This is a genomic window from Gordonia sp. DT30 (genome assembly GCF_049844915.1).
Taxonomy (GTDB): Bacteria; Actinomycetota; Actinomycetes; order Mycobacteriales; family Mycobacteriaceae; genus Gordonia.
In genome coordinates this window covers 57,672-115,006 of record NZ_JBNCLY010000007.1, presented here as the reverse complement: position 1 = coordinate 115,006, position 57,335 = coordinate 57,672, and the positions used below count along the sequence as shown (strand labels likewise).

Genomic DNA, 57,335 nt, shown 5'->3' with positions numbered 1-57,335 from the left:
TCGGCCATCGCCCGCACCGTCGGCGATTCAAGCGCGAGTTGATCGGTGTCGGCCAACTCGGCCGGTGGTGTGACAGTGAATCCGTGATCGGCGAGGTATCGCGCCTGAAAGCTGAGCACCGACAACTCGGCGGCCCGGTCGTCGGATATGCCCTCACTCGTCACTGAACTCGACCAGTTCGGCGATTTCCTCGGCAGTGAGTTTCGGGAGCGCGGCGACCATTACCGCGTGCGCTATGTCGCCCCACAGGTCGGAGCGTCCGAGCGCGTCCACGATCGCGGACCACGCTGCGCGCGCGATCTCGTCCTGTTTCGCGGCCGGAACCTTGTCCGACCAGCGAAACGTCGGTGTCGCTTCGAGGAGTATGGATCTCGCGGTGTTGGCGTAGTCGGTCACGCCGCGCCGCCGACCGGCTGGATCACTGCCTCGATGTCGGCGACCCGGATTCGAATCATGCGCGGCCCCAGTCGTTGGGCACGGATCGCGCCGGATGCGATCCAGGTGCGAATGGTGTTGCGGTGTACGCCGAGCATCTCGGCGGCCTCGTTCACGGTCACCATCTTGGTGTTGGTGTTCTTGGGGTTCGGCATGGCCGGTACCTCCTGTGTCAGTGGGTTTCGCTTGCTGACACAAGCTAGAACACGCCGACGCCGTTGCGCACTCGCAGAACCGACGAAAACCGTTGTGGCACAGAAAAACGCGACGCTGTGACCTCGTGTTTACCCGCTCACCGGGTAGGCTATGCGACTTGTTGAGGGCACCGCGGATCTCACATAGTGGGATCTTCGGCCAGCTTGGACAGCCGTCGAGCGATCTCCGCATCACGACCGGCGGCCACGTGCTGATACCTCATCGCCATCTCGGGAGTGGTATGTCCAAGCCTCCCCATGAGCTCCTTTGTGGTTGCGCCGGACTGGGCGGCGAGCACAGCGCCGACGTGCCGGAGATCGTGAATGCGGAACGTCGGTTTGCCCACCGATCGAACCGCAGCCTTGAACGGCTTCGTGACCGTCCCGGCGGCCAGCCTCGTCCCGTTGCGGCTACGGAATACGAAGGACTCACCGCCGCGCCCGGTATGGCGCCTCATGTGGTCGGTGAGGCGCCGCGCGACATGCGGCGGCACGTGCACGTCACGGATGCCGGCCTCGGTTTTCGGCTTGCCGACGTGCAGCTTTCCATCGACCAGAGTGGCGGCCCGCCGGATACGCAACACCATGCCGTCCTCGGTGACCTGAACATCCTTGCGGCGCAGTTCGATTACCTCACCGAACCGGAGCCCGCACCAGGCCGACACGACGACGAATAGGCCGTAGGTTTCGGGCAGCATCGCGGCGACCCGGTCAAGCTCGGCGACCGTCAGCAGTTCGAGATCCCGGCGGCGCGGCGACCTCCCGGCGCCCCTGATCTGGCACGGATTCGCAGTGATCAGTCCGTCAGTGACCGCAGTGCCGAAGATGGTGCGTGCGAGCGCGTACGCCTGCGCCGAGGACGTCGGTGTGTTATCGGTGCCGAGTGCGGCCCACCACGTGCGAATCACGGCCGGTGTGATGTCGGCGAGCACTTCGTCACCGAGGTGCGGAAGGATGCGCGAATCGAGTAGGCGCCGGTACAAGGCGCGTGTCTTCGGGGCCACCCCGCGCTCGTCGATCCACTTCTCGGCGAACTCCCGAAGCGTGATCGCGCGGGCGGCCTTCTGCTCGGTCCGCAGCGCCGGGGGAGTCCACTCGCCGTGCTCGATGAGTCGGCGTTCGAGAGACAGCCAGCCCTCGGCGTCGAGCTTGGCGGTGAACGTGTGCGGCGCTGTGTGTCGACGCGCATCCTGCCCGACATACGATGCCTGATACCGGCCGGATCGTTCTTGGCGAATCTTCCCGAAGGATCGGCGAGTGGACTTCTTTGCCCTGGACATTGCACCCCTGCTGCACCCTAAGCGCTGTTTGGCGCTGGTAATTGCCGTGATTGATTGTGACGTGTACATTATCCCTCACCTGCGCAGACCATGTCTATTGCCGCAGGTGGACAACTATAAATCGCCCGATACGGTCACCCGGTTCGAGTCCTGGTGGGGGAGCAACGAGAAAGACCAGCTCAGAGCCGGTTTTGCTCACGCGCCGCAACCCTCGTGTCGACTAAGTGTCGATATCGCGCACCATCGAACTTCCTCGTTCTGTGGCCGCTTTGCATCTCAGCGAGCGCGGAGGTGGGTTACGGGGACGAATTGCTTCCCGACACTCGATACGAGCTAACTCACGTCGGCCGATCCTGGGGGATCATGTGCTAATGGCATTCATCGGCGGAGCCGATCTCACCGCCTTGATCGACGATCAAAGTGCGGACGTCCTTTCATATAGCCGTGGGTACATCGAGGTCACGGATAGCGGAGGGCGTGTCCTGGCTCGCGGAGTCTGCGCCGGACTGAGCCTCACAACGCAACTCGTACTCCCGGAATATGGACCCGCAATAGCGCCCAACGTCCCGGCGAGTGAGGGTGCCATTTGGGATTTTTTAGATCGGATGCCTCTCCGGTACGCGCCCGGACAGGGAGTCCGAGTGTTGAGTAACGAAGACCCGAGTGGCTGGCGGACGACCCGGAGTTTGATCTGATCGAGGTGAGCGCGGAGACCGAGGCGTTGGTGGAGCGGGTTTGGCCGAACGTGAGCGCGGCATGGCAGGTGAGCGCGGAGCTGATCGTCGAGGCGCGGGTGTCAGAAGGTTTGCCGGTTCCGTCGGGTCCTGATGATCCGCTGGCGGTGATGGTGGCCGCCCTCGTCGATCAGGACATGGCGCATGACGCCGATGTGCGCGCGCAAGCAAAGCGCATGAGAGGTTAGCCAACGGCCACGGCCGGAACGGAATTCGCGCAATCTGCGAGCGAGCCCGCGGCAAGGTCTCCTCGTCGATGCTATGCTCGTCGACGAGCAAGGTATGGATTCTCCGAACTCTCCCCCCGAGTTCCGACGATCCGTCTGGCCCCAGGTTTGGCTACGGCACCCTGGGGTTGCTCTCTTTCTGGGGCTCCGCTCTTTCTGGGGCTGGGACTACGTATTCTTTCGGGGACCATCACCCTGGTGAGGCCCGGTCGCTCCGACCTCGCGAGACCTGCGACGGCGACTACTACCTATACCTACTCTTGCCTCCCCGACGGCTTACCCGTCGAGGCGAACGCCCGACATGGCCGAACGGAGGACTGAGGTCATGACTGCTTTGTGTGCCGGCCGAATGATGGTTGCGTAGGCGGCTCCCAGGCAGTCCACGCTGTGGGTCTGAGTTTCCAGAACTCCGTAGGAAACTCCCGACCGCAGCTCGACGCGGAACGTTGATTCGAACACTATCCGCCTGTCGGCATTTCCTCCTCGCACGATCGAAGAGTTGACCTCGGAGAACACGAATGGTCCTGCAGTCCCACCGGGGATGACTTCGACGTTTCGCGATCGGGAAGGTTGAGTGGCAAAGCCCAATCGACCCATGAACCTGTCGCGCAGGTCCAACACGCGGGTGAGCCACCGCGGCGCATGACTCAACACCTGCACCGTGAAGTCGGTTGCGGTCCAACCCGACGGGACCGGCACGCGATGTGTGTCGGAATATGCGACCACGCCTGCACTCCTTTCAGTGACCTATCCGTCGACCACAGATGACCGTGATCGATGGCAACACATTCTTGGGGTGAATATTGCACTGGGTTCGGTGTCGTTCAGTCTGGCGATGGGTACCTACTCTTGACCCCCACACCCTGGGTACCGTGGACGGTTCCGTCCTTGAGTACGACGACAGAGCAGCCGAAGGCGCTGTCACGCTGGAGACTGACCGAGTCAACAATGTCGGGAATCGTCAAGTCGCCGCTGACTTCCCACGTCACGCGGACGTCGTCTTTTGTCTTGTTCAGGTCGGAGAGTATCTGGGCTGCATCTTCGTCGACGACGGACTTGACGGTGGCGATGTGAGAGGGCTCGGTGGTTGCCGCGATACGCGCGATGTGGGCGGCGGTGAGGCCGTCGTCTCCGGGGACCAGGCGAGAGATGATCGAGTGCCGTGTGGAGGCGATGCAGTTGTCGATGGCGTCTTGGCGGTGGAAGTAGGCGTTCTGGTAGGCGAGCCGGTAGGTGAGGACTCCTCCGCCGATGAGGACGATGGGGATGAGCAGGAATGCGACGGCGCGCCAGTTGATGGTGGTGGGCAGGCGGACCGGTGCGCGTGTGACCGGGGTGTGGGAGGCATCGACTAGGAGGTTGCGATTGTCGCCCTGGTGTGGGTGGTCAGGCCGCGTCGTGGGCACTGTTCGGCTCCCGCTGGTAGATCGTCGGCGGCGTCGGGCGACATGCCGACATCGCGTCGCGCAACGCGGGAGGTCGGACCATGGTGGAGAAGTCTAATTGGTCGAAATAGCTCGCGGGCAATGACTCCCGACGATGTCCAGATTGGGCGGTGACCGGGGCGGTGTCGCTGCCGACTCGGGTGGTACGCACCGAACGGAGTTGCCGCTGCGGCGGAATGTTTCCGGCGAGATGCCCTTGGGTGACGCTGGACACGTTCGCGTGCAGATCGGCGTGTCGGCCGCGTCTACACCTCCTGACTGCCGATGGGACGCACAAGGGAGGTGGGCGGCATGAGACTGGCCGATAGGGGTGAGGACGCATCCGCACCTGCGATGCGCAACGCCGGAGCGTGGGCAGGCGTCGTCCGCGCGGTGCTGTTTGTCATCGGTTGTGGACTGCTGGCGGAAGCGTTGCTGCACATCGGGGATCTCGGGCCGTGGACGCAGCGATGGGGCATCGTGCCGGTGGGTGCGGCATTTGTCGTGGTCCTCGCGCTCGGTGTCTCTTCGTCTGCATTGGTGCCGCCGCCATCGTGGGTTGGCTGATCGGTTGAGGTGTGGCGGGGAATGCCAAGGGCGACAATGGCGTTGCATTCCCGTTGCTGATCGGAGTGGTTGGGCTCGCTCGGTCGCGGTTACGGAGACTTTTGGTCGATACCTGCGATTTGGGGGCCGTGGACGGTTCCGTCATCGAGTACGACGATCGAGCAACCGAAGGTGCTGTAGTGTTGAAGGACGGTCGAGTCGCCAACGTCGGGAATTGTTAATTCACCCAGTACTTCCCAGGTAACGCGGACGTCGTCCTTTGTCTTTTTCAAGTCGAAGAGGATTCTCGCTGCATCTTCGTCGACCACCGATTTGACGGTTCTCGCATGGGAAGGCTCGGCGGTTGCCGCGATATGTGCGATGTCGGTGGCAGTGAGGCCGCTCTGCCCTGGAACCATGAAGAAGCTGATGGAGCGCCGTGCGGCGGCGATACAGTTGTCGATGGCGTCTTGGCGGTGGAGGTAGGCGTTCTGGTAGGCCAGCCGGTAGGTGAGGAATCCTCCGCCGATGAGGACGATGGGGATGAGCAGAAATGCGACGGCGCGCCACCTGATGGGGGCGCGAAGTCGAGAGAATGGGCTCATGCGCCAGGTAGCGGCGGTTTGGTCAGCCCATTGAGGGCGGACAGTTCTCGATTGAAGCCGGTAGTGTTGCCTTCGTCGGCGGCTGCAATTGTTTGAGCGGCGTCGATAATGGACCGGGCGTTCGCGGCCAGATCCCGAATGAACTTATTGATTTCGTCGTGAAGTTGGCTGGAATATGCGGTGAGTGCGGGGCCTGCGGCGAATCCCGGGTTGGCGGCCGCCGCTGGCTCCTGGGAGGTGAAGAAGGTGTTTGTCTTGATGGTGGCCTCTGAACTCAGCGAATCGAGTTGATGGCCAGTGGATTTGACTGCTTCGGGACGGATACTGAGGTTGTCATCGCTCATAGTAGGCTCCTGCTTTGTGTCTCATTTTGTGGTCACCATGTGCGCTTGGGAGTGACGATCGTGATGTGTTGCTGGCCTTCAGATTGCGACACTTCAGGAAGTCGCCCTTGTAATGCGAGATCGGTGTCGTTGGAGGTGTGTTGGGTATAGACCACCTGGCCATCGGGTAGGACTCCGGTCACGATAGCGGCATGGTGGGCCTGACCTGGGGTCATCGGGTCACCATCCTCGGTCACCCCGTGCTGTGTGTACTCCCAATAGGGGAGGTCACCGGGACGTGCTTGGTTCGGCGAAATACTGGCGCCGCCGTGGTGGAGGAAGAAGTCTCTCTGCGCATTGGCTAGCGACCAGCTCTTGGTGTGGGTAAGCCCGGGGAAATTATCACTGATGCCGAGCGGGTCGAGATATGGGTCATCATCAACACCCCAGCCATCGTGGTCGAAGCGTGCAAAAGAGTGATCGCTCTTATAGGGAAGCGAGCCCCCTTCACTTAGAGCGTATGACACGAAGTTCGCGCAGTTGTTCGGGTAGTCGTCAATCGAATCGTCGTTCCTGTGTGCGAGTGCCCATCGAACGGCGCCGACGGAGCTGAAGCCATTTTCGGGTCGGTCGATGGCCGCCTTGACGGTGTCGGGTATGCCGTTCAAGTCGAAAATCTCTACCGGGCAGGCTCGTTCGAAGTCGTTCTGCTGTTGTGGTGTGAGGCTTAACCACCAGCGGAAGGCTTCCTCCCGAGTCGCACCGGACGGTATCAGGTCGCGCATCTCTTGGAGTGCCTTGGCGATTCCGATCTTCTGTTGTGCCTCTTGGGCAGCCTTTAGTGTCGTCGAGTCGTTGTCATCCGCTTTGAGTATCTGTAGCGCCGTCGTGCAGTCCCCATCGGCTCGTGTAGCAGCGGCAAGAGCGGCCTGGATCATCTCGGTGGCTTCGTCTTGCACGAAGCACAGCATAATGTCGCCCGCTTGCTCGTCGGGGATTGTCACAACACCGGTGGTGTTGTCGACATCAAGGCCTCGGGACCGTGCGTAGTCGACCGCGGCATGTAGTTCGCGCTGGGCAACACCGACCGCATGCCCCAGCGTGTCGAGCGGATCGACGACTCCCCGCGCGAGGATCGATGCGACTTGGGATCGGTTTGCGATCCGAACGAGGGAGTCATGCGCCGCGCCGAACGCCTGCCCCGACCAGTTGTCGGTGAGTGGGCGTGTGCCGTTGTAGTGGATGTCGTCTTCGATCCGTTCGCACTGCTTGGCGGCCGCTAGCAGATCGTCGGCTGCGCTGATCCACATGTCGGGTTTCGCGTTGAGCAATTCGGGAAAGGTGACCACGGTTTGGGAAGTCTAGTCCGTCGAAGGCGTTGGCAGGCAACAGGTCCCGACTGTCCAAGTTGGCCGTTTCGGGCAGTTTGCCGGTGTTCTCGGATAGCTGCCGTCTTCTAGCCCGGCTGTCCGGACCGAGCGGGAGTGGTTCGTCGGAAGTAGATGGCGAGGACGACACGAACGACAACTGCGTAGGCAAAGGACAGCGGTCCGATGATGATGCCGGCGCCGAACCACGCCAGGCCGGAGACCGTCACGGTGAAGGCTGTGGCTACCAGCGTGACCCACGCGTTTTCGGCCGCCATCCATGGGGTGAGCCATGGCACGACGACTGCGGCAATCAAGAGCGCGGGAAAAGGTACGAGCAGGAGTGGATAGCCCAGGCCGTCCGGCGCGCAGACTGCCGTCACGACGAGGGCTACCACCAGCAGCACCACCCATGCGACCCAAAAGGTCAGCGCGACATGGCTGTTCGGCTGCGGCCAAGAAATGCCTCGCCGATTGACCGGCGATCGGCGCGGTGTATCTGCGGGCTCGGTGGTGCTCACCGAACAGGACACTACCGCCCCGGGTTCGGTGAGCTTCACCATCGCGAGTCGTGCATCAGGCGGCGATGGGGCCGTCATGTTTGGGAATGGTGGGCAGCAGGACGAGTGCGACGAGCAGTGCGGCGAGGGCGAACCCGGCGCCGGCGGCAAACCCGTCGTGGAAGACCGTCGTCCGCGCCGCCGCTATGAGCGCTGGGTGGCCGCCGGCGGCCGCGGTGAGCTCGTCGACACGGCGGAATGCGTAGGTGGCCGCAACCGCGACGCCCAGGGCGCCGCCGACCTCTTGGCTGGTGTTGATCAGACCGGCGGCGAGCCCGGCCCGCTCCTCGGGGACGCCGACCTGGGCGGCGATCTGGAGCGGGACGAAGGAGAGTCCCATGCCGATACCGGTGAGCAGGAACACCGGGAGCACACCGGTGAGATAGGAGGCCGAGCTCGGCATCCGTGCCAGCAGCACCAGCGCGGTGACCACCAGGACGAGTCCGACGACGAGGACGATCTTCCCCGGAACCTTGGCCACCAGACCCGAGGCGAGGCCGGCGCCGACGGCGACCACGAGTGCGAGCGGGACGTAGGCCAATCCGGTCTGCAGCGGCGAGTAACCCAGAACCTGCTGCAGGAACATGCTGGCGAAGAAGAAGACGGTCACCACCGTCCCGAGCAGGAACAGGGTGGCCAGGTTGGCGTACCGCAGGGTCCGGATGGCGAACACGGCGAAGGGCACCAACGGCGCGGCAGCACGGCGCTCCACCACCACGAACCCGGCCAGAAGCGCAGCAGCCACCCCGAGGCAGACCAGAACGACCACATCGGTCCACCCGTGACTGATGGCTTCCTCCAACGCGTAGAGCAGGGTAAGCAGTCCACCGGTGAGCAGCACCGCGCCGAAGGTGTCGAAGCGTTGCCGTGGCCCCCGGCTCTCCGGCAGCACGCGGGGTGCGAGAAGCACCGCGGCCAGCGCGATCGGGACGTTGATGAAGAAGATCCATCGCCACCCGGGACCGTCGGACAGGACCCCACCCAGAGTCACGCCGGCCACCGACGCGATGCCGGTCAACGCGCCCCACACGCCCAACGCCTTCGCGCGTTCCTTGCCGCCGACGAAAGTCGTGGTCAGGGTCGAGAGCGCGGCCGGTGCGATCATCGCCGAGCCCAGGCCCTGTAGGCCACGCGCGACGAACAGCAGGCTCTGGTCCTGCGCGATCCCGGCAGCCAGCGACGCGGCCCCGAAGACTGCGAGGCCGACCTGCAGCATCCGTCGGCGGCCGAACATGTCGGCCAAGCGAGAGCCGAACAGCAGGCACCCGCCGAGAACGGTGCCGTAGAGCGTCACGACGTAGGGCAGGTTCACCTCGTGGATACCCAGCGCTTCGGCGATCGACGGCAACGCGACATTCACGATGCTGACATCGAGGAACACCATGAACTGCGCGATCGACAAGAAGGCCAGCACCAAGCCGGGCCGCGTCACGCCGGCCGCGATGCCCGGTCGACCAGCATCAATCGGTGGGTCGACGGACTGGGTTGGATGAGCAGGTAGCTCTCGTTTCATGTGGCTGTGGTCGGACATGGTTCGTCTCCTTGGGAAAAGTGGTCGTGCGGAAGCAGACACGAGACGACGCTAGTTCCCTGCGTACACTAGGTACCTAGAGGAAACCGACACGAGTGTGAGGCAGATCATGACGGCGCATGTCGACCTTGAGGACGAACAGACCGGCCACTCCGCGGCTGCCGGCTGCCCGATCACGCCCGTGGTCGACATCGTCTTCAGCCGCTGGACCACGCCGATCCTCTGGCAGCTGAACAGTCATGGGCGGCAACGGTTCAACGACCTTCGCGACCTTGTCGGTGGTATCACGGCCAAGGTCCTCACCCAGCGTCTCCGGCAGCTCGAGCGCGACGGCCTGGTCACCCGGACGACCTACCCCGAGATCCCGCCGCGGGTCGAATACGAGATCACCGACCTCGGCCGCAGTCTTTCGCCGGTCTTCGCCGCACTCGTCAAATGGTCTGACGAGCGCCTCGACCACGTGCTCGGCTCCCGCGCCGCCTACGACGCATCCGATCGGCCCATGCCGTAGCTGCTCCCGCCTCACCGGTCGACGCGTAGGTGACGCTGGACACGTTCGCGTGCAGATCGGTGTGCCGGGTGCGTCTACACCTCCTGACTGCCGACGAGACGCACAAGGGAGGTGGGTGGCATGGGATGGGGCGATAGGGGTGAGGACGCATCCGCACCTGCGATGCGTAATGCCGGAACGTGCGCCAACGTCGTTCGCGCGATGCTTTTCGTCATCGGTTGTGGACTGCTGGCGGAAGCGTTGCTGCATATCGGGGATCTCGGGCCGTGGGCACAGCGGTGGGGCGTCGTGCCGGTGGGCGCGATATTCGTCGTGGTCCTCGCGCTGGGCGTCTACTTCTTCTACCTCGGGGCCGCTGCCATCGTCGGCTGGCTGATCGGCTGAGAAGATAAGCGGTTGAGACAGAGCGGGTTTGGCATTCATGGCTCCATGAGGTCCAGCGCATGCGCGGTGGACGTCAGCGCATCTCCGATGTCGTCGACCGACCGAGGCGGATCGGCCTGGGCCGGAACGGCATCGGCGAACAGGCTCTTCCACGGGTGTGGCCCGAGCGTGCTTCGCCATGGGCGAGCCCGGTCGCCGACACGCCGCCGGTTTGCGGAGTCGTGCAGGTACGGGCACACTGCGAATCACTGACCACGGGCGCCCCGGGGGCGCGGGAGGGAATGGGCCGCATGGCCGATGCGCACCAACAGTGCCGGTCATCGGTCGCGTCGGCCCAGATCAGCCGACGGCGGTTCCTGTCGTTGTCGGCGGCCGGTGCGGGGCTGATCGGTGCGTGGTCGCTGGCCGGATGTGCTTCCGGGACAGGTCTCGCGGACTCCGACAACACGATTCGCGCGGCCATCGCGGGCGAACCCGATCAGCTCGACCCACACAAGACCAGCGCCTACTTCTCGTTCGAGGTCCTGGAGAACGTCTTCGACACCCTGGTGGAGCCGAACGGCGTCCTGCAGATGGTGCCGGCGCTCGCGGAGCGCTGGGACATCAGTCCCGATGCCACGCGGTGGACGTTCGCGCTGCGGCCGGGCGTCCGATTCCACAACGGTGACCCGTTGACCGCCGACGACGTCGTGTACTCCTATCGGCGCATCATCGACCAACAACTCGCCAGCGCATGGCGATTGGAGAATGTCGCGACCGTCGAGAAGACCGACGAGCAGACCGTCGTCCTGACCACCCGGACACCGAGTCCGAACCTGCTGGCGACGATCGGCGGATTCAAGGGCATGGCGATCGTGAACCGCCGCAACGTGGAATCCGGTGAGATCGCCACCCGGCCGATCGGCACCGGCCCCTTCGCCTACGAATCCGGCTCTCCCGGAACGTCCATCGTCCTCAAGGCACGCCCGGGCCACTGGTCGGGTGGCCCGCACGTCGGCGCGGTCGCGTTCAGCTTCATCTCGCAGGGCACCACCGCGGTGTCGGCGCTGCGGTCCGGCGAGATCGACTGGACCGATGCGATTCCCGCACAACAACTCCGCGTCCTGCGTGGCGACGACGCGGTGACCCTCGGCACCGTGACCGCCAACGACTACTGGTACGTCACGATGAACTACACTCGGAAACCCTTCGACGACACCAGGGTTCGGCAGGCAGTCGCCTATGCGATCGACCGGCCGTCCATCGCGCAGGTCGTCGGCTACGGCACCGCGACACCGAATCAGCTCGCGATTCCGTCCACGAGTCCGTGGTTCACCCGCTACGACCGCTACACCGCGGGGTTGGATCGGAATGCCGCACAGGACAAAGCACGTGGCCTGCTCCGGCAGGCCGGGGTGCGCTCGCTGCACATGGGACTCATGGTCACCACCGAATACCCCGAAACGGTCACCGCCGCACAGGTCATCGCCTCGAACCTCGCCGACGTCGGCATCGACGTCAGCATCGAACAGCTCGATTTCGGGGTGTGGCTCGACCGGCAATCGCAGGGGAAGTTCGACGCCCTGCTGCTCGGCTGGCTCGGCAACATCGACCCCGATGACTACTACTACGCCCAGCATCACTCGAAGGGCACATCCAACTCGCAGAAGTACGCCAATCCGACCGTCGATCGGCTGCTCGACGCCGGGCGCACCGAGCTCGACGTCGCCACGCGCAAGCAGATCTATGCCGACGCGGCGACCCGCATCGCCGACGACGTCAGCTACCTGTATCTCTACAATCCCTCGGCCACCCAGGCGCACACCACTGCGCTGCTCGACTACACCGTGCGGTCGGACAAGGCGGTCCGCTTCCGTGATGCACGCCTGGACAGGAGTCGTGGCGCATGAACGGATGCGGTTGGCCGCTGGCCCGTTTCGTCCTGAAGAGGCTGCTGTACTCGGCGGTGGTCCTGCTCGGCGTGATCGTGGTGGTGTTCCTGCTCATCCAGGTGGTGCCCGGCGATCCGGTGCGCATCGCACTGGGCACGCGGTACACGCCGGAGGCCTACGCCTCGCTGCGGCACGCGTCGGGGCTCGATCAGCCGCCCTTGACGCAACTGTTCCACTACATCGGAAACGTGTTCACCGGCGATCTGGGCGTGAGTTTCCGCAACGGCGAACCGGTCACGACGACGCTGCTCGAACGACTACCGGCCACCATCGCGCTGGCCATCGCGGCCATCGTCGTCGCCCTGGTCATCTCCATCCCGCTGGGAACCTGGGCGGCGATGCGGGAAGGGCGCATGGCCGACAACAGCATTCGGGTGCTGTCACAGTTCGGTCTCTCGGTTCCGGACTTCTGGATGGGCATCCTGCTGATCGCGGTCTTCTCGACGGCGCTGGGCTGGCTGCCGTCGGCGGGGTACCGACCGCTGTCCGCCGGACCGGTGCCGTGGCTGGAACACATTGTGCTGCCCGCGATCACCATCGGTGCGGTCACCGGCGCCATCATGACCCGGTATGTGCGGACAGCGGTACTCGAGGCCGCCAACGCGCCCTTCGTCACCACCGCCCGGTCCAAGGGCCTGAGTCGTCGCCGAGTGCTGGTGTCCCACATCGGCCGCAACGCGTTGGTGCCCGTACTCACGATTTCCGGGATCCAGCTCGCCGCGCTGCTCGGCGGCGTGATCGTCGTCGAGGTCGTCTTCGCGTGGCCCGGCCTGGGCAAGCTCGTCTACGACTCCGTCGCCGCCCGCGACTACCCGATGCTGCAGGGTGCCATCCTCCTGATCGCCGCGATCTTCCTCATCGTCAATCTCGTCGTCGACGTGCTCTATGCCCTCATCGATCCGAGGATTCGGCTCTCATGACCACCACGACGGATTCAGCCACCGACGCTGCGGGTTCGACCGACTCCGCGTGGCGGCTGTTCCTGCGCAACCGGGCGTCGGTGGTCGGCCTCGTCGTGATTGTGGTGGTCATCGTCTGCGCCGTCGCGGGCCCGCTGATCGCTCCGTACGGAGCCAACGACATCAATGTGCCCGACGCGTTGGCCGCACCGACGTGGACGCACCTGTTCGGCACCGACGATCTCGGCCGCGACGTGTTCTCGCGGGTGGTGCTCGCCGCGTCGGTGAGCATGCGGGTGGCCGTGGTGGCCGTGGCCATCTCGCTGGTCGTCGGGGTGGTGCTGGGCATGTTCTCCGGCTTCGTCGGCGGCATCGTCGACACCGTGCTCATGCGCATCGTCGACGTGATGTTCTCGTTTCCGGTGATGCTGCTGGCGTTGGCGATCGTCGCGATCCTCGGCCCCGGTGTCACCTCGGCGACGGTGGCGATCGGCATCGTCTACGTCCCGATCTTCGCCCGGGTCGCCCGCGCCGACACCCTGCGGGTACGCCAATCACAGTATGTACAGGCGGCCACCACGATGGGTGTCTCCACGCCGCGGACCCTGTTTGCCCATGTGCTGCCGAACATCTCGGGGCCCGTCGTCGTCCAGACCTCCATCTCCCTGGCGTTCGCGATCCTCTCCGAGGCTGCGTTGTCCTTTCTCGGTCTCGGTGTGCAGCCGCCGGAACCCTCATGGGGCCGCATGCTCTACGACGCCCAGGGGTTCATCACCAGCGCCTGGTGGATGGGTGTCTACCCGGGTCTGGCCATCTTGTTGACCGTCTTCGCGTTCAACCTCATCGGCGACGGTGTGCGCGACGTGCTCGATCCGCGGCAGCGAACCATCCTGCGCAACCGCGGAACCCGGCGATCCCGGCGCCGCGCCCGAAATGCCGTGGCACCGTCGTCCCCGATGCCGGATACCTCGCGGCGTCCGGACTCCGATGACGCGGCGGTCTGGACGGTCGCGGACCTCGTCGTCGGGGTGGGATCACGAGAGATCGTGCACGGCATCGGTTTCGCCGTCGCCGCGGGCGAAACACTGGGCATCGTGGGGGAATCCGGCTCGGGAAAGTCGCTGTCGGTGCTCTCGGCGACCGGCCTTTTCGACGCGCCGAGCGCCTGGATCACCGGCACCTCCCGGATCGGTGACACCGAGGTCATCGCGGCCTCCGACGCGGTGCTGCGCGCAATGCACGGCGCCCGGGTGGGATTCGTGTTCCAGGACCCGTCGTCGAGTCTGAATCCGCTGCTCACCATCGAGCAGCAACTCACCGAGGGGCCGCGGCACCATCTCGGGCTCAGCCGATCCCAGGCACGTGAGCGCGCGCTGAAGTTGTTGCGGGACGTGCGGTTGCCCGATCCGGAATCCCGGCTGCGGGCATATCCGCATCAGCTCTCGGGAGGCCAGCGGCAGCGGGTGATGATCGCGATCGCGCTCGCCTGCGACCCCGAGATACTCATCGCCGACGAGGCCACCACCGCCCTCGACGTCACCACCCAGGCTCAGATCATCGACCTCGTCGCCGACCTGCAGCGCCAACGCGGAATGGCCGTCGTGTGGATCAGCCACGATCTCGGTGTGATCGGGCGGATCGCCGATCGCGTGCTGGTGATGCGGGCCGGAGCGGTTGTCGAAACCGGTTCGGTGAGCGAGATCTTCGCCCATCCGAAGAACGACTACACGCGGACGTTGCTGGACTCGCGGCCGCTGTTGCGTGACGTCACCCACCGCGCTGCGTCGGAAGATGTTGCTGCAGAAGAGCATGCGCCACAGGTATCGATGCGGGGGCTCGGCGTCGACTTCACCATCCGTCGTTCGACCGGGCGCGATACCCTGGCCGCGGTCCGCGGCGTCGACCTCGACGTCGCGGCGGGCACCACGCTGGGGATCGTGGGGGAGTCCGGGTCGGGGAAGTCGACCATCGCCGGTGTCCTGAGCGGACTCGTGCGCAGCGGGTCGGGTACCAGCGTCCACGGCAGCATCGAGGTGCGGGTCGACGGACGCGTCATCAACGCCGTCGGTGTCCGGGGTTCCGACGCCGCCGTCTTGCGCCGGCGCGTGGCGATGGTGTTCCAGGATCCGGGCGCGTCCCTCGATCCGCGTATGACCGCGGCAGCTTCGATCGCCGAGCCATTGCGCATTCACAAACTTGCGGCAGGACGCGACGCGGTGCGCGAGCGGGCCGCACAATTGCTCGGCGACGTCGGTCTGGATTCGTCGTTCCTGCGGCGGTATCCGCATGAGATGTCCGGCGGGCAGCGTCAACGGGTGTGTCTCGCACGTGCGTTGGCCTCCGACCCCGACGTGCTGATCCTCGACGAGTCGACGTCTTCCCTCGATGTCTCGGTGCAGTCGGCGGTGCTCGATCTGCTGGCCGAGTTGCAGCGGGAGAAGGGGCTGACCTACCTCTTCATCGCCCATGATCTCGCAGTCGTGGAGCAGATCAGCGACACCGTCGCGGTGATGCAGAATGGACGTGTCGTCGAGCAGGGTCCCGCCGCCAGGATCCTGCACGATCCCGAAACCGATTACACGAGAAAGCTGTTGGCGGCCATCCCGCCGGATACGCCGCAGCGTGCGTGAATGGTGGTGGCGAGGGGGAGGTCCACGCTAGGCTCTCGGGTGTGTCAATCACCGACGAGCGCATTCGATCCGCCACCCACGACATCTCGGCCGACGCCGCAACGGTTTTCGAGCTGATCGCCGATCCGGCCCGCCAGCCCGACTGGGACGGCAACGACAATCTTGCCGAACTCGTCGGCGGCGGGCGGATCCATGGAGTAGGGGAGACCTTCTCGATGCGGTTGACCAACGACGCGGTGCGCGACAACCAGGTCGTCGAGTTCGACGAAGGACGGCTGATCGCCTGGCTGCCCAGTGAACCGGGCAAGCCGAGCCCCGGGCATCTGTGGCGGTGGGAGATCGAGCCGATCGACGACACGCACGTCCGGGTCACCCACACCTACGACTGGACCGAGTTGACCGACCCGGGCCGGATGGAACGGGCGCGCACCACCACCGCCGAGCGCCTGCGCGCGTCGATCGACAACCTGGCCAAGTTGGCCGAACAGTCCCACTGACCGACGCGAGACATCATGGCGCCGAGGGCGTCTCGCCCCGCCGTGGCAGCACCCATCCCGGTCGGGGGAAGTGGCAGGTGTACCCGGCCGGGTAACGCTGGAGGTAGTCCTGATGTTCGGGCTCGGCCTCCCAGAACGGTCCCGGTGATTCGACGGTCGTGACCGCCGTACCGGGCCACAGTCCGGACGCGTCGACGTCGGCGATCGTGTCCCGCGCGATCTGCTCCTGCCGGGCGTCCAACGGGAAGATCGCCGAGCGGTAGCTGCTGCCGACGTCGTTGCCCTGGCGGTCCTTCGTCGTCGGATCATGGATCTGGAAGAAGAACGCCAGAATGTCGCGGTACGTCGTTTGCGCCGGGTCGAACACGATCTCCACGGCCTCCGCATGTCCGGGGTGGTTGCGGTAGGTCGCGTGATCGTTGGTCCCGCCGGTGTAGCCGACGCGGGTGGCCAGTACACCCGGCTGTCGGCGGATCAGATCTTCCATGCCCCAGAAGCACCCGCCGGCGAGGACGGCGGTCTCGGTGCCGGCCGTGCGGGTGATCTGTCCGGAGTCGTGGTTTCCGCTGGTCATCAGGGATTCTCCTTCGTGGTGTCGGGCTCGGGCAGCGGCGGATGTGGTGATAGCACTGCTCCTGTCATAGGAGAACAGCAGGGATGCCCATTTTGGTCCCGGCCCGGTGTCTTAAGCCGTGATTCGATCAGCGCCGTAGATCGCTGCCACTGGGTGACGCCGATCTACGGCACAAGCGTGTTCAGTGCTTCCGGGACAAAGTTGTCAGACCCTCCCCGTATGGTTTCGGGTATGGACCACACCGGCGGCGAAGTCCCAGGCCACGCCGATGAAAGCATCGGTGTGACAGGGATTTCCGGGTCTCGAGTGGAGTCTCTGTTCACGCAGTTGGCCGATGACAACAAGCTGTACTCGCGGGAACTGGTCGAGGTGCTCTATCACTGCCAGTCGGCGAAGTCCTCCATGGATTACCGCATGTTGCAGGCGGCGTTGCTGATGTATGAGGACCGTGAATACGAGTACCTCGAACGCGTGTACCGCGAGATCGGCAGCGGCGAGGTCACCGTCCCCGCCGGCCTTACCGACACCGACGAGTTGGCGCGACTGCTCGCCGACGGGAGAGATCGGATCGCCCGCCTGGGCCCGGACGGTTTGACCACCGCGATTGCCGAGGTGGGTGCCGTCCTGACGCTGCCACCGGCACAAGCGAAACGGATGATCGAAACCGGCGCCTCGATGATGTATCGGCTACCCGAAACCGGTAAGCAGTTGGCGGCGGGGCGTATCGACCTATCGCGTTTTCAGGAGATCGTGTCCCGCACCGACATGGTCGCCGACGAGCACGCCCAGTCGTTGGATGCGGCGCTGGCCGAGCAGATCGCGGGCCGCGATCCGATGTCGATGACCCGCTTCCGCACCATGATCGACGCCACCATCACCCGCATCGACCCGGCCGCGGTGCGGCGCCGCCGCGACACCGCCGACCAGAAACGCCACATCCGCATCCGCCCGCACCGCGAGATGCCTGGCCACTCGGTGATATCCGGACAGCTACCGGCCGCCCAGGCCGCCGTGTTGGATGCCCGCCTCGATGCGATGATCACCGCCGTGCACCGCGCCGATCCGCGGTCCGCATCGCAGCAACGCGCCGACGCACTCATCGCGCTGGCCCGCGGTCACCAACACCTGGCGTGTGAATGCCTCGCCTGCACCGACCCGCAACCGGAGCCGGAGACCGAGACCGAGACCGAGGCCCAAGTCGAGGTCGAGGTGGAACCCGACGCGGCGGCCCAGCCTGCCGATTGTGGTCACACTCATGCGCCGCGGCCGCAGTTTCACATTGTGGTGAACCTGTCGACGCTGCTCGGCCTCGATGAGGATCCGGCGTTCCTCGACGGACACGGCGTCCTCGACGCCGACATCGCCCGGAGCCTGCTCACCGAGGCCAAACGCACCTACATTCATCCCGGCGATCCTGCCGCTCAGCGCGCAGCCGCACGCACCGCGGTCGAGCACACCTACGAGATCCCCCGTAAACTGCGGGAACTCGTCCTGGCCGGCGAATTGTGTTGCACCTTTCCCGGCTGCACCAACAAGGTTCGGGCCGCCGACCTCGACCACACCATCCCGTTCGACAAGACCGATCCGTCCGCCGGTGGGAAGACCGCTGAACACAACATCAAACCGTTGTGCCGGTTTCACCACCGGCACAAGACCTTCGCCGTCGGGTGGCGTGATCACCAAACACCTATGGGGGCGGTGTTCTTCCAATCCCCGGACGGCTACATCTTCGCCGGCAACGCCTACACCGGCCGCGACCTGTTCCCCGCCCTGCACCGACGCGCCGGGCCGGGCACACCACCCGACCCGCGCATCGCCGCACGCTTCACCGCACCACGCACCGCAGCGAGCGCCACACACCACGCCGCCTACCACGCCGCCCAGGACGCGGATCCCCCACCGTTCTGAAGCCGGGGTACGCGACGCCGTTCAGGCGAGGGCCACGACCAACGCCACCGCGATCACGATGATGAACAAGAACACCACCGCCGCGACGACCACCACGACGCGAGCATCGGTGTTGCGGTTCGCAGACTGCGGAACATGTTGTCGCCCAGGCTGATACCCCGTGTGTGGAGAACCTGGCACCGGGCCGGCCAGCGGAGGAATGTAGGTGATCGGCGGCAGCGGCTGGGTGGCCTGCGTCATCTGCGCATTTTGGCTCATCGGCGCTCCGGGGGCGATGGGCGCGCCGGGAGCCGGCGGTGTGCTGTGCACAATCGGCGCATTGGGGGCCATCGGCTGCCCCATCGGTCCCGGTCCGGTGGCGGCCGGTTGGAGTGGTCCGCTCGGCGGCAACGCCGTCCCGGGTGGAACCCGGCCTTCGAGCGCATCATTGGCTGCTTGGGCGAGCTCGCCTGCGGTGCCGAAACGGTGGGCCGGATTCTTGGCCATGCCGCGCGCGACGATCGCGTCGAACGGGCTGCCGAGGACCGGGGGCGCCTGGTTGAGATGCGCGGCGACGAGCACCTGCAGGTCGCCCGCGCCGAAAGGTGCCGCACCGGTGAGGGATTCGACCAAGACGCAGGTCAATGCATAGATGTCGGTCGCGGGGGTCGCGATATTGCCTGCCCCGAATCGTTCGGGCGCCATGTACGCGAACGATCCCACCGCTGCACCGGTGTCGGTGAGTCGCGGATCGGTGGTGGTCTGCGCCAAACCGAAATCGACCAGGTAGGCGAAGTCGCCGCTGTCGATGAGGATGTTGTCTGGCTTGACGTCGCGATGCACGAGTCCGGCAGCGTGTGCGGCATCGAGAGCTTGGGCGACCTGTTCGACGATCGACACCGCTCGATCCGGAGTCAACGGACCAGAGCTCAGGAGGTGCCGCAGATCGTTGCCGCCGCTGACGATACGCATGTCCAGGAACAAGAAGCCGTCGATCTCGCCCCAGTCGTGGATCGGGATCACATGCGGGTCGTTCAGCTGCGCTGCCATGCGTGACTCGCGGAGGAATCGTTCGCGGAACACGGCATCGCCGGCGAATTGCGGGGACAGCAGCTTGAGGGCGACGGTGCGCCCGCGGCGGGTGTCGAGCGCCTCGTAGACCTCGCCCATGGCGCCACGACCCAGCAGCCGTCGCAGGGTGTAGTCACCCAGAACGGAGCCACTGCGGTCGGCGGGGTCATGCATACTGCGGTGTTCCTCCTGCCCACCGGGCGTCGGGCGGTCCCATCGCGGGGTCGTCTTCTCGCGGTACGCTACCCGCTCGTCGTGCGCCTGGCGGACAGGACTCGCACAGCGGGGTTCTCGCCCGAGGCTACGCGAGTACCCGCTTCAGGTGGGTCGGACATGGAACCCCTGAAATCTCAACGTCATTGGCCGATGCCGGTGCCCGGATACCGCGCCGCAGGTCCGCCGGGCCGATGATCACCGTTGTCGGTCATACAGACGGCCCGGCCACCGGAATCGCCGGTGGCCGGGCCGTGGGTCGTGCTAGTTCGGTGAGTCGCGACAGATCAGTGAGCCATCGGAGCCGCGTCGCCCTCGGTGACGGGCAGCGGCCCGCTGCGGATGACGAAGCCTGCGATCACTGCGCCGACCGCGAAGACTCCCGCGGCCACCCAGAACGCCACCGTGTAGGAGTGCACAGCCGCCATCATCTTCAGCTGCTCCATGTTGGCGGTGTGCCCGATATGACTGGTTGCGTAGGACGCCGCGGCACTGGAGGCGATGGTGCTGAGCAGCGCGGTACCCACCGACCCGCCGACCTGCTGCATCGTGTTCACCGTTGCCGACGCGACTCCGGCGTCGTCGTGGGAGACGCCCGAGATGGCGCCCTGCATTGCCGGGGCCATGGAGGCACCGATGCCCACACCCATGATGAGCAGGCCGGGAAGGATGTTCACCGCGTACGAACTCGAGTCGGAGAGCTGGGTGAGCAGCACCATTCCGACAGCGGCGGTGGTCATCCCCGCCGTCATCAGCCAGCGCGGCCCGAAGCGCGGCAGCAGCACCGCGGTGGAGGTCGTGGCGGTGACGATGAGGGCTCCGATCATCGGCAGGAACGCCAGGCCGGTGCGAATCGGGCTGAACTGCAGATTCTGCTGCAGGTAGTAGGTCAGGAACAGGAAGATCCCGAACATTCCGATTCCGGTGATGAACACCGTGAGGTAGGAGCCGGCGCGAGTGCGGTCCAGGATCACCCGCAGGGGGAGCAGCGCGTGCGGCGTCCGCGACTGCAGCCACACGAACACACCCAACAGCGCCACACCGACGATCAGCCAGGTGATGGTGGCCCAGTCGGCCCAGCCGTTGGTCTCGGCGTTGGAGAAGCCGTACACGATCGAGAACAGTGCCGTCGAGACGGTGACGACCCCTGGCAGGTCCAGCTTGGGACGAACGTCGGCACGATGCGGGCCGATGAACAGGACGGCCCCGACGAGCGCGATCGCCGCGATCACCAGGTTGACGTAGAGGCACCAGCGCCAATTGGCCCATTCGGTCAGCATTCCGCCGAGGAGCAGCCCCAGGGCGCCGCCGCCGCCGGCGATCGCTCCGAAGATGCCGAAGGCCTTACCGCGTTCGGCGGGGTCGGTGAACGACGTGCTCAGCAGCGACAGTGCGGCAGGTGCCAGCAAGGCGCCGAACACGCCCTGACCGGCGCGGGCGGCGACCAGCATGTCGAAGTTGACCGCGGCACCACCGATCGCCGACATCACCGCGAAGCCGATCAGACCGATGATGAAGGTGGTCCGCCGGCCGAGGAGGTCGGAGAGCCGGCCGCCGAGCAGAAGAAGACTGCCGAAAGCCAGCGCGTAGGCGGTGACGATCCACTGACGGTCGGCATCGCCGAACTGCAGCGCGGTCTGGGCATGGGGCAGAGCGATGTTGACGATGGTGGCGTCGAGCACCACCATCAGCTGGGCGAGACCGAGCACGCCGAGGATGACCCACCTAAGGCGGTGGTGTCGGTCTCCGGCCGATTCTGTGGTGGCGCCGTCGCCACCGGACTTTTCGAGAGTGGTTGTCATCGGGGCTCCTGAGGATTAGATGAAAGACGTTCCTCCGCTTACCGGGATGGCAACCGGCCCCAACCGGAGATGATTCCTCCGGTTGCTAATCTGTGATGATGCCCACTGAATCCGCGTCGGAGATGCCCGCTACGCCGGAAAAGCCGCTACGGGCCGACGCCGAGCGCAACCGTCAGCGGATCATCGGGGCGGCCCGTGACCTCTTCACCGAGCGCGGCCTCGACGTCTCCCTCGACGAGGTGGCCGCTGCAGCCGGTGTCGGCGTGGGAACGGTCTACCGCCGATTCGCCAATCGCGACGAGCTCGTCTTCGGGGTGTTCATCGATCACCTGGAATCTGTGGTCGCGCGTACGGCCGAGGCGATCGACAACGAGGACCCCTGGGATGCCGTGGAGGGACTGGCGACGTGGATGTGCCGAATCCTCGCCGAGGACCGCGGGCTGGCGGCGATCATCATGACCGTCGACCACAGCAACCCGGAGATCGAGAGATTCAAGGCCACGCTGTCCGAGCGCATCAACCGGATCTTCGCTCGGGCGATGGCGGCCGGGGTGTTGCGCCCAGACCTCGCGTTCACCGACTTCTTCGCCCTGTTCACCATGATCAAGGCCATCGCCGAGGCGACCGAGCAGACGGCTCCGGGAACGTGGCGCCGCTATCTCGATCTGTTCCTCGACGCCGTGCGCGCCGAGCCCCGGCGGGCACCCCTGGGTGCGCCGGCGATGACCGAAGCGCAGGTGCGCGACATGCAGGCGGCGCACAAGGCCGGGCGCTGACCGCGAGCGTGACCGGTGCCCACGCGCACTCAGGCGATGAGGTGCTCGCTCTTGAGCCAGTCGTAGGCCACCGTCGACGGGTCCTCGCCGTCGATGTCGACACGACCGTTGAGGTCCTGCATGATGTCGGAGTTCAGCCGCTGCGAGATGTCGCCGAGGAGATCGGCGATCTCCGGGTACTTCTTGAGCACCTCGTTGCGCACCACGGCGGTTCCGCTGTAGGGCAGGAAGAACTTCTTGTCATCGTCGAGGACGGTCAGGTCGAGGTTCTTGATGCGGCCGTCGGTGGTGTAGACCTCGCCGAAGTTGCAGGGCGAGCTCTTGGCGGTCGAGGTGTAGATCACGCCCGCGTCCATCCGGGTCACGTTGGTCAGCGGGACCCCGTTGGGGTCGCCGAGCGGTATCCCGTATTTCTCGAGCATTGGCCCGAAACCATCTGAGCGCGAATAGAATTCGTCGTCGACGCAAAAGGTGCGGTCGGCGACGGGGAGCTTGGCCACATCCGACAGCGACCGGACGCCGAGGCGTTTGGCCGTCGCCGACGACGCCGCGAAGGCGTAGGTGTTGTTGAAATTGGCCGGGGGCAGCCACACCAGGTCGTGATCGGCGAGCTCGATGTCATGCACCTTCTGCCACAGGACCTTCGGGTCGGCGATGGTCTCGGTCTGGTTGTGATAGTTCACCCAGGCGGTGCCGGTGTACTCCCACAGGATGTCGGCGTCACCGTTGAGCTGCGCCTGGCGCGACGAGGCGGAGCCGGGTGCGCCGGTCAGATCGGTCACGTCGGCACCCGCGGCGGCCAGGTAGGTCGCGGTGATCTTGCCCAGGATCACGCCTTCGGTGAAGCTCTTGGACGTCACCGTCAGCGACGCACCCTCGAGCGGCTTCTTCCCGTAGGGCAGCGAGGCCTTCTCGAAGGTGCCCGACGAACTCACCAGACCGCAGCCGGCGATCGTGAGCACCGCGGCGAGCGCCACCAGCAGTCCACGAGACGAGCGCAGGAGTCGTTGTGTGCGCGTACTTGTCATGCCACACCTCGGGGAGTGGCGACCAGCTCGACGATCCGGCCGAGCCAGTCGATGACCATGGCGAGCAGACCGACCAGGATCGCCCCGGAGATCAGCAGTTTCGGCAGGAACAAGGTGACGCCGGTGGTGATCAGGGTGCCGAGGCTGGTCGCGCCGATGAAGGTGCTCAGCGTCGCGGTGCCGACGAGGATCACCAGCGCGGTCCGGACACCGTTGAGGATCACCGGAACCGCGAGCGGCAACTCGACCTGGACGAGGGTGCGGAACGCGGAGTAACCGATCCCGCGGGACGCCTCGATGGTGCGCTGGTCGACCTGACGGAGTCCGACGATGGTGTTCTGCAGGATCGGCAGCACGGCGTAGACGACGAGGCCGATGACCGCGGTCTTGAAGCCGGTGCCGAGCCAGAAGGTGAACAACACCAGCAGGCCGACCGCCGGCGCGGCCTGACCGATGTTGGCGATGTTCACCGCGATCGGATTGAGCCAGCGCATCGAGGGCCGCGTCAGGACGATGCCCAGCGGGATGGCGATCACGATCACGATCACCGCGGCGGTCAGGGCGAGCTTGATGTGGTCGAGGATCGTGGTCTGCAACGTCGGCCACGCCAGCGAGGTCTGTTCGGTGTCGGTGAACGTCGTGGTGGCGTACCAGCTGAAGTATCCGATACCGATCACCAGGAACACCACCGGCTCGAAGATCACGTCCACCGGTAACTGCCGCAGGCGTCTCATGAGGCCGGCGCCGATCCGCTGCCGGAGGCGGGAGTCGAGCTGCCGTCGCGGTGGTCGGCGTAGGAGACCTCGTCCTCGTCGGCACGGGCATCTGCCAGTTGGGACTGGATGATGTCCATCACGGCCGCGATGGTCAGGGCGCCGAGGACCGCGCCCCGCCCGTTGGCGACCAGGGTGCCGCCCTGACTCGCCGCAAGCATCGAATCCAGTGCGTCGTTGAGCGTCGCCGAGTCGGCGACCACCGGGAGGCGCGGATCGACGTAGTCCGAGATCGTCTTCTTGGTGGCGACCTCGGCCAGTGTCGGCCAGGCGCGCGGGCGTCCGTGCTCGTCGACCACGACGACCCAGTCGGTGCCGGCGGCGCGGGCCCGCTCGATGACGGGCCGCGACGCCTCGCCGACTCGCGCGGTCGTCACCTGATCGACCTCGACGTCGCGCACCCGCGAAAGTGTGAGGTGGGCCAGCGTCGCGCCGGAGCCGATGAACTCCTCGACGAAGGGCGTGGCCGGGTTGGCGAGGATCTCGTCCGGCGGCGCGTACTGCTCGATGTGTCCGCCCTCGGACAGGATGAGCACCTTGTCGCCGAGTTTGGTGGCCTCCTCGAAATCGTGGGTGACGAGGACGATGGTCTTGCCGAGTTCTCGATGAATGGCGATCAGACTGTCCTGCAGCCGGACTCGGGTGATGGGGTCGACCGCGCTGAAGGGCTCGTCCATGAGCAGCACGGGCGGGTCGGCGGCCAGCGCCCGGGCCACGCCGACGCGCTGTTGCTGGCCACCGGACATGTCCTTGGGCAGCCGGTGGGCGAAGGTCTTGGCGTCGAGACCGACGAGGTCGAGCAGATATTCGGTGCGCTCGGCGATCTTCTTCTTGTCCCAGCCGAGGACTCGCGGAATGGCGCCGATGTTCTTGGCGACGTCCCAATGGGGGAACAATCCGCCCGACTGGATGACGTAGCCGATCGACTGGCGCAGTTTGTCGGGATTCTCCCGGGTGACGTCGCGATCGCCGATGAAGATGCGGCCCTCGGAGGGTTCGATGAGCCGATTGATCATTTTCAGCGTCGTCGTCTTGCCACAGCCGGAAGGGCCGACGAAGGCGACGATGTCGCCGGCCTCGATGGTGAGGTCGAGTCGCTCGACGGCCGGACTGTCCTGCCCGCGATAGCGCTTGACCACGCCATCGAGTCGGATGGAGGCCCCGGTGACGGTGCGGCCGTCGGACGCCGGGGCGTCCGACGGAACCGGGTCGTTCGAGACCGGCTCCGGGGAATCCGGTTCATGGGAGATAGGGCCGTTGGATCCGCCGGTCATGACAACCCCTTGGAGATCGTGACGCGTCCGAGCAGGACGAGCAGTGCGTCGAAGACGAGAGCGATAAGGACGATGAGAATTGTTCCGGTGAGCGCCATTTCGAGTGCATTGGCACCACCGAGGCGGGAAAGGCCGTTGAAGATCAGCGATCCCAGCCCCGGGCCGAGGACGTAGGCGACGATCGCCGCCACGCCGACGATCATCTGGGTGGAGACCCGGATGCCGGTGAGGATGACCGGCCAGGCGATGGGCAGTTCGACGGTGAGCAGAATCCGCCAGCGCGACAAGCCGATACCCTTTGCCGATTCGATGACCGAGCCGGGGACCGAGCGCAATCCGACGACCGCGTTACCGATCACCGGCATCGCCGCGAAGAACGCGAGCATGATGAACGAGGGCACCACGCCGAGCCCGAACGGCACGATCAGCAATGCGAGCAGGGCCAGCGATGGGATCGTCAGCGCCACCCGGCTCGAGGTGAGAGTGAGTGACGACACGAGCGGCAGCCGGTACACGGCGACCGCGACGAGTACGGCGACCACGGTACCGATGAGCACGGTCTGGAAGGCCAGTGAGGCGTGCTGATAGGTGAGGAAGGTCAGGTTGGATGCGTGGTCGTCGATGTATTTCCACAGCTGCACGTGTCGATGCCCCTTCCCTGGTCACGACGCGCGACAACATGATTGCCGACGGTGACAGCGCCGGCGGCGCTTGTCGAGGAGAGTAGATGGACCCTGGGAATCGCGGAGGTCGTTTCGCCGATATCGGCGGCGATTCATCGCGCCTTCGTGTGGCTCTCGAATCTTCTGACCTGGTCAGATGTCGATGCGATCACAATTGCGCGCGGATTTCACTCACGGTGAGCCGAAGTCGGTGGCGCCGCGGCGAACAGTCGACGCGGCGGTGGCGTGGGCGCGACCTCGATATGGTGGCACGCATGGCAGTCAGTCGTCCCACCGACAAGTCCGACGAGGTCCAGCGCGCGCCGCGGGCACGGATGACCGGGACCCAGCGTCGTCTGCAACTCATCGAGGTGGCGCGCGGGCTGTTCGCCGAACGCGGTTTCGATGCGACGACGATCGAGGAGATCGCGCAGCGGGCCGGGGTCTCCAAGCCCATTGTGTACGAGCATTTCGGCGGAAAAGAAGGCCTCTATGCGGTGGTGGTGGACCGCGAGATGGAAACCCTGCTCGAGATGGTCACCTCGTCGCTGAGCAAGAACCGCTCGTTGTATCGCATCCAGCAGGTTGCGCTGGCCTTGTTGACGTACATGGAAGATCGAACGGACGGGTTCCGGATTCTGGTGCGTGGTGACTCCGCCAACACCAGTGATACGACCACCTACTCCAGTCTGCTCAACGACGCCATCAGCCAGGTCGAGCATCTTCTGGCCGGGGACTTCGAGCGGCGCGGCTTCGACCCGGAACTCGCACCGCTATATGCGCAGGCGCTGGTGGGCATGGTGTCGGTGACGGCGCAATGGTGGCTCGACGTGCGCGAACCCTCCAAAGAGGTCGTCGCCGCCCACCTGGTGAACCTGTGCTGGAACGGACTCACGCGGCTCGACCCGAACCCCGAACTGGTCGGACCCGATCACGTCGAACCCGACCATCGCCCGACCGACGCGGACTGAGCGCCGATCACCCGCTCGGCGGCCCGTCGGCCCCGGACAGCGCGGCGGCGCGGACAACCTACACTCACATGAGTGTCATCATCTCCCGCTCTCGCCGGGCTCGCCGAGGTCGCATCCTCGGACGCATCACTGTCAGCCCTTCGTGAGCGGAGCGACGACCCCCGCCTCGACATCACCGGACCGGACGCCGCGCGGCCGTTCGTGGTGACCACGCTGGCGCAGGGGCCGGCGCCGCTGCTGGTCGTCTCGGCCAACGGGCGCGAGGCCGACGATCTGACGGCCGAATTGCAGGAACTCCTCGACGACCCCGACGCGGTGGCCCAGTTCCCGTCATGGGAAACCCTGCCGCACGAGCGTCTCTCGCCGGGGGCCGACACCGTCGGCCGTCGGCTCGCAGTGCTGCACCGTCTCGCCCAGCCGGGGGACAAGCCGCTGCGTGTGGTGGTGACGACGGTGCGCTCGCTGGTCCAGCCGATGGCCCCGGGTCTCGGTGAGGTCCGCACCATCACGTTGCGCGAGAACATCGAGATCGATTTCGACACACTGCTCGCCGACCTCGTCGAGATGGCCTACGAACGCGTCGACATGGTCGGGCGCCGAGGGGAATTCGCCGTGCGCGGCGGTATCCTCGACGTGTTCCCGACGACCGCGGATTACCCCGTCCGCGTGGAGTTCTGGGGTGACGAGATCACCGAGATCCGTGCCTTCTCGGTCGCCGATCAGCGAAGTCAGCCCGAGGTGGAGGCATCGGTCGTACAGATCCATCCGGGCCGGGAGCTCTTGCTGACCGCGCAGGTGCGAGGGCGGGCCACCGATCTCGCCGCCGAGTATTCCGTGGATCCGGGGTTGTCGGACATGCTGGCCAAACTCGCGCAGGGCATCCCGGTCGAAGGCATGGAAGCTCTGATCCCGGCGCTCGTCGAGGGTCGGATGCAACTGTTGACCGAGGTCATTCCGGACGGTTCGCGCGTGCTCATCCTGGACCCCGAGAAGGTTCGCACCCGAGCCGGAGACCTTGCGACCACCGGAGCGGAGTTCCTCGAGGCGTCGTGGAACGCTGCGGCCCTCGGTGCGACCGCTCCCATCGACACCCGCGGTGGCACAACCGGAATCGACCTGCAGGCCAGTGCGTACCGACTCCTCGACGAGGTCCTCGAGACCACCGTCGCGGCCGGCCGTTCGTGGTGGACCATGAGTCCGTTGTCGTCGGGATCGGGTGCGGAATTCGAACTCGACCTGGAACCCGGCCCCGCCCCGCATGGCAGCGACGACGAGATCGCGCAGACGTTCGCGATGCTGCGTGCCCATGTGGCCACCGCCAAGCCGGCGGCAATCGTCGTGGCGGGCAAGGGAACCGCGGCACGCACTGCCGAACGCCTCGCCGACGCGGAGGTGCGCCACGTCCTCGCCGAGCCGGGCGCCACCCCCGTGCCGGGCGAGGTGACCGTCTACTGCGGCACACTTCGGCGCGGTATCGTCGCACCGTCGGCCGGGCTGGTGGTGATCACCGAGAGCGACCTCACCGGCGCCCGGGTGGCCGCGGCACGCGACGGGCGGCGGTTACCGGCCAAGCGGCGCAACCAGGTCGACCCGCTGGCACTGACCGCGGGCGACCTCGTCGTCCACGATCAGCACGGCATCGGCAAGTTCGTCGAGATGATCGAACGCACCGTGTCCGGGGCGCGCCGGGAGTATCTCGTGCTCGAGTATGCGGCGGGCAAACGCGGTCAGCCGGGTGACCGCCTCTTCGTCCCGATGGATGCCCTCGATCAGCTGTCCCGCTACGTCGGCGGCGAGCAGCCCTCGCTGTCCAAGCTGGGCGGATCGGACTGGCAGAACACCAAACGCAAGGCGCGCAAGGCCGTTCGCGAGATCGCCGGCGAACTCGTGCAACTCTATGCCGCCCGCCACGCCGCTCCCGGCTACGCGTTCAGTCCGGACACCCCGTGGCAGCGTGAGATGGAGGACGCCTTCGACTTCACCGAGACCGTCGACCAGATGACGGTGATCGGCGAGGTCAAGGACGACATGGAGAAGCCGGTGCCGATGGACCGCGTCGTCGTCGGCGACGTCGGGTACGGCAAGACCGAGATCGCGGTGCGCGCGGCGTTCAAGGCGGTACAGGACGGCAAGCAGGTCGCGGTTCTGGTGCCCACCACGATTCTGGCGCAACAACATCTGCAGACCTTCACCGAACGGATGGCCGGTTTCCCGGTGCGGGTGCGCGGCCTCTCGCGGTTCACCGACGCCAAGGAATCCAAGGAGATCATCGATCAGATGGCCGAGGGGTCCGTCGACGTGGTGATCGGCACCCACCGGCTCCTGCAGACCGGCATCATCTGGAAGGACCTCGGTCTGGTGATCGTCGACGAGGAGCAGCGGTTCGGTGTCGAGCACAAGGAACACATCAAATCGCTGCGCACCCACGTCGACGTGCTGACCATGTCGGCGACACCCATCCCGCGCACCCTGGAGATGTCGATGGCCGGCATCCGCGAGATGTCGACGATTCTCACGCCGCCCGAAGAACGGCACCCGGTGCTGACCTACGTCGGCGCCTATGCGCGCAAGCAGGTGGCCGCGGCCATCCGGCGAGAACTGCTGCGCGACGGCCAGGTGTTCTACGTGCACAACCGGGTTTCCTCGATCGACAAGACCGCCAAGGACATTGCCGACATGGTGCCCGAGGCCCGGGTCGTCGTCGCCCACGGGCAGATGAACGAGGACCAGCTCGAGCGGACGGTGGCCGGGTTCTGGAATCGCGAGTACGACGTGCTCGTCTGCACCACCATCATCGAGACCGGCCTCGACATCGCGAATGCGAACACCCTCATCGTCGACCGCGCCGAGAGTCTCGGTCTGTCGCAACTACATCAGCTGCGCGGACGTGTGGGCCGCAGTCGCGAACGCGCCTACGCCTATCTGCTCTACAGTCCCGACCGGCCACTCACCGAGACGGCCTATGATCGGCTGGCGACGATCGCGCAGAACAACGAGCTCGGGGCGGGAATCGCGGTGGCGCTCAAGGACCTCGAGCTGCGCGGAGCCGGAAATGTGCTGGGCGCGGAGCAATCGGGACATGTCGCCGGAGTGGGCTTCGACCTGTACGTGCGGCTCGTCGGCGAGGCGGTGGAGGCCTATCGGGCCGCCGCCGACGGCCACCCGGTGGTGGCCGAGGAGACGCCCGAAGTCCGTATCGATCTGCCGGTCGACGCGCACATCCCGGTCGAATACGTCGACTCCGATCGCCTGCGGCTCGAGGCGTATCGAAAGCTCGCGGCCGCAGCCGACGACAGCGATGTGGAAGCGGTGCTGGCAGAATTGGTCGATCGTTACGGTGAGCCACCGGAGGAAACCCGCAGGCTTGCGGCCATCGCGATGCTGCGGCTGCGGTGCCGGGAGCGTGGTGTCGCCGAGGTCGGCACCGTCGGGACCAATGTGAAACTTGCCCCGCTGCATCTGCTCGACAGTGAGCAGGTGCGCCTCAAACGGCTGTATCCGGCGGCGTCGTATCGGGCGACGACCTCGGTGGTCACCCTGCCGATCCCACGCACCGGCGGTGTCGGGTCGGCGCGGCTGCGCGACAACGAACTGATCGACTACCTCACGACCTTCCTCACGCAGATCAAACCCGCCCCGGCGTCGTAGAATCCCGGCGGTACCCAGCGGCGTCGAGGTGAGGAAATCGCCACCCGAGATCCCACGTTGTGCGCACCCGAGCGTTTACCGTTGGAATGTTGTTTCATGGCTGTTGTTACCGCAGCCCGTTACCGAAAGGCGTGCCAGGGATGACGGTCGTCCTGCTCGATCCACTCCGACCGGACCTGATTCCGGTTCGGGCGCGAGCTCATCTGTCCGGCACCGTCTACGTGACCGAGGACGTCCCGACCGGCGTGCTCTGGGATCTCGACCACTTTCAGCCGGTCTTCACCGTTGACGAGATCGCCGGCACCCTGCTCGCGGCAGACGCGCAGCATCCCCTGGTGCGTGCGCGGATTGCGCAGGGTGAGGAGGTGATCGCGCCGACGATTCCCAGCGGCAACGACCTACTGGCCGCGGTCGCGCTGATGGACACGCTGCGGCGCACCGGACCATGGGAGAGCCGGCAGACACATGAATCGCTGCGGCGCTACCTCATCGAGGAGGTCTATGAATTCCTCGACGCGATCGAGCGTGGGGACCAGACCGAACTGCGCGGGGAACTCGGTGATCTGCTGCTGCAGGTGCTCTTCCATGCACGCATCGCCGCTGACGATCCCACCGAGCCCTTCGACATCGACGGGGTCGCCCGCAGCTTCACCGACAAGGTCAGTGGCCGGACGCCTGGTGTGTTGTCCGGCGCCCACGCGGATCTGGAGACACAGATCCGCGAGTGGGAGGAACACAAGGCCGCCGAGTTGCACCGCGGATCTGTTCTCGACGGAATCGCCACCGGCGCCCCGGCTCTGGCGCTGACCCAAAAAGTACTCGAAAGACTCACCGCGGCAGGCTATCCGGTCGAGCGCATCGATCCGCAGGTGCTGTCGATCACCGTGACCGCCGGCGACGACAGTACCGAGGATCGCGCGCGAAGGCGCACTATCGCGCTGATGTCCCAGGTACGCGCCGCCGAGGAGCAGGCGGCACGGGTCGGGCTGACGCTCGATGGGCCGGCGGCCTGGACGGCGATCCTCGACGGTACGGCCGTACCAGAAGACGTCGAGGCGAGCACGGTGACCGCAGCCGACGAGGAAGCTGATACCGAGGAAGCCGGCGCAGGGGATTCTGACCCAGAGGATCCTGGCGCAGGGGAACCTGGTGCGGGGGAGTCGGCCGTGGAGGTCACCGACGAGCTGCCGATCGTCGAGTCGGACGTGGCCGTCGACGACGCCGCCGGGCCGGGCGCGCCGTCCGGTACGGCTTCGCCGGATCTTGGTGCCGAAGGCGACGTCATCGACGTCGAGGTGGTCGAGACCGTCGTGGAGGGCCCGACGGACGGGTAGGCGGGACCACTGGTCCCGACTTTGCCGCAACCGCGCTCGCGTACCTGCTCCCGCGAATATGAAATGCGGCTATAGCGACGGTCACGACAATAATCGTCGCGTCCGTCGCTATAGCCGCACGCCATATTTCCGCGTCGTCACGATCACCGGGTTTGCCGACCCCGGGAGCGCAGTGTCGTCAGGGGACGCCCGCCGTCACCGCCGTCCGTGCTCGCGCCAGATCGGCGAGGACGAGTCCGTGGGCCACCGCGTCGGTGAGGCGGGGCAGTCCCGTTGCCAGACTGGGGATATCGCCGACGGGCAGACCGAAACTCACGTTCGCGCCGATGCTGAAGATGTGGATGTCGGCGAGCCATGGTGCCGACCCGGCGACCGACTCGGTCAATTCATAGCCCGGTCCGAGGTAGGGTGCGGCGCCGAGCACCGCCGATTGCTCGTGCACCGGAGGTGTGTACCGATCGCGCCACCGGGCGATCTCGGAAGCGATGGACCCGAGTTCCGCGCGGGTCGACGGATCTTGCTGATAGCCGGTCCCGGCGATCACGAAGTCGGTTGTGCGCACACCGTCGGCGGCATCGATGCGGACGCGGCCGTCGGACTCGACCGCCGAACTCCACGGCGCGGACACGTGCAGATGGTAATTCGGGAAGCCGGCGACGCGTCGTACCGAATCGGCGGGCACGGAGGCGCCCCGGGCCTCGACCTCCTTACGCCGCCGCCAACGCTCACCGTCCGGCAGGAGCGAAAAGACGTCCCGCTCCAGGGGATTCGGACGCCTACCGGTTTCGGGCTGCACGGTGAGTTCGGGTCGGCGGGTGTACACGTCGACGCGCGCGGCGCCGGCTTCCAGGGCGGTCGCAGCGGCATCGAAAGCCGACGACCCCGCACCGAGTACGGCCACATCCTTACCGATCAGGGCGTCGAAATCGATGGGGTCGGCGGTGTGGGCGAATACTGCCGGGGGTAGATCCGAGACGACCGGCGGGATCAGCGGGCCACCGGTGCCCGACACCCCGGTGGCGAGGATCAGCTTGCGGGTGTCCTCCGTCCAGGACGACGCGGCATCGCCGGTCCCGGCGGCATCGGATGCGAGGTGCAGACGTAGGAATCCGCTCTCGAGTGGCTCTATCCGGGTGAGCCGGATTCCGTGGCGCACCTCGACGGCGACCCGGGCGCGAAACCACGCCAGATAATCGGCCCAGTCCTGCGTCCGGGCCCTCTCGAACCCGTCATATCCGTGCCCGGAGTGGACTCCGGAATACCACGCCTCGAAAGACAGGGCCGGTACGCCGAACTCGGGTCCGGCCAGGGTCTTGGGCGTGCGAAGATCGCGCATCCGCGCCGTCGTGCGCCACGCGAGGCCGGACTCGCCGGCGGCCGCATCGATGACGCTGACCCGCGAAAGTCCCCGCCGCCGTAGGCCGTAGGCGGCGCCCACACCACTCTGACCGCCGCCGACGACAACCACATCGTGGTCGACGTCGGTCCGGTCGGCGATCGGGTTGTCGAGTTCCCCATAACCCAACAGCCGCAGCGATTCCTGTGCCTGCCGGTTGTGTCGCTGCCCGTCCTGTGGGAGTTCGTTCTCCGACATCAGGCGCTCACCTGCCTGCGCGAGTTCGGGTTCGCCGGGCGCGGCAGTCCGTAGTGGCCACGCAGGGTCTTCGCGCTGTATTCGCGGCGGAACAGCCCTCGTTCACGCAGAAGTGGGACGACGTGCTCGACGAACAACTCCAGCCCGGACGGCAGCACCGGGGCCATCACGTTGAATCCGTCGGCGGCACCGCCGGTGAACCAGGCCTCGATGGTGTCGGCGACCTGCTCGGGCGTACCGGTGAACGTGCGGTGTCCGCGTCCACCGCCGAGCCGCCCGATCAGCTGCCGCACGGTGAGCTTCTCCCGCCGCGCCAGCTCGGTGACCAGGGTGTAGCGGCTCTTGGCGCCCTCGATGGAGTCCTCGGGAAGGAGGTCGCCGGGCAACGGCTCATCCAGTGGCAGCTTCTCGACGGGGATGCGCAGGGTGTTGGCGAGTTGCCGGTGGGCGAACCTCGGGACGATCGCCTCCTCGAGTTCGCGCTCCCGCTCGAGCGCCTCCGCCTCGGTGCTCCCGATCACCGGCACCAGTCCGGGAAGAATCTTGAGGGTTTCCCGATCGCGGCCGGCAGCGGCGGCGCGTGCCTTGAGGTCGGCGTAGAACTGCCGCGCCTCGTCGGTCGTCTGCTGGGCGGTGAAGACGGCCTCGGCGAATCGCGCGGCCAAGCGTCTACCGTCCTCGGACGAACCCGCTTGTACCAGAAGCGGATATCCCTGTGGGGAACGGGGGATGTTCAAGGGCCCCTCGACGGAGAAGTACCTGCCCCGGTGCCGGGGTGGGTGCAGTGTGGTGTTGTCACCCCACACGCCGGCGGCCTTGTCTGCCACCACCGTCTCGTCTTCCCAGCTGTCCCAGAGCTTTTCGGCCAGCTCCACGAACTCCTCGGCACGGGCATAGCGCGCGGCATGGTCGGGCAGCTCGTCGTAGCCGAAGTTGCGCGCGGCCTCAGCGGTGGCCGTGGTGACGATGTTCCAGCCGGCGCGGCCACCGCTCACGTGGTCGAGAGAGGCGAACCTGCGCGCCAGGTTGTATGGCGAGTTGTACGACGTCGATGCCGTGGCGATCAGGCCTATCCGCCGGGTCGCCCCGGCCAGGACGGTGAGCAGCGTCAGCGGCTCGAGCGACCCCGACGGTCGCCGTTCGATATCGGTGAACAGCGCCGGGCTGTCGGCGAGGAACAGCGAATCGAAGGTGCCGCGCTCGGCGATCTGCGCGAGATTCGTGTAATGCGCGATGTCGGTGCCGGCGTACGGGTCGCTCTCGGGCAGGCGCCAGGACGCCTCGTGATGGCCGGTGGTCATGAGGAATGCGTTGAGGTGGAGTTGTCGGTCGGTCATGGCGCATCCCCTCCCATGGCGTCGTGATGTGGGGTTCGTGTGGTCGTCTGCACGGCATCAGATGGTAGTGACCGGTCGCCGGGCAAAACCCGTACTTGAGCTACGCGAATCGTAAAGGGCCCAAGACTTGCACACCACGGAATATGGCTTCAAGGATGAATGCCGACCCGCAGTCCGCATATTGAGAATGCGAATCGATATTCCGCCAGAACAAGTGAGAAAGAAGTTCCATGACCGAAACCCTTACCCCCGTCGCCCCACCGGCACTCTCGTCATCGACGCTCGACGAGATCATCGCCCAGATCGCCGACGATGCCCGGCGACGCCGCGCTGCGGGCGGTGGGAAGCCCGTACTCGCATTGGACCTGGTGCGCACGCACCGTATCGGTGCGGCGCGCGTGCCGGTGGAATCGGGCGGTGGTGGATATTCCAAGCGTGAGCTCTACGAACTGATCATCCGGCTGGCGCACGCCGATCCCGACGTGCCGCACATCCTGCGTATTCACTGGGGATTCACCGAGGAACGTCTCCGTCTGCGCCACGGCGACAAGGACCGCCGACTGCTCGAGAAGATCGTCGAGGGAACACTGTTCGGCGGCGCATCCAGCGAGTTGAGCAGCGCGGCCGTGGGGACGTACACGTTCGACACCACCCTCAGCCGCGATGGCGACGGCTACCGGCTCAACGGGCGCAAGTTCTACAGCACCGGGAGCATCTACTCAGATCACCTGCGCATCACCGCGGCCGACGAGAACGGCGAGACGGTATCGGTCCTCATTCCCGCCGACCGTGCCGGGGTGGTCCACGCCGACGACTGGGACGGCATCGGACAAGCAGAGACCGGCAGCGGCACAACCATTCTCGACAATGTGCGGGTGGAGGCCGAAGAGCTGTATCCCTTCGAGCGAATCGATGACGTGCGGCGTCCGCGCTCCTCGCAACCACAACTGATCCTGCACGCCATCGCAGCCGGGATTCTGCGTTCGGTCCTCGACGACGCAGCAGCGCTCGTGCACAATCGGCAACGTAGCTATGTCTTCGCGACATCCGCGACGCCCGCCGAGGATCCGCAATTGCTCGAGGTCATCGGAAGGCTCAGCGCCGCAGCGTTCGTGGCGGAATCGACAGTTCTCGCCGCCGCAGACGCCCAGGATCGCGCAGCGCAGTATGCGTTTGTGCACGGCGAGGCCGATGACACACTCGAGGAGATCGCCTCACTGCAGGCCGCGCAGACAAAGGTCGGAATCGAGGACATCGCGCTGAAGGCGGCCGGAGACCTGTTCGCCGTCGGCGGCGCATCCGCGACCCGGGCTTCGGCACATCTCGACCGGCACTGGCGCAATCTGCGCACGCTCTTCTCGCACAATCCCACTCCGTACAAGGCGCGGATCATCGGCGAGCGAGTGGTGACCGGCAATCCGCTGCCCCGGGTCGGGTTCTTCTGAGCACGAACGATATTCGATAATACCGGAACCAATATCGGCCGGCGTTCCGATTATCGTTCACCGCGCGTTTTTGCTGGTTGTGTCCGCGCCCGGCTGCCTATCATCGCTCCAGATGAAATTCGGCACCGACGGTGACGGCCGCTCGCCGAGCGATCTGCGGTGACAAACATCGAGTCAACGATCAGAGTTACATTCCTCACGGATTGAAAGAAGCGAGTCATGGGCGGAATATCCCGCATACTGCGGAAGTCGAGATTGGCGCTCGCGCCGGTCATATTGCTGGTCGCGGTGCCGTTGCTGCTCGCCGGCTGCGGCAAGTCGGGCAATGGCGTCGTATTTCGCTTCGCCAACTCGCCGACGGCGCTGTCACTGGTGCGGATCGCCGACGAGTTGGGCTACTGGAAGGACTCCGGGGTTCGGCCGGAGTATGTCGGGCCGGCGTCGACGGTGCCCGCAGTGCAACTGCTCGACGAGGGACGCATCGACATCGCCACCGGCATGTTCAACAACGACATCGACGGCAAGGTGAAGGGTTTCGGCTTCACCGCGATCGCGGCGAGCATGCTCGACCTGCCCGACGAGCCACACATGGCCTACTTCACCAAGGCCGGGTCGCCGGTCACGAAGACCGATCTCAAGGCGCTCGAGGGCAAGACCGTCGGATTCACCGGCAAGAACAGCTGCACCGACCTGGTGATCAAACAGTATCTGAAACGCAATGGCGTCGACCTGAACAAGGTCACCTTCCTCTCGTTCAAGGACGAGAACCTCCTGCCGCCGGCGCTGGAGAAAGGTGATATCGATCTGGGAGTATTCCACCCGCCACTGATCGGCGTGTTGCAGAGCAAGCCCGACAAATTCACCAAGGCGTTCACCGCCTTCGACGACTGGGGGCCGCTGGGCGGGCAGGCGCCGTACGTCGCCAGTAACCATTGGCTGCAGGCACATCCGAAGGAGGCCCGCGAATTCGTCGGTGTCATCGCGAAGACGGCCAACTGGGCCAACGCGCATCCACGCGAATCCGCGGAGATCGCCGGTAAGACCACCGGCTACCCGGTCGAGCAGACCACCAACTGGCACTACGCCCCGAATGCCCTGCTGGACAAGGCATCACTGCGACTGTGGTGGGATCTGACACGTGATGTCGGGAGCCCGCTGCCCGGCGCGGAGAAGTTGAAGCCCGAAGACATCGCGACGAATGCGTTCAATCCGTATGCGAAGTCCGCCGATCTGCTCGACACCCCGTCGACGACGATCGTGGCACAGACCCAGAACACCGGGGTGCTCGATACGCATCTGGTCGAGATCAGAGGAGAGAAGTAGCGCACGCGACCACCGAGGACCCCGGCCCGCGAAAGAACTGCTGAAAGGTACATCGCATGACCAACCAACTCCTGGACCGGCCCGACCCGTCCGGCGACGCGAACCGGCTGCTCACACCGGGCACCATCACAGCCGAGAACGTGTCGAAGTCCTTCGTCCAGCCCAATGATCCACGGGCCACCTCGACCGTCCTCGACGGATTCGATCTGCAGATCGGTGGTGGCGAGTTCGTCTCGCTGCTGGGACCGTCGGGCTGCGGGAAGTCGACCTTTCTGAACATCCTCGCCGGACTCGAACAGCATGATGGTGGAACGGTACTGGTCGACGGTGATCGGGTGACCGGTGTCAACAAGCGAATCGGCGTGGTCTTTCAGGGATATGCGCTCTTCCCGTGGCTCACCACGGCCAAGAACGTCGAGGTCGGTCTGAAGATCCGCGGGGTTCCGCGCGCCGAGCGAAGGGAACGGGCCGCGGCAGTCCTCGAGACGGTCGGCCTCGGGTCGGCCGGTCACCGCTACCCGCATCAACTGTCGGGCGGTATGCGGCAGCGGGCCGCGATCGCCCGCGTACTCGTCTACGACCCGGAGATCCTGGTCTTCGACGAGCCGTTCGCCGCACTCGACGCCCAGACGCGGGAGTTCCTCCAGCACGAGTTGCTCCGGATCTGGGACGCCGGCACATCGCGGAAGACCATTCTCTTCGTCACCCACTCGATCGACGAGGCGGTATTTCTGTCCGACCGCGTCGCCGTGATGACCCGCGCGCCGGGATCGGTCAAGACGGTCATCGATGTCGATCTGCCGCGTCCCCGCGACAACGACGTGCGGGGTTCGCAACGGTTCGCTCACATTCGCTCGCGCGTGGCGCGAATTCTGGAAGAAGAGGTACGTCATGACAACTCAGACCATTGACCGCAAGGGCGTGGGCGTTCGGTCGGTCGTCGACAAGCGGCGGCCGACCGCGACGAGGCCGCGGAATGCCTGGTGGGCAAAGTACAACCGCTACATCTACGGGACGGTCGGGCTTGTCGCCTTCCTGCTGATCTGGTGGCTGGTGGTCGCCTCCGGTCAGGTCAGCGACCAATACCTGGCCACACCGCAGGACACGCTGCGCGCCTTCTTCAGCGGTCTTTCCGACGGAAGTCTCGCCTCGCAGATCTGGCCCAGTGTGCAGCGGGCTCTCATCGGGTTCGCGATCGCTGCGGTCGCCGGCCTCGTCCTCGGTATCGTCGTCGGATCGTTCCCGGTCTTCCAGAAACTGGCCGAGCCGGTCCTGCTGTTCTTCCGCAACCTCTCGCTGCTCGCCCTGCTGCCGGTGTTCGTCGTGTTCATGGGAATCGGTGAAGGCGCCAAGATCGCCATCGTGGCGTGGGCGAGTTTCTGGCCGGTGTTCCTGACCGCGGTCACCGCCGTCCGCAATGTCGAGAAACTGTTGGTGAATGCTGCGCGGGTGCTCGGTGCCGGCCGGCCGTGGGTGTTCGTCCACGTCATCCTGCCCGCGGCGATACCCGGCGTGTTCCCCGGCCTCCGGCTGGGCGCATCGAATGCGTTCACCGCACTTGTCGCGGCCGAACTCGTCGGCGGTTCAGACGGTTTGGGAATCTACATCAACAATGCCGCGATGCGCTACCAAACCCCGCAGCTCTATGCCGGGATATTCGCGCTCGGCCTGATCGGGATCATCGTGAACCTGATAATGACAGTGATCGAGTGGCGGGCCACATCCTGGCAACGCGGACTGACCACCAGGTGACGAGAGTTCGGGGTGCCACGACGACGTCACCGGCCGGTCGGAGAAGGTCGCGGCCACCTCTCGTGGGTCTCGTGGTCATGGCCGTTGCCGCCTCGGTGGCCGCACTCACCGGCTGTGGCTCGTCCTCGGATGTCACCTACGACACCTCATCGCCGGGCGCCGACGCTCTCACCGTCTATGCCGGAACGGGCAGCTATCGGTCGATCCTGAAGTTCGTCTCGGACAAGGGACTCGCCGCCGGCGTGCACCTCACCGTGGTGGATGCCCCCGCGGACGCGGACGCGAAGATTGCGGCAGGACAAGGCGACCTCGCGTTCTTTCAGCACGTACCGGCGTTCGACGCCGACGTGGCGGCCGGGTCGATCAAGGATCTCAGCGTCGTCTCCGCGGTCGATGTGGTGCCATACGGCCTCTACTCGTCGCGATGGCACGACCTCAAGGACACCTCGGGCTGGGTCAACTCGGGGCTCGGGGCCGACAATGCAAGTGGGCGGAGCCTCCCGCACGGGTCGCGGATTGCCGTCCCCGACACCGTGACCGGAGCGGCGCGGGCCCTGTACTTGTTGCAGAGTGCCGCGCTGGTGAGACTGGACCGCCGCTTCGGTGGCACCACGGTGCCGGATCTGACCATCACACAGAGCAACGTTCTGGACTCGCCACGGCACCTGAGCCTGGCCCCGGTGAGTTACGCGCAGTACGTAGGCGACATCTATCGCAACTACGACGCCGTGGTACTGGCCCCCGACGACGCTGCCAAGGCGGGATTGCGACCCGATCGCGACGCCTTGGCTCTTGAACCGGGGCAGGGAAACCCGTATGCACATGTCCTGGTGGCGCCGGCCCGGCTGGCCGGGGACCACCGGGTTCTCGAGCTCGCGCGGGCACTGGAAAGTCCTCAGGTCGCAGCGTTTCTCGAGAACACCTATCACGGGGCCGACATCCCGGCCGCGCGGAGCACAACCAACCGAGCACCCGTATCGACCGGTCCGTAACGGTGAGGGCCCCGCGGAAATATGGAGGGAGACAACGTAGACATGAGTGATGCAGATACGAGTGCCGAATCGCCGCCGGGACACCGGCCGCTGGTGATCGTCGGTCTCGACCGCGCCGTCGCGGCGGCGCTCCTGGCCCCCGGACGTGCCGACGAACGCGCCGATTGGGGAAGGCGATTGGACGACTTCGCCGACGCGATCCTCGTCGGTGCCGATCTGGTCCTTCCCGGCCACTCGGGTCCGTGGGGCGAAAAGCGCACGGAGCGGGGCGGAATCGACCCGAGTCTGGCAGCCATCGTCCTGGCCGCCGTCACCTCCCGGGCCGGGTTGCTCGTCGCCGCCTCGCCGCTGCGCGACCACCCGTACAACCTCGCACGTCGAATCGCCGGTCTCGACCACGCGTCGAGGGGCCGTGCCGGACTGGCGATCGCACCGACCGACCCGCGGGCCCCGACCGGATCCCCATGGACCTCCGCCGTTCCCGACGCCGCCGCCGCGGATGCAGTGATCGCCGTCCGCGAGTTATGGCGCAGCTTTCCCGCCGACGCCGTGATCGCCGACCCGGCCCGCGGCGTGTTCGCCGAATCGGAGCGGATCGTCGCGATCGATCATCGGGGCGCCTTCGACATCGATGGGCCACTGCAGCTTCCGTCCGGCCCACAGGTGTGGCCGCCGGTCGTGACCTTCGGCGAGCCGTCGCCTGATCTGGCCCGGGTGGCCGATCTCGTGGTGACCGAGAGCGATCGTGAGGTGGTCGTGCATCACCCACGCGACGTCGACGAGCTCGCCGATCTACTCACCGGCACCGCGTCCACCTCCGTGGACCAGGACGTGCTGCGCGACGGTGCGGTGTCCGGCGCCCTCCCGACGCCGACGCTGCGAGACCTGCTGGGGCTGGCCGCAGTACGGCTGCCGACAGGTGGCCGGATTCTGTTCCCGGCGGCCGAAACCGACACCCGACAACCAGTAGGGGCGAACAGCCATGTCCGATAAGCGCACCGACCACGTCATCCTCAACGTCAACGTCCTCGACGTGGGGATCGTCCACGACGCGTGGCGCTCGAGCGAACTGCATCCGCTGTCGTTCGTCGACGTCGACTACTTCACGCGGATCGGACGAATAGCCGAGCGCGGACTGCTGGATGCGTACTTCTTGGCCGACGGTCCGGCGTTGCGAGAAGACCCGCGCCACAAACCCGGTCGCGCTCTCGAGCCGACGAGCATCCTTGCCGCGGTCGGCGCGGCCACCGAGAACCTCGGATTGATCGGCACGTTGTCGACCACGTTCAACGACCCCTGGGAGCTGGCGTACCGCGTGCAATCGCTCGACCATCTCTCCGGTGGCCGCGTGGCCTGGAATGTCGTGACCACCTACAGTCCCGAGGCGGCCGGCAATTTCGGACTCGCCGAACTGCCCGATCGCGATGTGCGCTATCGACGAGCGGAGGAGTTCGTGACGGTGGTGAACGACCTGTGGCGATCGGTGATCGATGAGCGGCCGACTGTACATCACGGTGAGTTCTTCGACGTCGAAGCCGTTCTGCCGGTTCCGCGTTCGGCGCAGGGATATCCGCTGCTCGTGCAGGCCGGCGGGTCGCCGGATGGGCGGGCACTCGCCGGTCGGGCCGCCCACGCCGTGTTCTCGGCCGAGATGAGTCTGGGCGCCGGGATCGAACACTATCGGCACGTGAAGTCGGTAGCGGCTGCGGCCGGCCGCAACCGGTCCCACATCCGGGTTCTGCCCGGACTGATCACCGTGCTCGGAAGTACCGAGGAGCAGGCGCGCCGGCGGCACCGGGAGTCGACGGCGCTCTCGCCCGACGGGTTCTCACTTCGTCGACTCGCCGGCACCCTCGGCGTGGACCCCGATGAACTCAACCACGACGCCCCACTACCGGTGTCGGTCGTCGACGGTCCGCCGGATCCGGCCAGATTTCGTGGGTCGCTGGGATTTCGCGAGGCCGTCGTCCGGCTTGCGGTGGACGAACGGTTGACGGTCGGGCAGTTGCTGGACGTCCTGGCGGGCGGCTTCGGGCATCGTCGGGTGGTGGGGACACCCGAGCAGGTGGCCGACACCATCGAGCACTGGTTCCTCGCCGGGGCGGCGGACGGCTTCAATCTCATGCCGGACAAGTTTCCGGACGGGCTCGAGGATTTCGTCGATCAGGTGATTCCCATCCTTCAGGAACGGGGATTGTTCCGGCGTGAATACGAGGCACCGACGCTGCGTGGGCGCTGGGGGATTCCCTTGCCGGAACGGCAGTTCGCCGCGTCGTGAGGGGGCCGGGGTCTCCTGGCCCCGGCGCTCTCAGTCCGGGGGAGTGAGACTAGTCAGTTGCGCGGCACGCCCGGTCGCGTTCTGTCCCTGGACGTGGAAGAAAAGGATTGTGCGGGCATAGAACTGGGCCGTGTCGTCCCGCGCGATACCGTGGCCGGCGCGTGCGACGAGCAGTGCTCTGGACAAGGCCGAGAGAGCGTCGAAGGTGGCGACGCGCGTGTTCAGACGCTGCTGCACATCGAGTGAGGGGTCCTTGGCGTCGGTCGCCGCATCGATGAGTTGGTAGGCCCCGGATCGGAGCCGATCGATCTGGGGACGCCACGCCCGCGCGAGGGCGCGCGCCTCGTCGGCGGTGGATTCGGAGAGTTCGTTCAGGATCGACTCGGCGAGGCCGAAGTGGTGTGGCCGAGCGTCATTGGCGTTTCCGACGTCGTTGTGATGCCATTCCTCGATCGTCTGCACGGACAACACGTTCTCGTCGGGGACGAATACCTCGTCGAGGAAAACGCGTTCGGTTCGGCTGCCGGTGAGCGCGGCGAGTTCCAATGGGGCGGCGCGCAGCCGGTCGGTGACCGGGATCAGCGCGGTGACGACCCGGCGCTCGGCGGAATCGATGGCGGCCGTGGTCAGTACCGAGTTGAGGCCCCAGCCACTGACCCATGACACCCGCCCCGTGACGACCCAGCCGCCGGTGATCCGGCGGGCCCGGATGTAGTGATCCGGGAAGCGCCGGACATCGCTCAACGCAGCGCCGGCCAGTCGCTCGCCGCGCAGGATGTCGAGTGCGAGATCGGGGAGTGTCAGTCCCTCGTCGCGGGCCGCGATGAGTCGTGCGGCGATGGGCGCGTGTTGTGCCCACACCAGCCAGGTGTTGGGGCATGCCCCGGCGATGATCTCGTGGAGCCGCCGATCATCCGCGCGTCCCAGGCCGGCACCGCCGAATTCGGCTGGGGCGAGATGGTTGAGGAGCCCCAGGGTCGCGAATTCGGTGATTCGCTCCGGGGCGACCGCGGTGGCGTCGGTGGCGAGTGCGCGGGGCCGCAGGACGCTCTCGGCGTAGTTCTCGACCTCGGTGAGGAAGGGATGAACATCGGTGGCGGCCGGGGTGTCGGTGGGGCGACCGGTGATGGTCATGCGCGAATTCCTTTCCGCCGGGGCGTGGTCCTCGGGTCGAGATGATTCTGAATCGTGGCAGCAGTTGTCGAGATAGCCGCTCGGATAGGGAGTTTGCGAGAAATCACCTTTCCCAGAGTAGCCATCGGAGCGTTCGCGATCGATTCTTGTGCTCACCTTGATCGAAGATGGACGACACCGGGAGTCTTTCGTGAATATCACCCATCGGATCTTCGGTGTCCTCGTAGTGAAAGATCGTTGTTCCCGACGGGCCCGGGTTTGCACACTGTGACCGGCCGGTGGCGATTCGCGCCGGCATGGCCGTGCCAGGCCGATACTCATGATGGGAGAAACACCGTGACCCAGGTCCAGGAGAACCCAGTCCAGGAGAACCCAGTACCGGATAGGGCAGGGACCACCGTCCTCGACATCGCGCCGTCGGCCGGTTACATCGGGGCCGAGATCGGCGGCGTGGACCTCGGCGGCCCGCTCGCCCCGGAAGTGGTCGACCAGATCAGGAATGCCCTCCACGAATACAAGGTGATCTTCTTCCGTGATCAGCGGATCGGTCATGCCGAACAGATCGCGTTCGCCCGGCTCTTCGGAAAGATCACCCCGGCTCATCCGCACGAGGAGCGGCCGCCGGCGGGTTTTCCGGAGATCCTGCCGATCGACAGCCGGCGCTATGAAGAAAATCTCGGGCGCAAGCGGACCTCCTATGACCATAGTTGGCATACCGATGTGACCGCGCTGGTGAATCCGCCCGCGGCCTCGATACTGCGTGCCGACATCCTCCCGCCATACGGGGGCGACACCACGTGGACCAATCTGGTTGCGGCCTACGAGGGGCTTCCGCAAGAACTGCGTGACCTCGCCGATACGCTCGATATCAAGCACCAATTCGCGCCGCGCGCGGCGGCGGGCAGCCAACGCGCCCGGAAGATTTCGGAGGCCAACCTGGTCGCCTATCACCCGGCGGTACGGGTTCACCCGGTGACCGGGGAACGGGCACTGTTCGTCAGTCCCGGATTCACGCGTGGCGCGCGGGAGATCCGCGGTTTCTCCCCGGAGCAGAGCGAGCAGATCCTGCGCTTGTTGTGGCAGGAGGCCACCCGCATCGAATACACGGTCCGGTTCCGTTGGGCCCCGGGCAGTGTCGCCTTCTGGGACAACCGCGCCACCGCACATCTGGCCATCGGGGACGCCGCACATCTCGGTCATGATCGGGTTCTCTACCGGGTCACCCTCGAAGGCGACATCCCGATCGGTGTCGACGGACGCGAGTCCGAACTCGTCTCGGGCGAGCCGTTTCTGGGATCCTGACCCGGCATCGAAGCTCGTCGTCGGACTACCGGGTTCGGTGCCGAGGGGTCACCGAACCCGGTAGGAGAACGAGGCCAGCCGAGGCCCCTGCGTGCCGTCGAGTCGCACGGTCACCCTCCAGTGGCCGGCCGCCGGAACGATCAGGTCCCGGCTGCGCCAGGTGTGACCGCGCGGTGTGCGGGATTCGGTCAGATCCACGGGGAGGCGCGCGACGTTGGCGTCGGCGGACGACAGTTCGACGTCGACGGTCGGTGTCGTCCCGGCCGGGGCCGGATCGACGACGGTGAGTCCTTGCTCTCCCCGGCGGATCGAATCGATCCGGACGTCGAGTCGCTGGGAGTTCCCGAAATCGAGATGGGCGGTGACCGATTCGTCGAAGCTGTCGCGTGCCGGGGTCAGCGACGACAGGATCGACGTCAGCGACATCACGATCACGGCCAGCGCGCATTCGACGAGTAGCAGCCGTCGTCGCCCGCCGCCCTCGGCCGGGACCCGACGCCTCCGGTAGGTGCGCAGTACCCCGTATCCGGCCACGACCGTGCATGCGACGGCTGCCACCTTGGCCGTCAGTGTCAGGCCGTAAGCGGTGTGCACCAACGCCTTCAACGGCGCGACCTGGAGGAAGGCGAGTGTCACCCCGGACGCGGCGAGCACGACGAGATGTCCGACGACCACGCGATGCCAGCGTTCGATGCGCAGAGGTGCCGGCCGGAGGGCGGCAAGGAGTGCGATCCCGCCCAACCACACCGACGCGGTGTAGACGTGCGCGAGCGTCGCGACGAGCGAATAGGGCCAGCGCCCGCCGGCACCCCCATGGCCGGCGAGGGTGATGGACACGATCGCGCATGCGCCGCCGAGATACCCGAGGAGTTGGGTAGGCCAACGTGTTCCGGGTGGACACAGTCCGGCTGCCACCGCGGTCGCCGCCGCCGCGGCGAGCGCGATACCCACTTTTCCGTCGAGCACGGTCGTCCACCCGGGAACCGACCACCCGGCGCCCCCGGATTGCTGGCGCGCAAGGAGTATCAGGCGGGCGGCGAGGCCGGCGACGAGTACTGCCGACCCGATCCGGTAGGTGCGCCGGAACCGGGGCAGCGCGGGCGTTTCCGGCCACACCCATCGCGCGGCCAGCAGCAGCCCCGCGGTGAGGACGGTCCCGGCGTAGACCGCCACCTTCGCCAGAAGGCCCCCGATCGTATCCGTCGTCGGCGTCGCGTTCTGCGGCGCGGGCATCGCACCGAGTTCGGTCACCGATCCGACCGTGAATCGCACCGCCAACGACACGACGTGGGTGTCGGCGGACACCACCCGCACGGTGGCCAGATAGGCACCGTCGCCTGGCGGATGTGCCGGTGTCAGGACGACGCGTCGGCCCCCGTCGGCCAGTTGGGCCGACCGCAGCGTGTCGCGTGTTCCGTTGGCGCCCAGAATGCTTGCCGAGCCGGCGACGATGCTGACCGGCTCGTTCAACTCGACCGACACCGTTGCCGGGCCCTCGTCGAGATGGCTGCCGTCGGCCGGACTGCTGGATACGACGACGGCGTGTGCGGATGCCGGAGCGGCTGTCGCGGTCAGCCAGCAGCACGCCGCCGCGAAGCAGAGCACCACGATTCCCGCGAACCGGCGCGGCGAGTGCGACAACTCCTATTCCGGCCTGTTGCGGCCCGACCGGTACACGAATGCCAGTGCGACGAGGGCGAGAACGGCGACCACCAGGCCGGCGATCGCTATCCACCGTGATGTCCAGTCCGGGTTCTCGGAACCGGTCTCGGCGTGGTCGAGCGCTTGACCGTGGGCGTCTTGTCCGGCGGCGCCGAGATGCACGACGGGCGCCGGATGCTCCGGTTCGCTGCCCTGATCGACCGCGATCTCGTTCCAGGAGACGGTGGATCCGTCGCTGTAGCGTTGCTCGGTGGGCAGGTTCACCGTATTCGTGTTCGTCGGCCACGGTCCGGCGGAGAATGCGAACTGTCCGAGTTCTGTTGAGGTGAGCGCGTTGTCGGGCGTCGTTGCGGTCCAGGTGATGCGGGTGACGCGGCCGTCGGCGCCGGATCGGTGGTCGACGGTGGCGGTCCATCCCGGCACCGGGGTGGTGCGGGCCGAGGTGAAGTCGACGCCGTCGGGGATGGTGACCGAGACCGCCGTCGTCTTCGCGGTGTCTGATTCGCTCGGAACCAGCAGGCGCACGACTCCGTATCCGCCTGCGGCGATCTGGGTGCCGGGATCCACGGTCACATGGGCGTCGGCACGGGGGAGTGGGGCAAGCGCGAGTTGCGCGAAGCCCAACGTGGCCACGATCGCGGCGAGCATGAGTGCACCGCGTCCGAGGCGGTGACGACGGTTGTGGGATTTGTTGCGGCGCACGGAGTCTCCTCATCGAGCAGGGTTGTGTCGACCGGATACTGCCCGGGCCGGCGACCGCGAGCAATCTTTATCCGCGGACGGATCAGATGGGCACGCTATCCGGCCAGCCCGATCGGGGTCCGGGTGGCGCGAAGCGCTCCTTCGGAGATCAGCTGCAGCGCGCGCAGTGCGATAGCTGTCTTCGGATCCCGTTGACGCCCCGCGCGGACCACAGCCTGGATCTGTCGTGTCTCCAATGTGACATCGTCGACGACGAGTGGCCGGAGATGCTCGGGCACGGTGAGCAGTGGGACGACGGCCGGCCCGATCCCGGTTCCGGCGACATCGCAGATGTTGCGGGCGCCGACGAGCCGGTGGGTGATGCGGGGGATGAATCCGGAGCGCTCACCCGCACGCATCACGGCGATCCCCAGACCGGAATCGGCGGTTCCGGACACCCACTGTTCGTCGGCGAGCGCCGAGAGCCCTCGCGTCCGGATCGCGACGTGCAGGCGCGGCGGTGCCATGAGCACGAGTGGTTCGTCGATGAGCGGCACCGTCATCAGGCCGCTCTGGGATTCGTGGCCGCCGAACCCATAGGCGCAGGTGATCGCGAGGTCGGTTTCACCCTGGCGCAGGAGTCGCAGGGCACGTGCGCGACTCTCTTGTTGGATGAGCACCCGGACGTCGGGTGCGTCCTCGGCGAGACGTTGCATCATCGGCGCCACCAGCAATGAGATGCCCATGTTGAACGAGGCGACCACGAGTTGTCCCGACGCCCGGTCGACGGTGGCGGCCACCGCGCTCATCGCCTCGTCGAGGGCACCCAGAACGCGACGGGCGTGGTCGGCGAGCACCTCACCGCTGCGGGTGAGTCCCAGCGTCCGGCCGTCCCGGCGGAAGAGGACGGCGCTGCTCTCCTCTTCGAGGACGCGTAGCTGTTGGGACACCGCAGAACTCGTGATGTGTCTGCGTTCGGCGACGGCGGTGACGGTACCGAGTTCGGCGAGGTCGCACAGGAGCATCATGCGTTTGAGATCGATCATCGTCGGCTCCCGTCCGTGGAAGGCGCCGGGCGCGCGTGGATTCGGCGTGGGAGTTGCCGCAAACCGGTTCTGATGACTGTCATTCGGGCCTTTGGGGGTGGTTCGGCGGTGGGCCGCCGCGCCGGAGAATCCACCTGGCTTCACGCAAGGTGCGACGCACCCCGGCGACGTATCAGACCGGCACAGCGTAAACCGCGTGCCCGCCAACCGGTACTGATTGCCGTCGTTCCGACCACCGTGCGCAATACGAAAGCCGACCGGCGTTCGTCCGGCGACCCGACGTTCGCCACGATCAGGCTGGTGGCCAACAATTCTCGCAGCGAGAAACAATTGACCTCCCGCCCGTGAGGGTGGAGTGTGACCGTCGCAATCGGAGTCGACAGGCCCACAACAGCGGGAGAAGCCATGCCCATCACCGAACAGGTGCCCCTCACCGGACAAGCCGTATCCATCGCCGAACGCTATGGCGACCCCGACGCGACGCTGGAGGTCAGCAACGATTCACTCGCGATCCAGCTCGCACATCGCTCGGTGCGCGCATTCACCGACGACGCTGTCGACGATGCGCGGGTGCACGCCATCGTGGCCGCCGCCCAATCCGCGCCGACCTCGTCCAACCTGCAGCCGTGGAGTGTCATCGCCGTCCGCGATGCCGGGCGCCGGGCGCGACTGGCCGACCTGGCCAACCACCAGCAGTTCATCGTCGAGGCCCCGCTGTTCCTGGTGTGGATCGCCGACCTCGATCGCGTCCGGCGACTGGCCGCGCGGGCCGGGAAGCCGCTGGACGGGGCGGACTATCTGGAGACCACGCTCATCGGCATCATCGACACCTCGCTCGCGGCGCAGAATGCCGTCGTGGCCGCCGAATCCCTCGGACTGGGAACGGTTTTCGTCGGAGCCCTCCGAAACCGGCCACGTGAGGTGGCCGCGGAGCTGAACCTCCCGCCGCACACCGTCGCGGTGTTCGGCCTCGCCGTCGGCACCCCCGACCCCGCCGAGCGTGCGGGCATCAAGCCACGCCTGCCGCAGTCGGCGGTCCTGCACCACGAGCAGTATGACGCCGAGGGTGCCGATCGGGACCTCGCCGGGTACGACGAGTCGCTGTCGCGGTACAACCGTGCGCACGGGCTGACCGGTGATTGGAGCAGCCGCGTACTCGCCCGACTCGCGAACGCCGACGCGTTACACGGCCGCGACCGCTTGCGTGATCACCTGGAATATCTCGGGCTATCGGCCCGGTGATCGATCCACGCCGTGGTCGGAGACCTCGTGACGCCGAAAACGTCGGGCGTGCATCATTGAGGGATGCTCTTTCCTGACACCGATGACCACGCAGCGGCCGACCCGACCCGCGAGAACGTGATCCTGGTGCACTGGCACGACCTCGGCCGCCACCTCGGGTGCTACGGCGCCGATGGCGTGGAGAGCCCGCATCTGGACCGTCTTGCCGCGTCGGGAATCCGCTTCGCCGACGCGCATTCGACCGCGCCGCTGTGTTCTCCAGCGCGCGGATCGCTGTTCACCGGGCAATATCCGCACCACAACGGGCTCGTCGGGCTCGCCCATCACGGCTTCGCCTACCGAGCGGGCGTGCAGACCCTGCCGGCGATCCTGCACGAGGCGGACTACCGGACGGTGCTGTTCGGCATGCAGCATGAGAGCACCGACCCCACCAGCATCGGTTTCGATTCCGTCGACGTCTCCGATTCCCGCTGCGACCACGTCGTCGCCGAATCCCAGTGGTGGTTGCGACATCACCTCGCGACCGAGCCGGACCGTCCGTTCCTGCTCACCGCGGGCTTCTTCGAAACCCATCGGCCCTATCCCGACGACGAGTACCCGCCGGCCGATACCGGCGACATCGAGGTGCCGGGCTTTCTGCCCGATACCGACGATGTGCGTGCGGACATGGCGGGATTACACGGCAGCATCACCAAAGCCGATGCGGCTGTAGGTCGTCTGCTCGACACCGTCGACGAACTCGGGCTCGCGGCGAACACCTGGATCATCTTCGTCACCGACCACGGGCTGGCGTTTCCCCGGGCCAAATCGACGCTGTACGCCGAGGGCACCGGGATCGCGCTGATCATTCGTCCGCCCGCGGCCCGGTCGTTACCGCCGCAGGTCTACGACGGACTGTTCTCGGGGGTGGACCTCACCCCGACGATTCTCGATCTGGCCGGCGTGGAGATCCCGGCCGACGTCGACGGCGCCTCACATGCGCCGGAACTGGTCACCGCGGCGCCCGCGCCGGTACGCGATGAGGTCTACACCGAGAAGACCTACCACGATGCGTTCGACCCGATCCGGGCCGTGCGCACCAAGCAGCACAGCTACATCGAGAACTATGCGCACCGGCCGGAGCTGCTGTTGCCACTCGACATCGCCGACAGCCTCTCGGCGCGGTCGATCGACCCGGCGAGCACCGCCCGGGCACGCCCGCACGTCGAGCTGTACGACCTGACTTCCGATCCGTACGAACGCAACAACGTGGCCGACGATCCTCGGTACGCTGCGATACGGACATTGCTTGCCGAACGTCTCGCGCAGTGGCGTGCCACCACCGGTGACACCATCCCGCGCGAGGAGGAGGGCACCGCGATCGCCGAGGCGTTCATGGCCGCCTTCGCGGCGAAAGCGCACGACATCGACCCCGACGAGGAGGCGCTGCCGTCGCGGCGGCCGTTGGGGGAGCAGCGTGAGCTGCGCGGCGAGATAACCTCCGGCGAGGGTGGGACGGTCCGCGCATCGGCCGCGGACCCGACGCGTCGCTGAGCCTCGGCATCCGGGCCGCGTGTTGTCAAGGATTTTCCGCTCGCTGACCTTAAAAGCCCAGGTTGCAGTCCCTTTCGGGCTGGTTACACTGAGCCGGTGTCCAACCCGGAGAACTACCTGGTGTGCGCCAGTCAGCGCAGCGGCAGCACCCTGCTCGTCGAATCGTTGTCGGCGACCGGGGTGGCCGGCAGGCCCGAGGAGTTCTTCCAGTACCTCCAGTCGTCGTCGTTGGCGCCGCAGCCGCGCGAATGGTTTGCCGGCGTGACGGATTCGTCGATACTCGAGCTGCTCGACGACGCCGAACCGGGGGAGGCCGACACCCGGGAGTTCGCGCAGTGGCGCGCCGATGTCCGCGCCGCCGGCGCGACACCCAACGGGGTATGGGGCGGCAAGCTGATGTGGAATCAGACCCCGCTGCTCGTCGCGCGCACCCGCGTGGCGTCCGGACGATTGCGGACAGCCGTTCGCCAGTTGCTCGGTGCAGATCCGCTGTTCATTCATGTCCATCGGGAAGATGTTGTCCCCCAGGCGGTGTCGATGTGGCGCGCCGTCCAGACGCGGGTCTGGCGGGACGGTCACGGACCGCACTTCGATGCCGATCGCGACGCGGGCGCCCAGTACCACGCCGAAGCGATTGCGCACCTTGCGGGACTCTTGGTGGATCAGGAACGTCAGTGGCGGCGCTGGTTCGACGAGGAGAGGATCGAACCGATCGAGATCGAATTCGGGAAGCTGGTCTCCGATCCGCAGGGCGCGACCGCGGCGGTGCTCTCGGCGCTGAATCTCGACCCGGGGCTGGCTCCGCCGCCTCCGCTCAAACCGCAGTCCAACGCGCGATCGCGCGACTGGGTTCGGCGTTACCGTCTCGACGCGGAAACGTACGGATACCCGCTATGACCACGCCGGACTTCGATCACGTCGGGGCGCTTCGTGTTCTGGAAGCCGAATCGGTCCACATCATCCGGGAGGTCGTCGCCGAACTCGAACGGCCGGTGCTGCTGTTCTCCGGCGGCAAAGACTCCATCGTGCTGCTCCGGTTGGCCGAGAAGGCATTTCGGCCGCACCCGCTGCCTTTTCCGATCCTGCACGTCGACACGGGACACAACTTCGACGAGGTCATCGAATTCCGCGACCGCCGCGTCGCGCCGAGCGCCCAGAACCCGGCAGGCATCAGGCTGATCGTCGCCTCCGTTCCCGAGGCGATCGCCGCCGGTCGCGTCGCCGAATCCACCGATCCGTCCGGTTCGCGCAACCGTCTGCAGACCCGGGTGTTGTTGGACGCGCTCGAAGAAGGCGGTTTCGACGCCGCATTCGGCGGTGCGCGCCGGGACGAGGACCGGGCGCGCGCCAAGGAGCGGGTGTTCAGCTTCCGGGATGAGTTCGGGCAGTGGGATCCGCGCGCGCAACGGGCCGAGCCGTGGTCGCTCTACAACGGCCGGATCCGCCGGGGCGAATCGGTGCGGGTGTTCCCGCTGTCGAACTGGACCGAGGCCGACATCTGGCGCTACATCGAGTTGGAGGACCTCGACCTGCCGCCGATCTACTACGCGGCGCAGCGCGAGGTCTTCGACCGGGACGGGATTCTGCTTGCGGTGTCGCAGTTCTCGCAGCCCTCCGCGCGCGATCAGGTGAGTACCGAGTGGGTGCGGTACCGGACCGTCGGTGATCTCACCATCACCGGAGCGGTGCGCTCGCGGGCGACCACCATTCCCGAGATCATCGCCGAGATCAGCGAGGCGACCGTCTCCGAGCGGGGCGCGACCCGCGCCGACGACCGGACGTCGTCGGCGGCCATGGAGGACCGCAAGCGAGAGGGCTACTTCTGATGAGTACGGCGATTCCCACTGCGCGCCGTCAGATTCTGCGGCTGGCCACGGCAGGCAGCGTCGACGACGGAAAATCCACCCTGATCGGCCGGTTGCTGCATGACACCGGCAGTCTGCCCACCGATCATCTGGCCGGGGTCACCTCCGACGACGGCGTCATCGACCTGGCGGCACTCTCCGACGGTTTGCGGGCCGAACGTGAGCAGGGCATCACGATCGATGTCGCCTACCGGTTCTTCGCCAGCGACACCCGTAGCTACGTCCTTGCCGACACCCCGGGTCACGAACGCTATACCCGCAACACCTTCACCGGCACCTCCAACGCCCACGTGGCGGTGCTGCTGGTCGACGCGCGCCGGGGCGTGCTGCGGCAGACGCGCAGGCATGCGCGGATCGCCACCCTCGTCGGGGTGCCGCATGTGATCGCGGCGGTCAACAAGATCGACCTGGTCGGCTTCTCCCAGCAGCGATTCGACGAGCTGCAGGCGGAGCTGAACGAACTCGCCGTGCAATTGGGTATCGACGAGATCGCCGCCATCCCGGTGGCCGCCACCCTCGGCGACAACGTCGTCCACCGATCGCCGAAGACCCCGTGGTATTCCGGCCCCACGCTGCTGGAGTACCTGGAATCGGTTGAGCTGCAAGCACCCTCACCCGAACCGCGCGAGCTGAGGCTGCCGGTGCAGTGGGTCTCACGCCCGGGTGCCGACGGCAAACGCACCTACACCGGACGCGTCGCCGCCGGTACCGTCGCGCCCGGTGATCCGGTGACCGTGCTGCCGTCGGGATCGCGCAGCACGGTGACGTCGGTGGACACCCTCGATCCGCAGCGTCCGGTGGCGGTCGCCGGACTGTCGGTCTCGGTGCAACTGGGCGACGAGATCGACGTCGGCCGTGGCGATGTCATCGTCAGCGGGGCGGCCGACGCACACCTGCCGGTGACGGCGCGCGAGCTCTCGGCGACGCTGTGCTGGCTGTCGGAGACACCGTTGCACGCCGGTGACCGGGTCGCCCTCAAGCAGGGTGCGCACACGGTCCGGGCGACGGTGCAGTCGCTGGAGCGTCGCCTCGATCCGGAATCGCTCCTCGAGGTCGTCGGGCCGACGGAGTTGGGGCTCAACGACATCGGCACGGTCACGTTGCGCACGTCGTCGATCGTGGTGGCCGACGCCTACGCCGACAACCGCGACACCGGCGCGTTCATCCTGCTCGACGAGGCGTCCAACGACACCGTCGCCGCGGGGACGATCCTCGAACCGCGCGAGGTCATCCCCGGCAAGGCGACGCGCAACGACATCAAATGGCACCCGAGTTCGCTCAACCGGTCCGAGCGTTGGGCCAAGACCGGCCAACGCGGCGCCACGGTATGGCTGACCGGACTGCCGGCGTCGGGTAAGTCGACCGTGGCGGTGGCCCTCGAGCGTGAACTGGTCAACCGGGCACGGGTCGCCTACCTCGTCGACGGCGACAACATCCGGCACGGCATCTCCGACGACCTCGGCTTCTCGCCGGGCGATCGTGCCGAGAACATCAGGCGCGTCGGGCATCTGGCCCGGCTGTTCGCCGACGCCGGGGTCATCGCGATCGCGTCGATGGTCTCGCCGCTGCACTCCGACCGGGAGATCGCCCGCGAGTTGCACCGGGCCGCCGACCTGGACTTCATCGAGGTGCACGTCTCCACACCGGTCGGCGAATGCGAACGGCGTGATCCCAAGGGGCTTTACGCCCGGGCCCGCCGCGGGGAGGTGAAGGGACTCACCGGCATCGACGCACCCTACGAGAAGCCGCAGTCACCGGACCTGCGATTCGACACCACCGGCGCCGATATCGACGACCTCGCCGGGCGCGTGCTCGCCCTCCTCGTCGAACGCGGCGTCGTCGACGAGTGAATGCCGTACTTTCATGCCACCTGGTGACACCGAAATACGGCACTGTTCTGGCGACGCGCGCTCAGCCCTGATACCCGAACATCTTCTTGCCGTACCAGTCGCCGATCTCGGTGAGACCGGGCGGGATCGCCCACAACGAGCTGGAAATCGGTGAGATGTACTCGTTGAGGGCGTCCTGGGCCAGATTGTTCTGGATGCGCGCAAACTGTTCGTGTGCATTCTTCTGGAACGCCATGAAGAACAATCCTGCCGCCAAAGTCCCGGTGCGGGTGTCTATCCCGTCGGTGTAGTTGTATCCACGGCGCAGGATCTGGGCGCCGCCGTTGTTGTCGGCATGCGCGAGCCGCACATGCGAGAACCGGTCGATCTCGGTGTGCCCGTCGGCGGAGGTGGCCGTGAAATCGAGGTCGGTGAACTCACTGCCGCCGGAGAGTGGTGCGCCAGAGTCCTTGGTGCGGCCGAAGATCCGTTCCTGATCGGAGATGTCGTCGGAATCCCAGGCCTCGATGTGCATCCGGATCTTGCGGGTGACGAGGTAGCTGCCGCCGCTCATCCACGGCTGGTCGGTCTCGTCGCCGACCCACACCCACTGGGCGGCGACCGAGTGCTCCTCGGCCTTGATGTTGGCGGTTCCGTCCTTGAAGCCGAACAGATTACGCGGCGTGACCTGTGAGGTGCTGGTCGCCGACGCGCGCCCGAAGCCCTCCTGCAGCCACCGCAGGGTCACCACGTTGCGGCCGATGCGGGCGAGGTTGCGCACCGCATGGAAGGCGACCTGCGGATCCTCCGAACACGCCTGCACGCAGATGTCGCCACCACTGATGCTCGGATCGATGGTGGTGTCGACGGCCAGCTGCCCCAGCGGGGCGAGGGCGGCCGGTCGCTTCGCGGCCAGTCCCAGACGATCGTCGAAGAAGCTCGGGCCGAACCCGACGGTGACGGTGAGCCGGTGCGGGCCGAGGTCGAAGGCCTCACCGGTATCGGCCGGCGGGGCCTCCGGCCGCGACTCGACCGGTCCCACCGGCTTGCCCTCGGCGAGCAGGCTGGCCGCGGCGGCCCAGCGGGCCATCATGACCTCGACCTCGTGGACCGTGGTCGATTTGAGGTCGAACGCGGCGAAGACGAGCGAATTCTGTTGGCTGGTGGTGATTCCGGCCTGATGGTCGCCATAGAAGGGCACCGTGGCCGCACCCGGATCACTCGACTGATCGGCGGTGGCCGAATAGGTGATGCCCGCGCCGGCGGCACCGCCGACCGCCAGACCGGCGCCGGCGATCCCGGCACCGGTGAGGAATCCTCGCCGGTTCACCCGGCCCCGCTTGCCCGGCGCCGGTTCTGGCGTGTCGGCGGTACTCATCGGTTATCGAACTCTCCTGTGGTGCAGTGCAACTGAGTTGTCAGCTCGCGGCCGCGATCTTGCCGCCCGCCTGTGACAGCGGGTCCTTGACGGCGATGATCGCAGCGGCCATGTCGCGCTTTTGTTGTGCGGACACATCGTTGAACAGCTTGAAACCGCCGGGCGCGTTGGGGTCCCGGAAGCTGTCGATGAGCGATTCGACGTGATCGAATGCCTGCTGGATCGTCGCGGTCAACTGCGGATCGATCTCGTTCAGCGCCGGCTTGACGATTGCGAACGCCTGCTGACTGCCCTCGATGTTGGCCTGCATGTCGACGAAGTCGATGTGCGAGTACGCCTCTTCCTCACCGGTCAGCTTGCTCGTGGACACCTCGTCGAGCAGGTCACCGGCACCGTTGATGATGTCGGCGGGCTTGACGGTGAACGACGGTTCGCTGACGAGTCGCTGCAGGTCTTTGACGTCCTTGAGCAGGGTGGCGCCCACCGGACCCATCCCGTCGAGGTTGTCGGCAGCCCACAGCTGCTTCTCGATGACGTGGAAACCCTGCCAGGTGTCGCCGGGGCCGAGGGCATCCGGGCGGGCGTCGATGGCGACGTCGAGGTTCACCGCATTGTTGTCCGAACAGTCCGAAGCGCCGTTGGCACAGAACGATCCGGCGATGGGCTCGATGCGTTCGTAGTATGGCCGGGCCTTGATGTAGGCGTCCTTGGCGGCATTGACGTCGCCGGAGTTCACCGCCGCCACGAGCGCCTCGGTGGCGGTGGTGAGGCTGTTGGCCTGGGTGACGACGTACTTCTTGTACTCGGCGCCGGCCGCGTTGAGCTGGTCGGCGACGCTGCCCGAGGCGCGG

The 57,335-nt window shown here is 66.4% G+C and carries 52 protein-coding genes (2 of these 52 cut by a window edge); 26 read left to right on the top strand and 26 right to left on the bottom strand.

The window, feature by feature from the left end; all coding sequences use genetic code 11:
- From ACLQ3C_RS09245 to ACLQ3C_RS09230, 4 genes are all read right to left on the bottom strand, one after another.
- Positions 1-164 carry the 5' end (the start) of an AAA family ATPase gene (locus ACLQ3C_RS09245; protein WP_425704759.1) on the bottom strand. Its footprint begins 1,093 nt before the window's first position, so the window shows 164 of its 1,257 coding nt (coding positions 1-164); it begins with the start codon at positions 162-164; the stop codon falls past the left edge of the window.
- Entirely contained in the window at positions 154-396 is a 243-nt protein-coding gene (locus tag ACLQ3C_RS09240; RefSeq protein WP_425704758.1) for a hypothetical protein, read from the bottom strand. Before ACLQ3C_RS09240 ends, ACLQ3C_RS09245 begins: the two co-directional genes overlap by 11 nt.
- Positions 393-590, bottom strand: a complete 198-nt coding sequence (locus ACLQ3C_RS09235; protein WP_425704757.1) for a helix-turn-helix domain-containing protein — start codon at positions 588-590, stop codon at positions 393-395. Before ACLQ3C_RS09235 ends, ACLQ3C_RS09240 begins: the two co-directional genes overlap by 4 nt.
- Positions 591-769: 179 nt before the next feature.
- Complete coding sequence (locus tag ACLQ3C_RS09230; RefSeq protein ID WP_425704756.1) at positions 770-1,909, bottom strand: site-specific integrase; 1,140 nt, start codon at positions 1,907-1,909, stop codon at positions 770-772.
- A gap of 700 nt (positions 1,910-2,609) precedes the next feature.
- Here ACLQ3C_RS09230 and ACLQ3C_RS09225 point away from each other — a divergent pair.
- Positions 2,610-2,831 carry a hypothetical protein gene (locus tag ACLQ3C_RS09225; protein WP_425704755.1) on the top strand — a complete coding sequence of 74 codons (222 nt, stop codon included), beginning with the start codon at positions 2,610-2,612 and terminating at the stop codon, positions 2,829-2,831.
- 315 nt (positions 2,832-3,146) lie between these two features.
- Here the strand turns inward: ACLQ3C_RS09225 and ACLQ3C_RS09220 are convergent, their stop codons facing one another.
- Entirely contained in the window at positions 3,147-3,596 is a 450-nt protein-coding gene (locus ACLQ3C_RS09220; RefSeq protein ID WP_425704754.1) for a DUF2867 domain-containing protein, read from the bottom strand.
- A 98-nt stretch (positions 3,597-3,694) separates the two neighbouring features.
- On the bottom strand, positions 3,695-4,276 hold the full coding sequence (locus tag ACLQ3C_RS09215; RefSeq protein ID WP_425704753.1) for a hypothetical protein: 582 nt from the start codon (positions 4,274-4,276) through the stop codon (positions 3,695-3,697).
- Between the two features lie 330 nt (positions 4,277-4,606).
- On the opposite strand from ACLQ3C_RS09215, the gene ACLQ3C_RS09210 reads away from it, so the two are divergent.
- Complete coding sequence (locus ACLQ3C_RS09210) at positions 4,607-4,861, top strand: hypothetical protein (RefSeq protein WP_425704752.1); 255 nt, start codon at positions 4,607-4,609, stop codon at positions 4,859-4,861.
- Positions 4,862-4,950: 89 nt separating this feature from the next.
- On the opposite strand, the gene ACLQ3C_RS09205 is transcribed toward ACLQ3C_RS09210, so the two are convergent.
- From ACLQ3C_RS09205 to ACLQ3C_RS09185, 5 genes are all read right to left on the bottom strand, one after another.
- Positions 4,951-5,445, bottom strand: coding sequence for a hypothetical protein (locus ACLQ3C_RS09205; RefSeq protein ID WP_425704751.1), 495 nt, complete (start codon positions 5,443-5,445; stop codon positions 4,951-4,953).
- Positions 5,442-5,789, bottom strand: a complete 348-nt coding sequence (locus ACLQ3C_RS09200; RefSeq protein WP_425704750.1) for a hypothetical protein — start codon at positions 5,787-5,789, stop codon at positions 5,442-5,444. Before ACLQ3C_RS09200 ends, ACLQ3C_RS09205 begins: the two co-directional genes overlap by 4 nt.
- Positions 5,790-5,821: 32 nt before the next feature.
- Positions 5,822-7,117, bottom strand: coding sequence for an amidase domain-containing protein (locus ACLQ3C_RS09195; RefSeq protein WP_425704749.1), 1,296 nt, complete (start codon positions 7,115-7,117; stop codon positions 5,822-5,824).
- 107 nt (positions 7,118-7,224) lie between these two features.
- Complete coding sequence (locus tag ACLQ3C_RS09190; RefSeq protein ID WP_425704748.1) at positions 7,225-7,656, bottom strand: hypothetical protein; 432 nt, start codon at positions 7,654-7,656, stop codon at positions 7,225-7,227.
- 55 nt (positions 7,657-7,711) lie between these two features.
- On the bottom strand, positions 7,712-9,226 hold the full coding sequence (locus ACLQ3C_RS09185; protein ID WP_425704747.1) for an MFS transporter: 1,515 nt from the start codon (positions 9,224-9,226) through the stop codon (positions 7,712-7,714).
- Between the two features lie 109 nt (positions 9,227-9,335).
- On the opposite strand from ACLQ3C_RS09185, the gene ACLQ3C_RS09180 reads away from it, so the two are divergent.
- The 6 genes from ACLQ3C_RS09180 (at position 9,336) to ACLQ3C_RS09155 (ending at position 16,078) form a co-directional block, all read left to right on the top strand.
- On the top strand, positions 9,336-9,737 hold the full coding sequence (locus tag ACLQ3C_RS09180; protein ID WP_425704746.1) for a winged helix-turn-helix transcriptional regulator: 402 nt from the start codon (positions 9,336-9,338) through the stop codon (positions 9,735-9,737).
- Positions 9,738-9,857: 120 nt separating this feature from the next.
- A complete protein-coding gene (locus ACLQ3C_RS09175) occupies positions 9,858-10,121 on the top strand; it encodes a hypothetical protein (protein ID WP_425704745.1) in 264 nt (87 codons plus the stop codon).
- 290 nt (positions 10,122-10,411) lie between these two features.
- On the top strand, positions 10,412-12,010 hold the full coding sequence (locus ACLQ3C_RS09170; protein ID WP_425704744.1) for an ABC transporter substrate-binding protein: 1,599 nt from the start codon (positions 10,412-10,414) through the stop codon (positions 12,008-12,010).
- The gene (locus ACLQ3C_RS09165; protein ID WP_425704743.1) at positions 12,007-12,972 is read left to right on the top strand and encodes an ABC transporter permease; all 966 of its coding nucleotides are present in this window, start codon (positions 12,007-12,009) and stop codon (positions 12,970-12,972) included. Before ACLQ3C_RS09170 ends, ACLQ3C_RS09165 begins: the two co-directional genes overlap by 4 nt.
- Positions 12,969-15,581, top strand: coding sequence for a dipeptide ABC transporter ATP-binding protein (locus ACLQ3C_RS09160; RefSeq protein ID WP_425704742.1), 2,613 nt, complete (start codon positions 12,969-12,971; stop codon positions 15,579-15,581). Before ACLQ3C_RS09165 ends, ACLQ3C_RS09160 begins: the two co-directional genes overlap by 4 nt.
- A gap of 47 nt (positions 15,582-15,628) precedes the next feature.
- On the top strand, positions 15,629-16,078 hold the full coding sequence (locus ACLQ3C_RS09155; protein WP_425704840.1) for an SRPBCC family protein: 450 nt from the start codon (positions 15,629-15,631) through the stop codon (positions 16,076-16,078).
- 13 nt (positions 16,079-16,091) lie between these two features.
- Here ACLQ3C_RS09155 and msrA read toward each other — a convergent pair whose 3' ends face one another.
- Positions 16,092-16,652: a peptide-methionine (S)-S-oxide reductase MsrA gene (msrA, locus tag ACLQ3C_RS09150; RefSeq protein WP_425704741.1), complete on the bottom strand. Its 561-nt coding sequence runs from the start codon at positions 16,650-16,652 to the stop codon at positions 16,092-16,094.
- Positions 16,653-16,958: 306 nt separating this feature from the next.
- Between msrA and ACLQ3C_RS09145 the strand changes: the two genes are divergently transcribed.
- Positions 16,959-18,560, top strand: a complete 1,602-nt coding sequence (locus ACLQ3C_RS09145) for a DUF222 domain-containing protein (protein ID WP_425704740.1) — start codon at positions 16,959-16,961, stop codon at positions 18,558-18,560.
- Positions 18,561-18,581: 21 nt separating this feature from the next.
- Here the strand turns inward: ACLQ3C_RS09145 and ACLQ3C_RS09140 are convergent, their stop codons facing one another.
- Complete coding sequence (locus tag ACLQ3C_RS09140) at positions 18,582-19,784, bottom strand: protein kinase domain-containing protein (protein ID WP_425704739.1); 1,203 nt, start codon at positions 19,782-19,784, stop codon at positions 18,582-18,584.
- A 326-nt stretch (positions 19,785-20,110) separates the two neighbouring features.
- Positions 20,111-21,625 (bottom strand): MFS transporter, encoded by a 1,515-nt coding sequence (locus ACLQ3C_RS09135; RefSeq protein WP_425704738.1) that lies wholly within the window; start codon positions 21,623-21,625, stop codon positions 20,111-20,113.
- A 98-nt stretch (positions 21,626-21,723) separates the two neighbouring features.
- Between ACLQ3C_RS09135 and ACLQ3C_RS09130 the strand changes: the two genes are divergently transcribed.
- A complete protein-coding gene (locus ACLQ3C_RS09130) occupies positions 21,724-22,401 on the top strand; it encodes a TetR family transcriptional regulator (RefSeq protein WP_425704737.1) in 678 nt (225 codons plus the stop codon).
- 29 nt (positions 22,402-22,430) lie between these two features.
- On the opposite strand, the gene ACLQ3C_RS09125 is transcribed toward ACLQ3C_RS09130, so the two are convergent.
- Genes ACLQ3C_RS09125 through ACLQ3C_RS09110 form a run of 4 tightly spaced genes read right to left on the bottom strand, consistent with a single transcriptional unit; the run spans position 22,431 to position 26,117 of the window.
- Positions 22,431-23,429: a glycine betaine ABC transporter substrate-binding protein gene (locus ACLQ3C_RS09125; RefSeq protein WP_425704736.1), complete on the bottom strand. Its 999-nt coding sequence runs from the start codon at positions 23,427-23,429 to the stop codon at positions 22,431-22,433.
- Complete coding sequence (locus tag ACLQ3C_RS09120) at positions 23,426-24,163, bottom strand: ABC transporter permease (protein WP_425704735.1); 738 nt, start codon at positions 24,161-24,163, stop codon at positions 23,426-23,428. Before ACLQ3C_RS09120 ends, ACLQ3C_RS09125 begins: the two co-directional genes overlap by 4 nt.
- Positions 24,160-25,476 carry an ATP-binding cassette domain-containing protein gene (locus ACLQ3C_RS09115; protein ID WP_425704734.1) on the bottom strand — a complete coding sequence of 439 codons (1,317 nt, stop codon included), beginning with the start codon at positions 25,474-25,476 and terminating at the stop codon, positions 24,160-24,162. The genes ACLQ3C_RS09120 and ACLQ3C_RS09115 overlap by 4 nt, the downstream gene beginning before the upstream one ends.
- Positions 25,473-26,117 (bottom strand): ABC transporter permease, encoded by a 645-nt coding sequence (locus ACLQ3C_RS09110; RefSeq protein WP_425704733.1) that lies wholly within the window; start codon positions 26,115-26,117, stop codon positions 25,473-25,475. The genes ACLQ3C_RS09115 and ACLQ3C_RS09110 overlap by 4 nt, the downstream gene beginning before the upstream one ends.
- Before the next feature lie 296 nt (positions 26,118-26,413).
- Here ACLQ3C_RS09110 and ACLQ3C_RS09105 point away from each other — a divergent pair, with 296 nt between their 5' ends.
- The 3 genes from ACLQ3C_RS09105 to ACLQ3C_RS09095 all read left to right on the top strand — a co-directional run bounded on the left by ACLQ3C_RS09105 (position 26,414) and on the right by ACLQ3C_RS09095 (position 32,091).
- The gene (locus ACLQ3C_RS09105; protein ID WP_425704732.1) at positions 26,414-27,109 is read left to right on the top strand and encodes a TetR family transcriptional regulator; all 696 of its coding nucleotides are present in this window, start codon (positions 26,414-26,416) and stop codon (positions 27,107-27,109) included.
- A 72-nt stretch (positions 27,110-27,181) separates the two neighbouring features.
- Positions 27,182-30,757 (top strand): transcription-repair coupling factor, encoded by a 3,576-nt coding sequence (gene mfd, locus ACLQ3C_RS09100; RefSeq protein WP_425704731.1) that lies wholly within the window; start codon positions 27,182-27,184, stop codon positions 30,755-30,757.
- A 140-nt stretch (positions 30,758-30,897) separates the two neighbouring features.
- The gene (locus tag ACLQ3C_RS09095; protein WP_425704730.1) at positions 30,898-32,091 is read left to right on the top strand and encodes a MazG family protein; all 1,194 of its coding nucleotides are present in this window, start codon (positions 30,898-30,900) and stop codon (positions 32,089-32,091) included.
- A gap of 178 nt (positions 32,092-32,269) precedes the next feature.
- On the opposite strand, the gene ACLQ3C_RS09090 is transcribed toward ACLQ3C_RS09095, so the two are convergent.
- Together ACLQ3C_RS09090 and ACLQ3C_RS09085 are read right to left on the bottom strand one after the other, a co-directional pair.
- Positions 32,270-33,685: an NAD(P)-binding domain-containing protein gene (locus ACLQ3C_RS09090; protein ID WP_425704729.1), complete on the bottom strand. Its 1,416-nt coding sequence runs from the start codon at positions 33,683-33,685 to the stop codon at positions 32,270-32,272.
- Positions 33,685-35,022: an LLM class flavin-dependent oxidoreductase gene (locus tag ACLQ3C_RS09085; RefSeq protein WP_425704728.1), complete on the bottom strand. Its 1,338-nt coding sequence runs from the start codon at positions 35,020-35,022 to the stop codon at positions 33,685-33,687. Before ACLQ3C_RS09085 ends, ACLQ3C_RS09090 begins: the two co-directional genes overlap by 1 nt.
- Positions 35,023-35,252: 230 nt before the next feature.
- On the opposite strand from ACLQ3C_RS09085, the gene ACLQ3C_RS09080 reads away from it, so the two are divergent.
- The 7 genes from ACLQ3C_RS09080 (at position 35,253) to ACLQ3C_RS09050 (ending at position 42,812) form a co-directional block, all read left to right on the top strand.
- The gene (locus ACLQ3C_RS09080) at positions 35,253-36,467 is read left to right on the top strand and encodes an acyl-CoA dehydrogenase (RefSeq protein ID WP_425704727.1); all 1,215 of its coding nucleotides are present in this window, start codon (positions 35,253-35,255) and stop codon (positions 36,465-36,467) included.
- Positions 36,468-36,686: 219 nt separating this feature from the next.
- A complete protein-coding gene (locus tag ACLQ3C_RS09075) occupies positions 36,687-37,790 on the top strand; it encodes an ABC transporter substrate-binding protein (protein ID WP_425704726.1) in 1,104 nt (367 codons plus the stop codon).
- Positions 37,791-37,846: 56 nt separating this feature from the next.
- Entirely contained in the window at positions 37,847-38,701 is an 855-nt protein-coding gene (locus ACLQ3C_RS09070; protein ID WP_425704725.1) for an ABC transporter ATP-binding protein, read from the top strand.
- Entirely contained in the window at positions 38,682-39,542 is an 861-nt protein-coding gene (locus ACLQ3C_RS09065; RefSeq protein WP_425704724.1) for an ABC transporter permease, read from the top strand. Before ACLQ3C_RS09070 ends, ACLQ3C_RS09065 begins: the two co-directional genes overlap by 20 nt.
- A gap of 77 nt (positions 39,543-39,619) precedes the next feature.
- The gene (locus tag ACLQ3C_RS09060) at positions 39,620-40,534 is read left to right on the top strand and encodes a MetQ/NlpA family ABC transporter substrate-binding protein (RefSeq protein ID WP_425704723.1); all 915 of its coding nucleotides are present in this window, start codon (positions 39,620-39,622) and stop codon (positions 40,532-40,534) included.
- Positions 40,535-40,576: 42 nt separating this feature from the next.
- The gene (locus ACLQ3C_RS09055) at positions 40,577-41,527 is read left to right on the top strand and encodes an LLM class flavin-dependent oxidoreductase (protein WP_425704722.1); all 951 of its coding nucleotides are present in this window, start codon (positions 40,577-40,579) and stop codon (positions 41,525-41,527) included.
- Positions 41,517-42,812: an LLM class flavin-dependent oxidoreductase gene (locus ACLQ3C_RS09050; RefSeq protein WP_425704721.1), complete on the top strand. Its 1,296-nt coding sequence runs from the start codon at positions 41,517-41,519 to the stop codon at positions 42,810-42,812. The genes ACLQ3C_RS09055 and ACLQ3C_RS09050 overlap by 11 nt, the downstream gene beginning before the upstream one ends.
- A gap of 30 nt (positions 42,813-42,842) precedes the next feature.
- On the opposite strand, the gene ACLQ3C_RS09045 is transcribed toward ACLQ3C_RS09050, so the two are convergent.
- A complete protein-coding gene (locus ACLQ3C_RS09045) occupies positions 42,843-43,946 on the bottom strand; it encodes an acyl-CoA dehydrogenase family protein (protein WP_425704720.1) in 1,104 nt (367 codons plus the stop codon).
- Positions 43,947-44,282: 336 nt separating this feature from the next.
- Here ACLQ3C_RS09045 and ACLQ3C_RS09040 point away from each other — a divergent pair, with 336 nt between their 5' ends.
- The gene (locus ACLQ3C_RS09040; protein ID WP_425704719.1) at positions 44,283-45,248 is read left to right on the top strand and encodes a TauD/TfdA dioxygenase family protein; all 966 of its coding nucleotides are present in this window, start codon (positions 44,283-44,285) and stop codon (positions 45,246-45,248) included.
- 48 nt (positions 45,249-45,296) lie between these two features.
- On the opposite strand, the gene ACLQ3C_RS09035 is transcribed toward ACLQ3C_RS09040, so the two are convergent.
- From ACLQ3C_RS09035 to ACLQ3C_RS09025, 3 genes are all read right to left on the bottom strand, one after another.
- A complete protein-coding gene (locus ACLQ3C_RS09035) occupies positions 45,297-46,889 on the bottom strand; it encodes a copper resistance protein CopC (protein ID WP_425704718.1) in 1,593 nt (530 codons plus the stop codon).
- Between the two features lie 3 nt (positions 46,890-46,892).
- Positions 46,893-47,612, bottom strand: coding sequence for a YcnI family protein (locus tag ACLQ3C_RS09030; protein ID WP_425704717.1), 720 nt, complete (start codon positions 47,610-47,612; stop codon positions 46,893-46,895).
- Between the two features lie 95 nt (positions 47,613-47,707).
- Entirely contained in the window at positions 47,708-48,637 is a 930-nt protein-coding gene (locus tag ACLQ3C_RS09025; RefSeq protein WP_425704716.1) for a LysR family transcriptional regulator, read from the bottom strand.
- 405 nt (positions 48,638-49,042) lie between these two features.
- On the opposite strand from ACLQ3C_RS09025, the gene ACLQ3C_RS09020 reads away from it, so the two are divergent.
- The 5 genes from ACLQ3C_RS09020 to cysC all read left to right on the top strand — a co-directional run bounded on the left by ACLQ3C_RS09020 (position 49,043) and on the right by cysC (position 55,127).
- Complete coding sequence (locus tag ACLQ3C_RS09020) at positions 49,043-49,879, top strand: NADPH-dependent oxidoreductase (RefSeq protein WP_425704715.1); 837 nt, start codon at positions 49,043-49,045, stop codon at positions 49,877-49,879.
- A gap of 63 nt (positions 49,880-49,942) precedes the next feature.
- Positions 49,943-51,412, top strand: a complete 1,470-nt coding sequence (locus tag ACLQ3C_RS09015) for a sulfatase family protein (protein WP_425704714.1) — start codon at positions 49,943-49,945, stop codon at positions 51,410-51,412.
- 96 nt (positions 51,413-51,508) lie between these two features.
- Positions 51,509-52,309 carry a trehalose 2-sulfotransferase gene (gene stf0, locus ACLQ3C_RS09010; protein WP_425704713.1) on the top strand — a complete coding sequence of 267 codons (801 nt, stop codon included), beginning with the start codon at positions 51,509-51,511 and terminating at the stop codon, positions 52,307-52,309.
- Positions 52,306-53,238, top strand: a complete 933-nt coding sequence (cysD, locus tag ACLQ3C_RS09005; protein WP_425704712.1) for a sulfate adenylyltransferase subunit CysD — start codon at positions 52,306-52,308, stop codon at positions 53,236-53,238. The genes stf0 and cysD overlap by 4 nt, the downstream gene beginning before the upstream one ends.
- Positions 53,238-55,127 (top strand): adenylyl-sulfate kinase, encoded by a 1,890-nt coding sequence (gene cysC / locus ACLQ3C_RS09000; protein ID WP_425704711.1) that lies wholly within the window; start codon positions 53,238-53,240, stop codon positions 55,125-55,127. Before cysD ends, cysC begins: the two co-directional genes overlap by 1 nt.
- A gap of 61 nt (positions 55,128-55,188) precedes the next feature.
- On the opposite strand, the gene efeB is transcribed toward cysC, so the two are convergent.
- Positions 55,189-56,484, bottom strand: coding sequence for an iron uptake transporter deferrochelatase/peroxidase subunit (gene efeB / locus ACLQ3C_RS08995; RefSeq protein ID WP_425704710.1), 1,296 nt, complete (start codon positions 56,482-56,484; stop codon positions 55,189-55,191).
- A gap of 40 nt (positions 56,485-56,524) precedes the next feature.
- A protein-coding gene (gene efeO, locus ACLQ3C_RS08990; protein ID WP_425704709.1) for an iron uptake system protein EfeO crosses the window boundary here: on the bottom strand, positions 56,525-57,335 show its 3' portion. The gene runs 380 nt beyond the window's last position; only the last 811 of its 1,191 coding nucleotides appear in the window; its start codon lies off the right edge, out of view; it ends in the stop codon at positions 56,525-56,527.

What these genes read in the sequence shown, in the direction of transcription:
- ACLQ3C_RS09235 (WP_425704757.1), bottom strand. Translation starts at nt 590, where the DNA reads ATGCCGAACCCCAAGAACACCAACACCAAGATGGTGACCGTGAACGAG.
- ACLQ3C_RS09230 (WP_425704756.1), bottom strand. Translation starts at nt 1,909, where the DNA reads ATGTCCAGGGCAAAGAAGTCCACTCGCCGATCCTTCGGGAAGATTCGC.
- ACLQ3C_RS09210 (WP_425704752.1), top strand. Translation starts at nt 4,607, where the DNA reads ATGAGACTGGCCGATAGGGGTGAGGACGCATCCGCACCTGCGATGCGC.
- ACLQ3C_RS09205 (WP_425704751.1), bottom strand. Translation starts at nt 5,445, where the DNA reads ATGAGCCCATTCTCTCGACTTCGCGCCCCCATCAGGTGGCGCGCCGTC.
- ACLQ3C_RS09200 (WP_425704750.1), bottom strand. Translation starts at nt 5,789, where the DNA reads ATGAGCGATGACAACCTCAGTATCCGTCCCGAAGCAGTCAAATCCACT.
- ACLQ3C_RS09185 (WP_425704747.1), bottom strand. Translation starts at nt 9,226, where the DNA reads ATGTCCGACCACAGCCACATGAAACGAGAGCTACCTGCTCATCCAACC.
- ACLQ3C_RS09180 (WP_425704746.1), top strand. Translation starts at nt 9,336, where the DNA reads ATGACGGCGCATGTCGACCTTGAGGACGAACAGACCGGCCACTCCGCG.
- ACLQ3C_RS09175 (WP_425704745.1), top strand. Translation starts at nt 9,858, where the DNA reads ATGGGATGGGGCGATAGGGGTGAGGACGCATCCGCACCTGCGATGCGT.
- ACLQ3C_RS09170 (WP_425704744.1), top strand. Translation starts at nt 10,412, where the DNA reads ATGGCCGATGCGCACCAACAGTGCCGGTCATCGGTCGCGTCGGCCCAG.
- ACLQ3C_RS09165 (WP_425704743.1), top strand. Translation starts at nt 12,007, where the DNA reads ATGAACGGATGCGGTTGGCCGCTGGCCCGTTTCGTCCTGAAGAGGCTG.
- ACLQ3C_RS09160 (WP_425704742.1), top strand. Translation starts at nt 12,969, where the DNA reads ATGACCACCACGACGGATTCAGCCACCGACGCTGCGGGTTCGACCGAC.
- msrA (WP_425704741.1), bottom strand. Translation starts at nt 16,652, where the DNA reads ATGACCAGCGGAAACCACGACTCCGGACAGATCACCCGCACGGCCGGC.
- ACLQ3C_RS09140 (WP_425704739.1), bottom strand. Translation starts at nt 19,784, where the DNA reads ATGCATGACCCCGCCGACCGCAGTGGCTCCGTTCTGGGTGACTACACC.
- ACLQ3C_RS09135 (WP_425704738.1), bottom strand. Translation starts at nt 21,625, where the DNA reads ATGACAACCACTCTCGAAAAGTCCGGTGGCGACGGCGCCACCACAGAA.
- ACLQ3C_RS09130 (WP_425704737.1), top strand. Translation starts at nt 21,724, where the DNA reads ATGCCCACTGAATCCGCGTCGGAGATGCCCGCTACGCCGGAAAAGCCG.
- ACLQ3C_RS09125 (WP_425704736.1), bottom strand. Translation starts at nt 23,429, where the DNA reads ATGACAAGTACGCGCACACAACGACTCCTGCGCTCGTCTCGTGGACTG.
- ACLQ3C_RS09120 (WP_425704735.1), bottom strand. Translation starts at nt 24,163, where the DNA reads ATGAGACGCCTGCGGCAGTTACCGGTGGACGTGATCTTCGAGCCGGTG.
- ACLQ3C_RS09115 (WP_425704734.1), bottom strand. Translation starts at nt 25,476, where the DNA reads ATGACCGGCGGATCCAACGGCCCTATCTCCCATGAACCGGATTCCCCG.
- ACLQ3C_RS09105 (WP_425704732.1), top strand. Translation starts at nt 26,414, where the DNA reads ATGGCAGTCAGTCGTCCCACCGACAAGTCCGACGAGGTCCAGCGCGCG.
- ACLQ3C_RS09095 (WP_425704730.1), top strand. Translation starts at nt 30,898, where the DNA reads ATGACGGTCGTCCTGCTCGATCCACTCCGACCGGACCTGATTCCGGTT.
- ACLQ3C_RS09090 (WP_425704729.1), bottom strand. Translation starts at nt 33,685, where the DNA reads ATGTCGGAGAACGAACTCCCACAGGACGGGCAGCGACACAACCGGCAG.
- ACLQ3C_RS09085 (WP_425704728.1), bottom strand. Translation starts at nt 35,022, where the DNA reads ATGACCGACCGACAACTCCACCTCAACGCATTCCTCATGACCACCGGC.
- ACLQ3C_RS09080 (WP_425704727.1), top strand. Translation starts at nt 35,253, where the DNA reads ATGACCGAAACCCTTACCCCCGTCGCCCCACCGGCACTCTCGTCATCG.
- ACLQ3C_RS09075 (WP_425704726.1), top strand. Translation starts at nt 36,687, where the DNA reads ATGGGCGGAATATCCCGCATACTGCGGAAGTCGAGATTGGCGCTCGCG.
- ACLQ3C_RS09070 (WP_425704725.1), top strand. Translation starts at nt 37,847, where the DNA reads ATGACCAACCAACTCCTGGACCGGCCCGACCCGTCCGGCGACGCGAAC.
- ACLQ3C_RS09065 (WP_425704724.1), top strand. Translation starts at nt 38,682, where the DNA reads ATGACAACTCAGACCATTGACCGCAAGGGCGTGGGCGTTCGGTCGGTC.
- ACLQ3C_RS09060 (WP_425704723.1), top strand. Translation starts at nt 39,620, where the DNA reads ATGGCCGTTGCCGCCTCGGTGGCCGCACTCACCGGCTGTGGCTCGTCC.
- ACLQ3C_RS09055 (WP_425704722.1), top strand. Translation starts at nt 40,577, where the DNA reads ATGAGTGATGCAGATACGAGTGCCGAATCGCCGCCGGGACACCGGCCG.
- ACLQ3C_RS09050 (WP_425704721.1), top strand. Translation starts at nt 41,517, where the DNA reads ATGTCCGATAAGCGCACCGACCACGTCATCCTCAACGTCAACGTCCTC.
- ACLQ3C_RS09045 (WP_425704720.1), bottom strand. Translation starts at nt 43,946, where the DNA reads ATGACCATCACCGGTCGCCCCACCGACACCCCGGCCGCCACCGATGTT.
- ACLQ3C_RS09025 (WP_425704716.1), bottom strand. Translation starts at nt 48,637, where the DNA reads ATGATCGATCTCAAACGCATGATGCTCCTGTGCGACCTCGCCGAACTC.
- ACLQ3C_RS09020 (WP_425704715.1), top strand. Translation starts at nt 49,043, where the DNA reads ATGCCCATCACCGAACAGGTGCCCCTCACCGGACAAGCCGTATCCATC.
- ACLQ3C_RS09015 (WP_425704714.1), top strand. Translation starts at nt 49,943, where the DNA reads ATGCTCTTTCCTGACACCGATGACCACGCAGCGGCCGACCCGACCCGC.
- cysD (WP_425704712.1), top strand. Translation starts at nt 52,306, where the DNA reads ATGACCACGCCGGACTTCGATCACGTCGGGGCGCTTCGTGTTCTGGAA.
- cysC (WP_425704711.1), top strand. Translation starts at nt 53,238, where the DNA reads ATGAGTACGGCGATTCCCACTGCGCGCCGTCAGATTCTGCGGCTGGCC.
- efeB (WP_425704710.1), bottom strand. Translation starts at nt 56,484, where the DNA reads ATGAGTACCGCCGACACGCCAGAACCGGCGCCGGGCAAGCGGGGCCGG.